General features: G+C 67.7%; 62 protein-coding genes (1 of these 62 cut by a window edge). 49 read left to right on the top strand and 13 right to left on the bottom strand.

All coding sequences use genetic code 11. The annotated features are described in order from the left end of the window. The 5 genes from rpoB to GC106_RS36915 all read left to right on the top strand — a co-directional run. Positions 1–1,277 carry the final stretch of a DNA-directed RNA polymerase subunit beta gene (gene rpoB, locus GC106_RS36930; RefSeq protein WP_173140209.1) on the top strand. The gene continues 2,209 nt to the left of window position 1, outside the view, so only the last 1,277 of its 3,486 coding nucleotides appear in the window; its start codon lies beyond the left edge, outside the window; it ends in the stop codon at positions 1,275–1,277. A gap of 88 nt (positions 1,278–1,365) precedes the next feature. Continuing rightward, a complete protein-coding gene (locus tag GC106_RS36925) occupies positions 1,366–5,265 on the top strand; it encodes a DNA-directed RNA polymerase subunit beta' (RefSeq protein WP_173140207.1) in 3,900 nt (1,299 codons plus the stop codon). 298 nt (positions 5,266–5,563) lie between these two features. Beyond that, positions 5,564–6,397, top strand: a complete 834-nt coding sequence (locus tag GC106_RS36920; protein WP_173140205.1) for an NYN domain-containing protein — start codon at positions 5,564–5,566, stop codon at positions 6,395–6,397. 217 nt (positions 6,398–6,614) lie between these two features. Then, a complete protein-coding gene (locus tag GC106_RS48365) occupies positions 6,615–6,953 on the top strand; it encodes a DUF6247 family protein (protein ID WP_246367686.1) in 339 nt (112 codons plus the stop codon). 132 nt (positions 6,954–7,085) lie between these two features. Next, complete coding sequence (locus GC106_RS36915; protein ID WP_173140203.1) at positions 7,086–7,604, top strand: DinB family protein; 519 nt, start codon at positions 7,086–7,088, stop codon at positions 7,602–7,604. Here the strand turns inward: GC106_RS36915 and GC106_RS36910 are convergent. The 3 genes from GC106_RS36910 to GC106_RS36900 are packed head-to-tail and all read right to left on the bottom strand — an operon-like array spanning position 7,583 to position 9,824. Then, a complete protein-coding gene (locus tag GC106_RS36910; protein ID WP_173140201.1) occupies positions 7,583–8,194 on the bottom strand; it encodes an SRPBCC family protein in 612 nt (203 codons plus the stop codon). The two genes, GC106_RS36915 and GC106_RS36910, sit on opposite strands and share 22 nt — an antisense overlap. Before the next feature lie 41 nt (positions 8,195–8,235). Then, on the bottom strand, positions 8,236–8,943 hold the full coding sequence (locus GC106_RS36905; RefSeq protein WP_173140199.1) for an ABC transporter permease: 708 nt from the start codon (positions 8,941–8,943) through the stop codon (positions 8,236–8,238). 2 nt (positions 8,944–8,945) lie between these two features. Then, entirely contained in the window at positions 8,946–9,824 is an 879-nt protein-coding gene (locus tag GC106_RS36900) for an ABC transporter ATP-binding protein (RefSeq protein WP_173140197.1), read from the bottom strand. Between the two features lie 92 nt (positions 9,825–9,916). Between GC106_RS36900 and GC106_RS49535 the strand changes: the two genes are divergently transcribed. Next, positions 9,917–11,053: a sensor histidine kinase gene (locus GC106_RS49535; RefSeq protein WP_173140195.1), complete on the top strand. Its 1,137-nt coding sequence runs from the start codon at positions 9,917–9,919 to the stop codon at positions 11,051–11,053. Continuing rightward, on the top strand, positions 11,050–11,640 hold the full coding sequence (locus GC106_RS36890; RefSeq protein WP_173140193.1) for a response regulator transcription factor: 591 nt from the start codon (positions 11,050–11,052) through the stop codon (positions 11,638–11,640). The genes GC106_RS49535 and GC106_RS36890 overlap by 4 nt, the downstream gene beginning before the upstream one ends. 222 nt (positions 11,641–11,862) lie before the next feature. Here the strand turns inward: GC106_RS36890 and GC106_RS36885 are convergent, their stop codons facing one another. Genes GC106_RS36885 through GC106_RS36860 form a run of 6 tightly spaced genes read right to left on the bottom strand, consistent with a single transcriptional unit; the run spans position 11,863 to position 22,566 of the window. Continuing rightward, positions 11,863–12,969 carry an ADP-ribosylglycohydrolase family protein gene (locus tag GC106_RS36885; RefSeq protein ID WP_173140191.1) on the bottom strand — a complete coding sequence of 369 codons (1,107 nt, stop codon included), beginning with the start codon at positions 12,967–12,969 and terminating at the stop codon, positions 11,863–11,865. Further along, entirely contained in the window at positions 12,969–14,801 is a 1,833-nt protein-coding gene (locus GC106_RS36880) for a hypothetical protein (RefSeq protein ID WP_173140189.1), read from the bottom strand. Before GC106_RS36880 ends, GC106_RS36885 begins: the two co-directional genes overlap by 1 nt. A gap of 55 nt (positions 14,802–14,856) precedes the next feature. After that, positions 14,857–15,315, bottom strand: coding sequence for a hypothetical protein (locus tag GC106_RS36875; protein WP_173140187.1), 459 nt, complete (start codon positions 15,313–15,315; stop codon positions 14,857–14,859). Then, positions 15,312–21,716: a DUF8616 domain-containing protein gene (locus GC106_RS36870; protein WP_173140185.1), complete on the bottom strand. Its 6,405-nt coding sequence runs from the start codon at positions 21,714–21,716 to the stop codon at positions 15,312–15,314. The genes GC106_RS36875 and GC106_RS36870 overlap by 4 nt, the downstream gene beginning before the upstream one ends. Before the next feature lie 3 nt (positions 21,717–21,719). Then, a complete protein-coding gene (locus GC106_RS36865; protein WP_173140183.1) occupies positions 21,720–22,037 on the bottom strand; it encodes a WXG100 family type VII secretion target in 318 nt (105 codons plus the stop codon). A gap of 13 nt (positions 22,038–22,050) precedes the next feature. Next, positions 22,051–22,566: a YbaB/EbfC family nucleoid-associated protein gene (locus tag GC106_RS36860; RefSeq protein ID WP_173140181.1), complete on the bottom strand. Its 516-nt coding sequence runs from the start codon at positions 22,564–22,566 to the stop codon at positions 22,051–22,053. 438 nt (positions 22,567–23,004) lie between these two features. Here GC106_RS36860 and rpsL point away from each other — a divergent pair, with 438 nt between their 5' ends. The 39 genes from rpsL to truA all read left to right on the top strand — a co-directional run bounded on the left by rpsL (position 23,005) and on the right by truA (position 47,421). Next, positions 23,005–23,379, top strand: coding sequence for a 30S ribosomal protein S12 (gene rpsL / locus GC106_RS36855; protein ID WP_069846376.1), 375 nt, complete (start codon positions 23,005–23,007; stop codon positions 23,377–23,379). Beyond that, a complete protein-coding gene (gene rpsG, locus GC106_RS36850; RefSeq protein ID WP_173140179.1) occupies positions 23,379–23,849 on the top strand; it encodes a 30S ribosomal protein S7 in 471 nt (156 codons plus the stop codon). The genes rpsL and rpsG overlap by 1 nt, the downstream gene beginning before the upstream one ends. 42 nt (positions 23,850–23,891) lie before the next feature. Beyond that, positions 23,892–25,991 carry an elongation factor G gene (fusA, locus tag GC106_RS36845; protein ID WP_173140177.1) on the top strand — a complete coding sequence of 700 codons (2,100 nt, stop codon included), beginning with the start codon at positions 23,892–23,894 and terminating at the stop codon, positions 25,989–25,991. Positions 25,992–26,137: 146 nt separating this feature from the next. Next, complete coding sequence (gene tuf, locus GC106_RS36840; protein ID WP_173140175.1) at positions 26,138–27,331, top strand: elongation factor Tu; 1,194 nt, start codon at positions 26,138–26,140, stop codon at positions 27,329–27,331. 402 nt (positions 27,332–27,733) lie between these two features. Next, positions 27,734–28,039 (top strand): 30S ribosomal protein S10, encoded by a 306-nt coding sequence (gene rpsJ, locus GC106_RS36835; protein ID WP_003938093.1) that lies wholly within the window; start codon positions 27,734–27,736, stop codon positions 28,037–28,039. A 39-nt stretch (positions 28,040–28,078) separates the two neighbouring features. Then, on the top strand, positions 28,079–28,729 hold the full coding sequence (rplC, locus tag GC106_RS36830) for a 50S ribosomal protein L3 (protein ID WP_173140173.1): 651 nt from the start codon (positions 28,079–28,081) through the stop codon (positions 28,727–28,729). Position 28,730: 1 nt separating this feature from the next. Continuing rightward, positions 28,731–29,414, top strand: coding sequence for a 50S ribosomal protein L4 (rplD, locus tag GC106_RS36825; RefSeq protein ID WP_173140171.1), 684 nt, complete (start codon positions 28,731–28,733; stop codon positions 29,412–29,414). Beyond that, positions 29,411–29,710, top strand: a complete 300-nt coding sequence (gene rplW, locus GC106_RS36820; RefSeq protein WP_054295767.1) for a 50S ribosomal protein L23 — start codon at positions 29,411–29,413, stop codon at positions 29,708–29,710. Before rplD ends, rplW begins: the two co-directional genes overlap by 4 nt. A gap of 21 nt (positions 29,711–29,731) precedes the next feature. Then, complete coding sequence (gene rplB / locus GC106_RS36815; RefSeq protein ID WP_173140169.1) at positions 29,732–30,565, top strand: 50S ribosomal protein L2; 834 nt, start codon at positions 29,732–29,734, stop codon at positions 30,563–30,565. An 18-nt stretch (positions 30,566–30,583) separates the two neighbouring features. Next, positions 30,584–30,865, top strand: coding sequence for a 30S ribosomal protein S19 (gene rpsS / locus GC106_RS36810; protein ID WP_033384221.1), 282 nt, complete (start codon positions 30,584–30,586; stop codon positions 30,863–30,865). A 41-nt stretch (positions 30,866–30,906) separates the two neighbouring features. Further along, positions 30,907–31,344, top strand: coding sequence for a 50S ribosomal protein L22 (gene rplV / locus GC106_RS36805; protein ID WP_173140167.1), 438 nt, complete (start codon positions 30,907–30,909; stop codon positions 31,342–31,344). After that, a complete protein-coding gene (gene rpsC / locus GC106_RS36800) occupies positions 31,344–32,198 on the top strand; it encodes a 30S ribosomal protein S3 (RefSeq protein ID WP_173140165.1) in 855 nt (284 codons plus the stop codon). Before rplV ends, rpsC begins: the two co-directional genes overlap by 1 nt. Before the next feature lie 3 nt (positions 32,199–32,201). Next, positions 32,202–32,621 (top strand): 50S ribosomal protein L16, encoded by a 420-nt coding sequence (rplP, locus tag GC106_RS36795; RefSeq protein WP_033384217.1) that lies wholly within the window; start codon positions 32,202–32,204, stop codon positions 32,619–32,621. Next, positions 32,621–32,869, top strand: a complete 249-nt coding sequence (gene rpmC / locus GC106_RS36790) for a 50S ribosomal protein L29 (RefSeq protein ID WP_173140163.1) — start codon at positions 32,621–32,623, stop codon at positions 32,867–32,869. The genes rplP and rpmC overlap by 1 nt, the downstream gene beginning before the upstream one ends. Then, entirely contained in the window at positions 32,866–33,150 is a 285-nt protein-coding gene (gene rpsQ / locus GC106_RS36785) for a 30S ribosomal protein S17 (RefSeq protein WP_173140161.1), read from the top strand. The genes rpmC and rpsQ overlap by 4 nt, the downstream gene beginning before the upstream one ends. Before the next feature lie 67 nt (positions 33,151–33,217). Further along, positions 33,218–33,586, top strand: coding sequence for a 50S ribosomal protein L14 (gene rplN / locus GC106_RS36780; RefSeq protein WP_173140160.1), 369 nt, complete (start codon positions 33,218–33,220; stop codon positions 33,584–33,586). A gap of 2 nt (positions 33,587–33,588) precedes the next feature. Continuing rightward, positions 33,589–33,906, top strand: coding sequence for a 50S ribosomal protein L24 (gene rplX, locus GC106_RS36775; RefSeq protein ID WP_033384250.1), 318 nt, complete (start codon positions 33,589–33,591; stop codon positions 33,904–33,906). Positions 33,907–33,908: 2 nt separating this feature from the next. Further along, positions 33,909–34,472: a 50S ribosomal protein L5 gene (gene rplE / locus GC106_RS36770; protein WP_173140158.1), complete on the top strand. Its 564-nt coding sequence runs from the start codon at positions 33,909–33,911 to the stop codon at positions 34,470–34,472. A 3-nt stretch (positions 34,473–34,475) separates the two neighbouring features. Next, entirely contained in the window at positions 34,476–34,661 is a 186-nt protein-coding gene (locus GC106_RS36765; protein ID WP_033384211.1) for a type Z 30S ribosomal protein S14, read from the top strand. A gap of 80 nt (positions 34,662–34,741) precedes the next feature. Further along, on the top strand, positions 34,742–35,140 hold the full coding sequence (gene rpsH, locus GC106_RS36760) for a 30S ribosomal protein S8 (protein ID WP_173140156.1): 399 nt from the start codon (positions 34,742–34,744) through the stop codon (positions 35,138–35,140). Between the two features lie 18 nt (positions 35,141–35,158). Beyond that, entirely contained in the window at positions 35,159–35,698 is a 540-nt protein-coding gene (gene rplF / locus GC106_RS36755) for a 50S ribosomal protein L6 (protein WP_173140154.1), read from the top strand. Position 35,699: 1 nt separating this feature from the next. Then, positions 35,700–36,104 carry a 50S ribosomal protein L18 gene (gene rplR / locus GC106_RS36750; RefSeq protein WP_173140152.1) on the top strand — a complete coding sequence of 135 codons (405 nt, stop codon included), beginning with the start codon at positions 35,700–35,702 and terminating at the stop codon, positions 36,102–36,104. A gap of 40 nt (positions 36,105–36,144) precedes the next feature. Next, positions 36,145–36,789 (top strand): 30S ribosomal protein S5, encoded by a 645-nt coding sequence (rpsE, locus tag GC106_RS36745; RefSeq protein WP_173140150.1) that lies wholly within the window; start codon positions 36,145–36,147, stop codon positions 36,787–36,789. 1 nt (position 36,790) lies between these two features. Beyond that, a complete protein-coding gene (gene rpmD, locus GC106_RS36740; RefSeq protein WP_173140148.1) occupies positions 36,791–36,976 on the top strand; it encodes a 50S ribosomal protein L30 in 186 nt (61 codons plus the stop codon). Continuing rightward, a complete protein-coding gene (rplO, locus tag GC106_RS36735; RefSeq protein WP_217281432.1) occupies positions 36,973–37,419 on the top strand; it encodes a 50S ribosomal protein L15 in 447 nt (148 codons plus the stop codon). The genes rpmD and rplO overlap by 4 nt, the downstream gene beginning before the upstream one ends. A gap of 384 nt (positions 37,420–37,803) precedes the next feature. Next, a complete protein-coding gene (locus tag GC106_RS36730) occupies positions 37,804–38,373 on the top strand; it encodes a hypothetical protein (protein ID WP_173140144.1) in 570 nt (189 codons plus the stop codon). Between the two features lie 19 nt (positions 38,374–38,392). Continuing rightward, positions 38,393–38,941: an isopentenyl-diphosphate Delta-isomerase gene (idi, locus tag GC106_RS36725; protein ID WP_173140142.1), complete on the top strand. Its 549-nt coding sequence runs from the start codon at positions 38,393–38,395 to the stop codon at positions 38,939–38,941. Between the two features lie 167 nt (positions 38,942–39,108). Next, the gene (secY, locus tag GC106_RS36720) at positions 39,109–40,410 is read left to right on the top strand and encodes a preprotein translocase subunit SecY (protein WP_173140140.1); all 1,302 of its coding nucleotides are present in this window, start codon (positions 39,109–39,111) and stop codon (positions 40,408–40,410) included. After that, on the top strand, positions 40,407–40,955 hold the full coding sequence (locus GC106_RS36715; RefSeq protein WP_173140138.1) for an adenylate kinase: 549 nt from the start codon (positions 40,407–40,409) through the stop codon (positions 40,953–40,955). Before secY ends, GC106_RS36715 begins: the two co-directional genes overlap by 4 nt. Before the next feature lie 41 nt (positions 40,956–40,996). Further along, the gene (map, locus tag GC106_RS36710; RefSeq protein ID WP_173140318.1) at positions 40,997–41,767 is read left to right on the top strand and encodes a type I methionyl aminopeptidase; all 771 of its coding nucleotides are present in this window, start codon (positions 40,997–40,999) and stop codon (positions 41,765–41,767) included. A gap of 232 nt (positions 41,768–41,999) precedes the next feature. Next, complete coding sequence (locus tag GC106_RS36705) at positions 42,000–42,422, top strand: DUF1707 SHOCT-like domain-containing protein (protein WP_173140136.1); 423 nt, start codon at positions 42,000–42,002, stop codon at positions 42,420–42,422. Positions 42,423–42,585: 163 nt separating this feature from the next. Beyond that, positions 42,586–42,807, top strand: a complete 222-nt coding sequence (gene infA / locus GC106_RS36700) for a translation initiation factor IF-1 (protein WP_033384191.1) — start codon at positions 42,586–42,588, stop codon at positions 42,805–42,807. 35 nt (positions 42,808–42,842) lie between these two features. Next, positions 42,843–42,956 (top strand): 50S ribosomal protein L36, encoded by a 114-nt coding sequence (gene rpmJ / locus GC106_RS36695; RefSeq protein ID WP_010148647.1) that lies wholly within the window; start codon positions 42,843–42,845, stop codon positions 42,954–42,956. 145 nt (positions 42,957–43,101) lie between these two features. Further along, positions 43,102–43,482 (top strand): 30S ribosomal protein S13, encoded by a 381-nt coding sequence (rpsM, locus tag GC106_RS36690; RefSeq protein WP_173140134.1) that lies wholly within the window; start codon positions 43,102–43,104, stop codon positions 43,480–43,482. A gap of 200 nt (positions 43,483–43,682) precedes the next feature. After that, complete coding sequence (gene rpsK / locus GC106_RS36685) at positions 43,683–44,087, top strand: 30S ribosomal protein S11 (protein ID WP_033384187.1); 405 nt, start codon at positions 43,683–43,685, stop codon at positions 44,085–44,087. Between the two features lie 23 nt (positions 44,088–44,110). Continuing rightward, positions 44,111–44,716 (top strand): 30S ribosomal protein S4, encoded by a 606-nt coding sequence (gene rpsD / locus GC106_RS36680; RefSeq protein ID WP_173140132.1) that lies wholly within the window; start codon positions 44,111–44,113, stop codon positions 44,714–44,716. 87 nt (positions 44,717–44,803) lie between these two features. Next, positions 44,804–45,865: a DNA-directed RNA polymerase subunit alpha gene (locus GC106_RS36675; RefSeq protein ID WP_173140130.1), complete on the top strand. Its 1,062-nt coding sequence runs from the start codon at positions 44,804–44,806 to the stop codon at positions 45,863–45,865. Between the two features lie 45 nt (positions 45,866–45,910). Continuing rightward, on the top strand, positions 45,911–46,594 hold the full coding sequence (locus GC106_RS36670; RefSeq protein ID WP_173140128.1) for a bL17 family ribosomal protein: 684 nt from the start codon (positions 45,911–45,913) through the stop codon (positions 46,592–46,594). Between the two features lie 50 nt (positions 46,595–46,644). After that, entirely contained in the window at positions 46,645–47,421 is a 777-nt protein-coding gene (truA, locus tag GC106_RS36665) for a tRNA pseudouridine(38-40) synthase TruA (RefSeq protein ID WP_217281430.1), read from the top strand. 289 nt (positions 47,422–47,710) lie between these two features. On the opposite strand, the gene GC106_RS36660 is transcribed toward truA, so the two are convergent. The 4 genes from GC106_RS36660 to eccE form a co-directional block, all read right to left on the bottom strand. Then, a complete protein-coding gene (locus GC106_RS36660) occupies positions 47,711–48,886 on the bottom strand; it encodes a S8 family peptidase (RefSeq protein WP_173140126.1) in 1,176 nt (391 codons plus the stop codon). Between the two features lie 212 nt (positions 48,887–49,098). Next, entirely contained in the window at positions 49,099–50,646 is a 1,548-nt protein-coding gene (locus GC106_RS36655) for a S8 family serine peptidase (protein ID WP_173140124.1), read from the bottom strand. Positions 50,647–50,789: 143 nt separating this feature from the next. Next, positions 50,790–51,461: a hypothetical protein gene (locus tag GC106_RS36650; protein ID WP_173140314.1), complete on the bottom strand. Its 672-nt coding sequence runs from the start codon at positions 51,459–51,461 to the stop codon at positions 50,790–50,792. 59 nt (positions 51,462–51,520) lie between these two features. Next, positions 51,521–52,705 carry a type VII secretion protein EccE gene (gene eccE, locus GC106_RS36645; RefSeq protein WP_312873186.1) on the bottom strand — a complete coding sequence of 395 codons (1,185 nt, stop codon included), beginning with the start codon at positions 52,703–52,705 and terminating at the stop codon, positions 51,521–51,523. Between the two features lie 414 nt (positions 52,706–53,119). On the opposite strand from eccE, the gene eccB reads away from it, so the two are divergent. The 3 genes from eccB to GC106_RS36630 all read left to right on the top strand — a co-directional run bounded on the left by eccB (position 53,120) and on the right by GC106_RS36630 (position 56,346). Beyond that, on the top strand, positions 53,120–54,718 hold the full coding sequence (gene eccB / locus GC106_RS36640; protein ID WP_173140122.1) for a type VII secretion protein EccB: 1,599 nt from the start codon (positions 53,120–53,122) through the stop codon (positions 54,716–54,718). A 162-nt stretch (positions 54,719–54,880) separates the two neighbouring features. After that, a complete protein-coding gene (locus tag GC106_RS36635; RefSeq protein WP_173140120.1) occupies positions 54,881–55,195 on the top strand; it encodes a hypothetical protein in 315 nt (104 codons plus the stop codon). Next, a complete protein-coding gene (locus GC106_RS36630; RefSeq protein WP_173140118.1) occupies positions 55,192–56,346 on the top strand; it encodes a WXG100 family type VII secretion target in 1,155 nt (384 codons plus the stop codon). The genes GC106_RS36635 and GC106_RS36630 overlap by 4 nt, the downstream gene beginning before the upstream one ends. Positions 56,347–56,509 lie beyond the last annotated feature (163 nt).

The raw sequence follows: 56,509 nt of genomic DNA, 5'->3' as shown, positions 1-56,509 counted from the left end.
TCGAGGAGCACGAGATCGACGCCCGCGACACCAAGCTCGGTGCCGAGGAGATCACCCGGGACATCCCGAACGTCTCCGAGGAGGTGCTCGCCGACCTCGACGAGCGCGGCATCGTGCGGATCGGTGCCGAGGTGCGCGACGGCGACATCCTGGTCGGCAAGGTGACCCCGAAGGGCGAGACCGAGCTGACCCCGGAGGAGCGGCTGCTGCGGGCGATCTTCGGTGAGAAGGCCCGCGAGGTGCGCGACACCTCGCTGAAGGTGCCGCACGGCGAGACCGGCAAGGTCATCGGCATCCGCGTGTTCTCCCGCGAGGACGAGGACGAGCTGCCCCCGGGCGTCAACGAGCTGGTCCGCGTCTACGTGGCGCAGAAGCGCAAGATCCAGGACGGCGACAAGCTCGCCGGCCGGCACGGCAACAAGGGCGTCATCGGCAAGATCCTCCCCGTCGAGGACATGCCGTTCCTCCCGGACGGCACGCCGGTCGACGTCGTGCTGAACACGCACGGTGTGCCGCGTCGTATGAACATCGGCCAGATCCTCGAAACCCACCTCGGGTGGCTGGCCAAGACGGGCTGGAAGATCGAAGGCAACCCGGAGTGGGCGGCCAAGCTGCCGGAGGAGCTCTACGAGGTGGAGCCGAACACGAACACCGCGACCCCGGTGTTCGACGGCGCCAGCGAGGAGGAGCTGACCGGTCTGCTCGGCTCGACCCTGCCCAACCGGGACGGCGAGCGGATGGTCAACGGCGACGGCAAGGCGATCCTGCTGGACGGCCGCTCCGGCGAGCCGTTCCCGTACCCGGTGTCGGTCGGCTACATGTACATCCTGAAGCTGCTGCACCTGGTGGACGACAAGATCCACGCCCGGTCGACCGGTCCGTACTCGATGATCACCCAGCAGCCGCTGGGTGGTAAGGCGCAGTTCGGTGGCCAGCGCTTCGGTGAGATGGAGTGCTGGGCGATGCAGGCCTATGGTGCGGCCTACACGCTGCAGGAGCTGCTGACGATCAAGTCCGACGACGTCGTGGGCCGCGTGAAGGTCTACGAGGCGATCGTCAAGGGCGAGAACATCCCGGAGCCGGGTATCCCGGAGTCCTTCAAGGTGCTGCTCAAGGAGCTGCAGTCGCTGTGCCTGAACGTGGAGGTCCTCTCCTCGGACGGCGCCGCGATCGAGATGCGTGACGGGGACGACGAGGACCTGGAGCGCGCCGCCGCGAACCTCGGGATCAACCTGTCCCGCAACGAGTCGCCGTCCGTCGACGACGTCGTGAACTGACCTCGCCCAGGTGGGGCGGCCCGCTGCCGCCCCACCAGGCCTGATCCCCCGAATCTGCTGTCTTCAACCAAAGGGGAGAAGAACCGACGTGCTGGACGTCAACTTCTTCGACGAGCTCCGTATCGGCCTGGCCACCGCGGACGACATCCGTCAGTGGTCCTACGGCGAGGTCAAGAAGCCGGAGACCATCAACTACCGCACCCTCAAGCCGGAGAAGGACGGGCTCTTCTGCGAGAAGATCTTCGGTCCGACCCGGGACTGGGAGTGCTACTGCGGCAAGTACAAGCGGGTCCGCTTCAAGGGCATCATCTGTGAGCGCTGTGGCGTCGAGGTGACCCGGGCGAAGGTCCGTCGTGAGCGCATGGGTCACATCGAGCTGGCCGCGCCGGTCACGCACATCTGGTACTTCAAGGGTGTGCCGTCCCGGCTGGGCTACCTGCTCGACCTGGCGCCCAAGGACCTCGAGAAGATCATCTACTTCGCGGCCTACGTGATCACCAGTGTGAACACCGAGCTGCGGCACAACGACCTGCCGACCCTCGAGTCGGAGATGAGCGTCGAGCGCAAGCAGGTCGAGGCCCGTCGCGACGCCGACATCGAGGCGCGGGCCCAGAAGCTCGAGGGCGACCTCGCGCAGCTGGAGGCCGAGGGTGCCAAGAGCGACGTGCGCCGCAAGGTCAAGGAGGGCGGCGAGCGTGAGATGCGCCAGCTGCGCGACCGGGCCCAGCGTGAGCTGGACCGGCTCGACGAGATCTGGAGCACCTTCACCAAGCTCGACGTCAAGCAGCTGATCGCCGACGAGCTGCTGTACCGCGAGCTGGTCGACCGCTACGGCGACTACTTCACCGGCTCGATGGGTGCCGAGGCGATCAAGACGCTGGCAGGCAACTTCGACGTCGACGCCGAGGCCGAGAACCTGCGGGAGACCATCCGCAGCGGCAAGGGCCAGAAGAAGCTGCGGGCGCTCAAGCGGCTGAAGGTCGTCGCGGCGTTCCAGTCGACCCGCAACTCGCCGATGGGCATGGTTCTGGACTGCGTCCCGGTCATCCCGCCGGACCTGCGGCCGATGGTGCAGCTGGACGGTGGCCGGTTCGCCACGTCCGACCTGAACGACCTGTACCGCCGGGTGATCAACCGGAACAACCGGTTGAAGCGGCTGATCGACCTCGGCGCGCCCGAGATCATCGTCAACAACGAGAAGCGGATGCTGCAGGAGGCCGTCGACGCGCTGTTCGACAACGGCCGCCGTGGCCGTCCGGTCACCGGTCCCGGTAACCGGCCGCTGAAGTCGCTCTCGGACCTGTTGAAGGGCAAGCAGGGCCGGTTCCGCCAGAACCTGCTGGGCAAGCGTGTCGACTACTCGGGCCGTTCGGTCATCGTGGTCGGCCCGCAGCTCAAGCTGCACCAGTGCGGCCTGCCCAAGGCGATGGCGCTGGAGCTGTTCAAGCCGTTCGTGATGAAGCGGCTGGTGGACCTCAACCACGCGCAGAACATCAAGTCCGCCAAGCGGATGGTCGAGCGGGCCCGCCCGGCCGTGTGGGACGTGCTGGAAGAGGTCATCACCGAGCACCCGGTGCTGCTCAACCGTGCGCCGACGCTGCACCGCCTCGGTATCCAGGCCTTCGAGCCGCAGCTGGTGGAAGGCAAGGCCATCCAGCTGCACCCGCTGGTCTGTGAGGCGTTCAACGCCGACTTCGACGGTGACCAGATGGCGGTGCACCTGCCGCTGTCGGCCGAGGCCCAGGCCGAGGCCCGGATCCTGATGCTGTCGTCGAACAACATCCTGTCGCCCGCGTCCGGCCGTCCGCTGGCCATGCCGCGTCTGGACATGGTCACCGGTCTGTTCCACCTGACCCGGCTCGACCCGAACGCCCAGGGCGCCGGTCTGGCGTTCTCGTCGCCCGCCGAGGCGATCATGGCCTTCGACCGCAAGGTCATCGGCCTGCAGGCGCCGGTGAAGATCCGGATCAAGAACCGTCAGCCGGGCAACGGCTCCGCGCCGGAGGGCTACGAGCCGGGCGGCACGTGGCTGGCCGAGACCACGCTGGGCCGGGTGCTGTTCAACGACCTGCTCCCCGAGGACTACCCGTTCATCAACGAGCCGATGCCCAAGAAGCGTCAGGCCGCGATCGTGAACGACCTCGCCGAGCGGTACCCGATGGTCACCGTGGCCCGGACGCTGGACAAGCTGAAGGACGCGGGCTTCTACTGGGCCACCCGGTCCGGTGTCACCATCGCCATCTCCGATGTCGTGGTGCCGCCGAACAAGCGGGAGATCCTGGACCAGTACGAGCAGAAGGCCGAAGCGGTCGAGAAGCGCTACCAGCGCGGTCAGCTCTCGCACGCCGAGCGCAACAACGAGCTCGTCAAGGTGTGGACTCAGGCCACTGAGGACGTCGCCAAGGCGATGGAGGACAACTTCCCCGAGGACAACCCGATCCCGGTGATCGTGAAGTCCGGTGCGGCGGGCAACATGACCCAGGTCCGGTCGCTGGCCGGTATGCGTGGTCTGGTGTCCAACCCGAAGGGTGAGTACATCCCCCGGCCGATCAAGGCGAACTTCCGCGAGGGCCTGTCCGTCGCCGAGTACTTCATCGCCACGCACGGTGCCCGTAAGGGTCTGGCCGACACCGCGCTGCGTACCGCCGACTCGGGTTACCTGACCCGTCGTCTGGTGGACGTGTCGCAGGACGTCATCGTGCGCGAGATCGACTGTGGCACCAGCCGCGGCATCCAGATGAAGATCGGCGAGAAGACCGCGGACGGCAAGGTCCTGCGTGACGCGCACGTGGAGACCAGCGTGTACGCCCGGACGGTGGCCGAGGACATCACCGACGCCGAGGGCAACATCATCGTCAACCGCGGTGACGACCTCGGTGACCCGGCGCTGAACCGGCTGATCGACAGCGGCGTGGCGCGGGCCAAGGTCCGCAGCGTGCTGACATGCGAGTCGGCCGTCGGTGTCTGCGCGATGTGCTACGGCCGCTCGATGGCGACCGGTCAGCTGGTCGACGTGGGTGAGGCCGTCGGTATCGTCGCCGCCCAGTCGATCGGTGAGCCCGGTACGCAGCTGACGATGCGTACGTTCCACCAGGGTGGTGTGGCCGGTGACGACATCACCACCGGTCTGCCGCGTGTCCAGGAGCTGTTCGAGGCCCGTCAGCCGAAGGGCAAGGCGCCGATCGCCGACGTCGACGGCCGCGTGCGGATCGAGGACGGCGACCGGTTCTGGAAGATCACGCTGATCCCGGACGACGGCAGCGAGGAGATCGTCTTCGACAAGCTGTCGAAGCGTCAGCGCCTCGCCGTCACGCCGGACGGCCCGCTGGCGGACGGCGACCACGTGTCGGTCGGCCAGCAGTTGCTGGAAGGTACTCCGGACCCGCACGAGGTGCTGCGCGTGATGGGCCCGCGGGCCGCGCAGATGCACCTGGTGGAGGAAGTCCAGAAGGTGTACCGGGCGCAGGGTGTGTCCATCCACGACAAGCACATCGAGGTGATCGTCCGGCAGATGCTGCGCCGGGTCACGATCATCGACAGCGGTGCGACCGACTTCCTGCCCGGCTCGCTGCCCGAGCGTGCCGAGTTCGAGTCGACCAACCGCCGTGTGGTGTCCGAGGGCGGCGAGCCCGCTTCCGGCCGCCCGGTGCTGATGGGTATCACCAAGGCGTCGCTGGCGACCGAGTCCTGGCTCTCCGCGGCCTCCTTCCAGGAGACCACGAAGATCCTGACCGACGCCGCGATCAAGGGCGCGAGCGACAAGCTCGTCGGCCTGAAGGAGAACGTCATCATCGGTAAGTTGATCCCGGCTGGTACGGGCATCAACAAGTACCGCAACATCCAGGTCCAGCCGACCGAGGAGGCCCGGGTCGCGGCTTACGCGATCCCGTCCTACGACGACGGCTACTACACCCCGGATGTGTTCGGCACCGGTACGGGCGCCGCGGTTCCGTTGGACGACTACGACTTCGGCCGCGACTACCGCTGACGCCTCGTAGCAAGCAGGAGGAAGGCCCTCAGTGCACTCGCACTGAGGGCCTTCCTGCTGTACTGAATGTGTTCGCTAGGCTCTTGTCAGTGAAGAACTAGTCGGACCTCGCCGCTGTCATGAGCACGGCTTTGCGGTGCAAGCCTGGCGTTGTCACTGAGGGTATGACTACGTTTGACTAGCCGGTTGGACGATGGCTATCCTTTAGGGTGCGCGAGAGCGCCTTTGCATGGCCACTCCGTTGAGTGGCCGAGGGCCGTCCCTAGGGATGGCCCTCTTTGTTTTGTGGGAGGTTTACGTGGATCGCAGCGTGATCATGGTGGATGCCGGCTATCTCTACGCTGCCGGTGGCCAACTGTGCTGCGGTACGCGCTCGAGAGCGGACCTCGTGCTGAATGCCAGTTTGTTCGTCCAACGGCTAGCTGACAGGGTGAGGACTGGGTTGGCTCTGCAGGTGCTACGCACCTATTGGTATGACGCGGCTCGCGACGGTATTCGAACCGAGGAGCAGCAGACGATTGCAGGGCAGCACGACGTCAAGCTGAGGCTTGGTCGCCTCAACGGGCAGAATCAGCAAAAAGGTGTAGATGCCCTCATATATCGAGACATGATCACACTCGCGCAGCATCGAGCAGTTGCCGACATCGTGCTGGTCAGTGGGGATGAAGATCTCCATGAGGGTGTGCGGACGGTGCAGGACTACGGCGTTCGCGTCGTACTTGTAGGTATCGAGGCGGTGACTGGTTTCAACCAGTCCCGGGAGCTGGTTTATGAGGCCGATCGGCTGTGGACACTTTCCGCTGATGACCTGCATGGGGTCTTCGACCGACGTGGGCTCCCTCAGTCAACTAGCGCTGTGACACAGGGGGAACCAGCAGTTCGATCGACTAGTCACCGTGCGACACACGCGGCGGTGGCTTTCGCTACCCAGTGGCGTGACCAGGCTGAAGAGACCGAACTTATGGAACTCCTCTCCGACAGACCTCGCATCCCTCGCCCATTGGACATCGAGTTGCTTACCGCCGTGGAGCGGGAGATCGGTCAGAATCTGCGCAACGATGAACAGTTGAAACGCAATGTTCGCGCTGCTTGGTGGGGCGTCATTGGCGGTGGGCATCATTCCGCTCAGTAGCACCACGTGTCGGTCGGCCAGCAGTTGCTGGAAGGTACTCCGGACCCGCACGAGGTGCTGCGCGTGATGGGCCCGCGGGCCGCGCAGATGCACATACGCGATCCCGTCCTACGACGACGGCTACTACACCCCGGATGTGTTCGGCACCGGTACGGGCGCCGCGGTTCCGTTGGACGACTACGACTTCGGCCGCGACTACCGCTGACGCTTAGCTAGCATGGGAAAGGCCCCGGTTCCGCCGGGGCCTTTCCCATGTCCGGATGAGGACTTCGTGACTCAGACGATCCGTGCCGCCTTGCTGCCTGACGAAGTGGCGGCGTTCGACCGCGACTGTCGCCGTGCGCTCAAGGCCGCGGCCGAATCACAGAGCCTTGGGGAACTCCACAGAACACTGGAGCATTGGCGTCGCATTGCGCGGATGACTCGGGTTGATCCCGAGGCACACCGGAGGATGCTGCGACGAGCCGAGCACATACTGCGAACTGGTGAGCCAGTGAAGAGAAGCGTTCCCGCGGATCAGGTGAAGGGGCTCATCAGGGAGCGGCTGGGCCGGTAGCCGGCCTGCACTTCCGCGGTCAGTTGTGCATTTGGCAACGGCATGGCGAACCGGGCGGTGATAGCGGTCATGTGCGCGTCCAGACCGTCGGTCTGAGGACCGAGCGGCGGTGGAACGTTAACGTCGGGGAGCATGAACTGGCGTGAACAGTTGCTGGACCAGCTCGGGTTCTACTGGGACCGGAATCTGTGGCCACGTGTCCAGGGCCTCACCGACGAGGAGTACTTCTGGGAGCCGGTGCCGGACATGTGGAGTATCCGGCGGCAACCTGACGGCTCGTACCTCGCCGACTGGCAGTACCCGGCGCCTGAACCGCCACCGATGACCACGATCGCCTGGCGGATCGCCCACATCGCGATCGGCTGCTTCGGGCTGCGGGCCAGTGCGCATTTCGGCGACGGATCACTGACCCTTGAGGCCGTCTCGTGGCCGGCGAACGCGGAGACCGCGCTGACCATGTTGCGTGACAACTACGAAGCGTGGCGCGAGGGCGTGCGGACCGTGGACCTGGAAGCCCCGGTCGGTGAGGCCGAAGGGCCGTGGGCTGAGTATCCGTTCGCCACGCTGGTCCTGCACATCACTCGCGAGGTCTGCCACCACGGCGGCGAGATCGGCGTGCTCAGGGATCTCTACCGGGCCTCGGGCGTGTAGGCGGCGGTCGTCCGGTCGGCCGCCGCCTTCGCCCACGCTGGGTCCTCGCCCGCGGTGATGCCCGCCTGGCCCCAGTCCTCGCTGCTGCGCCGCACGAACTCCACGCCCTCGGCGGACGCCGCCAGTTCCTCTTCCGGCGGCAGCGACTTCTGGGCCAGATGCGCCGCGAGACCCGCGAGAGCCAGATCCCAGCCGACCCCTGTGGCGCCTGGGCCGTACTCGTGCCAGTGGTCGTTCACGGTCATGTGGTGCTCCAGGTCGAGGCGGGTGCCGCCGTCCGCTTCGGTGGTCAGTTTGAGTTCGACCCGGCTGAGGTCGCCGTCGTACTCCCAGGTCAGGGCGAAGCTCTTGGGTGGGTCGCAGCGCTCGATCGTGCCGCTGGCGTTGCCTTCGATCGCGTACCGGCCGCCCAGCCGCAGGTCACCGGAGACGGGCGCGAACCAGCGCGCCAGCCGTTCGGTGCTCGTGCAGGCGTTCCACACGTCGTCGATCCGCGTGTCGTAGACCTGGGTGAGGACGATCGTGCGCTTCGAGTCCTGCTTCCTGACTGCCCGCCGGACGGCGTTGATCTGCTCGATGAGGTCCGTCATGACGGGAATCTAACAGCGTCAGTTTATATAAGTCAAAGCTGCTACTGGCGGGGCTCCCACTTGAAGAACCGGTGTGCGACGAAGCCCATGACCAGCAACCACCCGATCGTGGCAACCAGCGAGACGATCGGCACCGAACCGGCCCAGCCCTCGGCGATCAGCTCGCCCGGGCCGGCCAGCGGCAGCGCGGACCCGATCGTGGCGACCATGTCGTCGGGGGACCGCAGCATGAACATCCCGGCCATCGCCACCAGCAGCACCGGGATCGCGGTGACCTGCGTGACCTCGACACTCCGCGAGAACGCGGCCGTCACGATGCCCGCGAGCAACGCCGACGGCAGACCGAGGACCAGTCCAACAAGGACGACGGCGACCTGCGACGGCACCGGAGCGCCCACCGCCATCGAGACGCCGAAGTAGATCACCGACTGGGCCAGCCCGACGACCAGGATCGGCCCCGCGATCCCCGCGAACACCCCGTTGTCGGACAACTCCGAAGTACGCAGCCGTTTCAGGACAAGGGATTGCCTGCGTGCGGTGAACACCGTTGTCGCGACGAGGAACACCGACAACGTCAGCAGCATGACGTACGTGAAGCCCAGTTGTACCGGCCATTCCGAGGCGGGCAGGTCCCGTAGTTGCAGCCAGGCCGTCACGCACAGCACCGCGGGCACCAGCAGCACCGACGCCAAGGTCAGTTTCTTGCGGAACAGCAGCCGCAGTTCCGTCAACGCCAAGTGGACGACCATGGTCACGCCTTTCCGATCGCGAGGAAGATCTCCTGGAGGGACGCCTGGCTGGCGTTGAGGTCACGCAACCGGATCGCGTTGCGGTCGGCCCACCGCAGCAGTTCGTACAGGTCGGTCTGCATGTCCCTGGTGTGCACGGTCAGCTGGCCGTCGACCAGCGACACGTCGCCGAGCAACTTCGGCAGGTCGACGTCCGGCACCTTGGCGGTGATCCGTGCGGGCTGCTCGGACAGCACCTCCGAAAGCGTGCCCGCGACCTGCACCTTGCCCGCGTGCATGATCGCGACCTGGTCCGCGAGCGCTTGAGCCTCTTCGAGGTAGTGCGTGGTCAGCAGGACCGACGTGCCCGCGTCACGCAGGTGTTCCACCGTCTGCCACAGATGCTGCCGTGACTCCGGGTCCAGGCCGGTGGTCGGCTCGTCCAGGATCACCAGCGGCGGCCGCCCCCAGATCGCCAACGCGAAATCCAGCCGCCGCCGTTCACCCCCGGACAGCTTCTCGACCGGGACGTCCGCCCGGTGTGTCAGCTCCACTGTGGACAACAAGCTCGGTACGGAGTCCTTGCGGCTGGTCAACCCGGCCCACAGGGCCAGCGTCTCCGCCACGGTCAGCTCGCCGATCAGCCCGGTCTGCTGGGACATCACGCCCGTACGCGCGCTCAACGCCGCCCGGTCGGCGGCCGGATCGAGCCCGAACACCCGGACTCGCCCGCCTGCGGGCTTGCGAAATCCTTCGACGACCTCCAAGGTCGTGGTCTTCCCGGCGCCGTTCGTGCCGAGCAGCGCGAAGATCTCCCCCTGGCGAACCGTGAAGTCGACCCCGGCGACTGCGACGAACTGCCCGTAGCGATAGGTCAAGCCGGACACTTCAATCACGTTCATGCCATCAGATTCCCCGAACGGGGGCATGCCTCAGTAGTCGTGGCCGTCATGACCTGGGGTGACAGGTGTCATGTGCTGTTACGTTGGATCGCGTGTCCGAGCCCGCCCTTGAACCGCTGCGCCGATCGACGCGCAACACGTTGCTGTTCACCGAGGTGATCGCGCTGTTGCCGTTCGGCTTCCTGCTGCAGGAACGGCCGGGATGGCTTCCGGTGATCCTGATGGCGGCCGGTGTGGGCGTGCTCACCGTGATCCGTGTGCGCGGCATCCTGCAGGCTCTGCGCGGTCCGTGGCAGCCCTTCTCGTACAGCCGGGTCTACGGTCTTACGGCGCTGGGCCTCGCGCTGGCGTGCGTCGCGGCCACGGCGAAGGCCCAGTCGGGTGGCTTCGCCACGATCTTCGTCGGCATGGCGGCGGCCGAGTTCTTCGTCGCCAGGCCGTTCGGCGTGGCCTGGCGCCACGTGGGGTACGTCCTCGTGGGCCAGACCGCGGCTCTCGCGGCCGTGATCGTCCTGACCGGACAGCAGGATTTCCTTCGCCCGGTCCTGCTTGCCGCGCTGCTGATGACAGTCGCGCTCGCGTTCGGCATCGGCGTGACCTACCGTCAGTGGGAAGGCGCGTTGAAGCTCGAAGAGGCCCGCAAGGACGCGGCCGACCTCGCCGCGACGAGGGAACGCCTGCGGCTGGCCGAGGACCTGCACGACATCCTCGGGCACGCGCTGGAGGTCGTGTCGCTGAAGAGCGAGCTCGCGGTCCGGCTGACCGACCCGGAGCGGGCGAAGGCCGAGATGGTCGAGGTGCAACGCTTGGCCCGCAACGCTTTGCGGGACGTCCGCACCCTCGCGCACGCCAACCGGCCGACCGACTTCGCGACCGAGCTCGCCGGTGCCCGCAGCCTGCTGGACTCGGCCGGGATCTCCTGTGACTTCACCGCCGACCCCGCCGCGTTGACCGCGGCTGAAAGGGACCTGTTCGGCCGGGTGCTGCGGGAGGCCATGACGAACGCGCTGCGTCACGCCGACGCTCGCTCGTGCTGCGTTTCCCTTGAGACCATGCCGGATCAGGCTGTCTTGCGGGTCATGAACGACGGTGTGGCGCCGTTGCGGTCAGGCGGCGACGGCAGCGGCCTGGCGAGCTTGGCCCGCCGGGTCAAGGCTGCCGGTGGTTCGTTCCACGCCGGGAACGTCGAACCCGCGTCCTTCGAGGTGATTGCGAGCCTGCCGAGATGATCCGAGTGGTGCTGGCCGACGACGAACAGCTGACCAGGCAGGCGGTGGCCTCGTTGCTGAGCCTGGAACCCGACCTGGAGGTGGTCGCCGACGTCGACGACGGCTCGAAGGCCCTGCTGGCGATCGCCGAGCACCGGCCGGACGTGGTCGTGCTGGACGTCGAAATGCCCGCACTGGACGGACTGAAGGTGCTGGAGATGATCGACACCAAGGCGATCATGCTGACCCGGCACGCCCGGCCAGGAGTGCTCCGGCAGGCGTTGTCGCTCGGTGCCAAGGGGTTCCTGGCCAAGACCGCGCCGGCCGCGCTGCTGGCCGACGTGATCCGCCGCGTGCACGCGGGAATGCGTTACGTCGACCCGGAGTTCGCGGCCGAGGCACTGGCGGAGAACCCGTGCCCGCTGACCGACCGCGAACTCGAAGTCCTCCGGATGGTCGACGACTCCCGCACCGCACCGGACATCGCCCGCGCCCTGAACCTCTCGGCGGGCACGGTCCGCAACTACGTCTCGTCGGCCATGACCAAACTCGGCGCCAAAACCCGCGCCCAAGCCGCCAGAATGGCCCGCGACAACGGCTGGATCTAGCCCCGTGTCCACCTTTCCGGCACCCCGAAACACCCATTCCGGCACCTTGTGGTCGCCGCGGCGAAGCGGCACGGCCGCGCCGCGTGCCGGATGGGGAATTTCTGGGTGCCGGAGTGTGCGACACGAGGTGCCGGAAAGGTGGACACGAGGTGCCGGAGTGTGCGACACGAGGTGCCGGAAAGGTGGACACGGGGTGCCGGAAAGGTGGACACGGCGGGGTGGTCAGCCGAGGTGGCCGGACCAGCGGCGCTGGGAGAACGGGAACCAGCTGAAGAACTCTTCGCTGTAGAGCGGTTCGTCGCTGAACTCACGGCGGATCTGGTACGCCAGCGTGCCCATCCGCTCGGACAGTTCGACTTCGGCGACCAGTTCCTCCGGCAGGTAGTTCCCACCGCCCGCGATGCCGTACAACGAACCGGCGAGTGCTCCCGTCGCCGCGCTGTCGCCCGCGATCGTGATGGCACGGCCGACGACGTACTCGAAGCGGTGCTCGGAGATCGCCGCCCGCGCGGCGATGGCCAGCGCGCCGATGGCGGTGGTGCTGTCGCCGAAGCTCTCCATCGTGGCCGGGTCGAACTTCTTGGCCGGGTCGAACTGGGCGTCGACCACCCTGGTCAGTGCCTCGTGGACCGGCTCGTGGCCCTTCCACCTGGTCAGCTCGTCCCTGGCCGCGTCGATGGCACGGATGAGGTTTCTGGTCCGCAGGCAGTACTGGATCATCACGGCGTACGCACCCGCGGCGAGATACGCGTTCGGGTGGCCGTGGGTCATCGCCGCGATCCGAGCGCCGATCTCGAAGACCTCGTGCAGGTCGGTGCTCCACAGGGCCGCGCCGCCCGCCCGCAGCAGCGCCGAGCTGCCCTGTGAGTCGTTGAGCGGCTTGTCGATCGTGCCGAACGTGCCCGTCCGCATGTAGTGCCGGATGGCCTCGACGGTCGTGCGATCGGCCCAGCGGCGTTCGAACAGCTCGTTGGCGCGTGGGAACCAGCCGTCCTGCTCCATCACCAGCCAGCGGCGCATGCCCAACGCGACTTCGTTGACCGGGTCGGTCCGTTCGTACCAGGTAGCCCGTACGTGCGCACGGACGATCCCGTCCAACGCCAGCAACATCAGCTGCGTGTCCGACGTGATCGCGCCTGGCTTGCCGAAGACGTCGATGAACTGCATCGGGCCGTGCGGGCCGTATCGCTTCACGATGTCAGCGGGAGTGTTGAACCGGACCGACGCGCCCAGCGCGCCGCCGATCGCCGCACCTCGCATCCAGCCTGGCAGGCCGATGTCCACCGCGCCGAGCTGTTTGAGGTCAAGGCCGATCTTCCACTCGGGCATCACGAACCGTCCGCGGCCGAGAGTTCGACGATCTGTCCCCAGTGCAGGTAGCCCTCGGTCGCCTGGGGCAGGATGTACGCTTGCACGCCGCCAGGCCGGTTCGGCCCGGCCTTGGTGAAGCACGAGACGATCGTCCACTCGCCGGTCAGCCGCAGCCTGCGCGGCGCGGTTTCCCCGTGCAGCACCGGAACGATCTGCTCGACCGTGGTGCCGGGCGCGTAGACCAGGTTGGACACCGGCGGGCCGAACTGCTCCACGTCGAAGTCGCTGACCTTGACGTACGTGAACCGCTCGAAGTTCTCCAACGGCGGCGACGGCGGGATCGGCACGTCGAGGACCTCGTACGGCTCCAGCAGTTCACCCGGTTCCCGTTGCAGGTTCGGGTAGTTCTGCCACAGCTGGCCCATCAGGTACGTCGCGGCCTGCCCGACGGTGTCGAAGAGGTGCTCGAACTCGCGCCGGTCCTCCTCGGCCGAGTACCAGAACGCCGCCCAGTGGTCGCCTTCGCGGACCATGCACCACGCCTGGTCCTTGAGCCTGCCGGTGCTGTAGTAGCGCCTGCTCACCCGGAACCGGGATGCCATGTCCGCCAACGCGTACGCGGCACGGTCGTAGTCGTCCCAGCTCGACGCCTCGGTTTCCGGCCTGCCCATCGCCAACGCGGACGCACGGTCCAACGCGAACCTCGGAACCGACCGCGGATGCCTGTAGTCCACCGCACGGATGTGCTCGACGAAGTCAGGCGCGGGCGCGATCCCGTGCTGCCGCAGGTAGTACGCGACGGCTGCGGACCACACCCACTTGCCGTCGGTCAGGAAGGCCATCGGCACAAGGCTTTCCCGCTCGGGGTGCAGCAGGTCCGGTGAATAACCACGCGACGACAGCACAACCCGTCCACTTTCCAAAAAGGACAGTATGGCGTCGCGCTCGGAGCTGGCGATCGCCGGCCGGTAGGCGTACGGGCGATCGTTGTTGGTGTAGCCGTCGAACAACCGGGCGAACAACGTGTACGGTTTCTCCGCCGGGGTGTCGGAGTTTCCCCGTACGAGATCCACCCTGGCGCTGTCGCTTACCGCCTCGTACGCGAGCAAAGCGTTCTGCGCCAACTTGACCGGGATCGCCTCGGCGTGCCGGGGGAAGACGCGCAACTCGCAGTAGGACGCCAGTTGGTCGGAGTTGTCCCCGGGGAAGTCGTAGTCCAGGTCGATCTTCGCGGGAGCGCCGCGCTTGAGCTCGTACTTCGCCTGGAACCAGGTGCCTTTGCCGGGCCGATGCGACACCATCCGCAACCGGTGGAACCAGTGCCCGACGATGGCAGGCGGCGACCAGTGGTGGATGGCGCCGTCCTCCAGCGTGATCCTGCACCGCAGTTCCATCCGGTCACCCAATGCGTCACACCGGATGTCGACCTGCTGCCACCCGTTGGGCGCACCCGCGACGACCGAGACGCTCATGTCCGTCGCGATCGTGTTGGTGTTGGGCTCGGGCGCGTCGTTCTCGTGCTTCACCGGCATCGGGAAGCGCCGCGTGTCGGATTCCCGCCTGCCAGGCCACACCGTGGTGCGCACCTGCACGATCTCGGTCTCCGGATCCGGCGCGAGATAACCGAGCAACGGTTCCGGGTGGTCGATCCCGCGAACGGCGAACGTGAACAGGGCCTCCGGCAGGCTTTCGGAGATCCGCTGGACGAACGTGCCGTCCTCGGTCTGCTCGAAGTCGCTCGACGGCACGGTCCCGATCGGCGCGACCAGGTCCACGGTGCCCTCCGACCGCCTGGCGCACCGGTGCACGACACCCTGCTGCACCGCCAGCAGCACGCTGTCCTCCTGCATTACCACGCCTCCCCGTGCGTCGGTAGTTGCCGCGTGATCGTAGAACCGGTGGCCATCAGTCGCTCGCTTCGTCCGGGTGGAAGCCGCGCTTGCTCACGGTGTTCTCCATCTGCTGTCCCGCGTCCCGCCGGGCGAAGTCCTCTGCCCACAACGCGAAGGTGCGCCGGCGCAGCGCCGTGATGAGGGCCAGTTCCTGGTCGCCGACCCCGCGGCCTTCGGCGGCCGCCTGGTCGTAGAGCCCGTCGATGGTCTGGTAGACGGCGAAGATCGGCCCGTCGCCGACGAGGTGGTTCGCCCGCGCGATCTCGGTCTCGTCGATGAACCGGTTCTCGTCCAGAACGTGGACGTCCCCGCCCATGTCGAGCATGACCTCGGCGATCAGCGAGTCGTCCTGGTCGAAGTCGCCGGTCGACAGGTTCAACAGGTAGCCGTGGACGTTTCCGTCCTCGCCGCGGTCGATCCGGTAGGTCTGCGCGTGCACCCGGAGGTACTGCGGAGTCTCAATGCCGGTCATTCGAGGACACCCTCCTGGTGCAGCGCTTCCCAGAACAGCACACGCTGACGCATGTTGATCGCCTTGACGAGCGCTTCCTCTTGGGTCGTCACGATGTCCTTTTTGTACTGCCGGTTCACTTCGTACAGCGCGTGCTCGTACACGGCGACTTCGTCCATCGCGGTCAGGTGCAGCCGGAGCTCGGTGACGTGGTCGTTCGGTGGAAGCGTGATGTACATCTGCAGGTCACGGTACCCCGACGGTTGCGGGGTCCTGAACCGGTCGTTGAACTCGACGATCCGGAGGTCCTCGCGCCGGCTGATCATCTCGACGGCCCGGTAGACATCACTGAGCCGCTTGAACTCGATCTTGCCCGCGGTGAGGTCCTTCGCCAGCCGAGGGTCACCTTTGTACCTGCCATCAGGCTTCGCGTAGTTGTCGACGTCCGCCCGGTTCTTGTCGAACGGCCGGTAGCCCGCCTTCCCGTCGAGTTGCCTGGCCAGATCGGTGACGAGCTCGATGAGCTTGGGGCGAGCCTGCCGTGCGTCCTCGAACCTGGCGTCGAGGTAGGACTCGACGGTCTCCCCTGGCTTCATGGGGATCTGGACGTTGTGCACACCCGGCTTGACGCGGCTGAGCTGCCGCTCGACGGCCGCGGATATCGCCAGCTGCTCCGAAGTCAGCGGGGTGTACTGCGCGGGTTGCCTGGCCGCCGTGTCGATCACCGCCTGAGCACCGGCGTCGACGTCGTTGACCGCACCGACCACGGTGTCGATCGCCTTGGGCTGCAACAGCAGCGACGCGATGGTCTTCGGCTGGTTGAGCAGTGCCTGCTCGAGGTAGTCGGCCCTGGTCATCGCCTCGACCAGTTCCGGGTGGTCAACCAGCCGCTCCCGCACGACATCGGCGATGCGGTGCTGCGCGACGATCTCGCCCGCCTTGTTCTTCTCGTCGACCATCGAGTTCGTCTCCGCGGCGCGGTCCAGTGCCGCGGAGACGTCAGGGCGTTCGAGGTAGGCACGGACGTCGTCCGCTGTCAGCCTTGCCGGAGGCGGCGTCGGGTCCTCGCCGCGTTGGAAGGCGTCGTGGGGGCGTTCGGCCGGGGTGTCGTGCAGGCCCCAGTCCGGAGTGTGGCCAGGCGGGTACGGGCTGTCCGACGTCGGCCTGCCAGTGCCGTCCGGGCCGAAGCGGGCCCACTCGCCGTTGGGCGGCCACTTCGACTTGCCGGGCTCGAGGGCCGTCTCGGCGGCGTAGATGTTGCCCTTGTCGTCGACCCACGTGTCCGTGCGCGGCGCGATCGTCTCCACGCCGAAGTGCCGGGCCACGTGCGCCGGGATGCCGTTGGGGTTCTTGCCGGAGTTGCAGCCGGTGAAGATGATCGGTGTCTTGCGGTCCCACACGCTGTGCGGCAGGGCGTTCAGGATGTTGACGACGTCGTTGCCGTTCAGCTGCTTGCCGTTGGACAGCAGCGCGTCGGCCTGGCCGTGCGTGTCCACCACGAAATAGCCGGGCATCGGTTTGATCGCCCGCGCGCCCAGACGCTGGTCTTTCTCCGATGGTCCGAAGATCGCGATGCCCGCCTGCGTGCCGCGCAGGTTCTCCACGACGTGTGGCAGGCGTTCCTGGTCCTCGAAGTAGTCGAGCTTGACCCGCTTGAAGTCCGGCGGCGGTGCGTCGGCCACCGGATGGTCGGCGAACGGCGAGTTCGCGATCCTGGCGAGGAAGTCGTCCGCGGCGGGCGCGGGCGCGTCCTGCGGCCTGCTGCTGGTGTGGTCGTACTCCGGCTTGCGCAGCGGTTGGGTGACCGGCTCGGTGTACGTCTCCTGCCGCATCGGTGGCGGCGGCTGCTCGACGAGCGGCCGTGGCAACGCCGTCGTCGTCTGCGATCGGTCGGGGACCGAAGGCTGCGGCCGCTGCTGCACCGGGGCCGGCTGCTGCCGGTGCTGTTGCTGATACTGCTGTTGCGGATACGGCTGTGGCCGGACCGGTTGCTGCTGTTGGACGTGCTGTGGCGCGGGCGGCCGGACAGGCTGCTGCTGGGGCGGATACTGCTGCCGATGCTGTTGTGGCGGCGGCATCGGCGGCCGCTGCTGGTTGGGCGGCAACGGCCCGCCCTGCTGCGGTCCATTGTAGACAGACTGGTTGTGTCGCGGCATCTGCTGGCCCTGCACCGGCAGGACCTGCGGGCGTGGTTGTTGCTGGTACCCGGCCACCGGACGCCACGGCCGCAGTGGCGGTTCCTCGCGCAGCTGGACGTGGAAAGTGCCGGTTTCCTTGTTGTAGCCGGTACCGACGACCGTGAACCTGGTGCCGGACGGGAACAACACCTCGCGTTCGCTCGGGCGGTGCGACACGGCGGAGATGTCGCGGCCGGTGAGCGAGTGGATCTCCATCACGACCTTGCCGGGGAAGTCGCTCGGGCCGCCCCGTGAGGTGCTCAGGAACGCACGTTCGGTGATGGTCGCGTGCATCGGGAACTGGCTGGCCCGCAACGGCGCGTCGGACGTGTTGATCACGCGGTGCACCACGCCCCGGTACGGCGGCAGGTGGTTCAACGCGGAGTTGATCACCTTCACGTAGCCCTCGTGCCGCCGCAACGTCGGAATGTCGTTGGCGCGCAGGGCCCTGTTGACCGTGTCGAACGTGTGCTGGGCGGTGTGCCCGCGCAAGGCGATCAACTGGTCGCGGGGGATGACGGCCAAGTGCGGGTTGCGCGCGACGATCGCGTCGATGTGCTCGGCGTCCCGCTCCCACATGTCCGGCGGGTACGACTGCCGCATGTGGTGCACGTCGTGCGGGGCAGCCCGGAAATCCGGCCTGTTCTCGAAGAACAGCGGCGTGCCCTCGGGCGCGACGATGGTCGGTTTCCTGACCTCCGCCGTCGTCGTGGCGTCCGACTCGGCGGGTTTCCGCTGCGACTGCGGAGAATCCGGCGGATCCAGCCGATCGGCCCACGAAGGGTTGGACGTCGTGGGCCCGTTGCTGCTGCCCGGCGCCTCGCCGCGGCGGTACGCCCGGTCCGGCCCTTCACCGCCGACGGCGCGCCAGTCGGGGACGTGCCCAGGGGGAGAGGACTGTTTGTGCGCGGTGTTGGTGCCGTCCGGCTTGAACGTGGCCCACTCGCCGTTCGGTGGCCAGCCGGGCCGCATGTCCCTGGCGCCCTGGTGCGAGCTGCTCGCGAACAGGTTCCCGCGGTCGTCGGTCCACGCGTCTTTGGTCGGCGCGGTCACCTCACCGCCGAGCTCACGGGACAGCTGCGCGGCGAACCCGTCCGGTTTGGACCCGGTCTGGCACCCGACGAGCAGGACGGGCTGCTTGCCGTCCCACCCGGACGCCCGGATGACGTCGGCGGTGTCCTTCGCGTTGAGGTCCCGGCCACCGGCCATCACCTTGTCCGACATGCCATGCACGTCGACGACGAAGTGAGTCGGATGCGGCGGCACGATCTGCGCGGCCTGCCGGTGCGTCGGGAACTCGCCGCCATGCCGTGCGATGACGATGCCCGACTGAGTCGGGGTGACGAAGTTCTTGAGGTCCTTCAAGTGATCCGGCAGCGGGACCGGCGTCCGCCGCGGCGCGGGCCGCTCGTCACTGGCCCGTGCGGGCGGCGCGTCCAAGTCACCGGAGAACCTGTGCGGTCCTGATATGGGGATGTCGTGCGTAGGGTGCGGTGAAGGTCCTGAGTGGACTGGTGGCGCGGGATGCGTTGCGGGCTCGGGACTGCGGTGCGGCAGTGGCGGGATGGGACGGTCCTGCGCCGGGGTGAACAGGTTCGGCCCCGGACCGCTTTGGGGCACCGGTGTGGGGTGTGGCTGGGGCGCGGGGTGTGGTTGCGGCGCTGGTGTGGGGTGTGGCTGTGGAGCTGGGGTTGGGGCGGGGGCAGTCCCCGATGTCGTCGTGCCGTGCGGTGCGGGCCCGCGCTCGCCGCTGTCGGGCGTGGGGTGAGGGCCACGGTCGGCATTGCCGGGCACGGTGCCGCTGGACGGTTGCGGGGCTCGCTCGGGGCCGCCCAGCTGACCGGGAGATGCGCCCGGACCAGGCGTTGGACCGCCCGAGGTCGGCCCTGGGCCGGTCGGGCCCGCCATCGGTGCCGCGGCCATCGGCATAGGCCCGCTTACCGGTCCACCGGTGGCGCTGCCAGTAGGCGCCGGTGTGAGCCCGCCCGGGCCCCCGGGTGCGGGAGTGCCGGTGACCTGTCCGCCGGTTGGTGTGGGACCGCCTGCGGGTGTCGGGTTTCCGCCAGGAGTCGCCCCGCCCGGCGTGGGCCCGCCCGGCGTGGGCCCGCCCGGCGTGGGCCCGCCGGGGGTGGGAGTGCCGGGGGTGGGAGTGCCGGTGGCAGGGCTGTTGCCTGCGGGAACGGGTCCGCCTGGGGGCGGAGTGCCGGTGACCTGTCCGCCGGTCGCTGTGGGGTTTCCGCCAGGAGTCGGCCCGCCCGGCGTGGGGCCGCCGGGGGTCGGAGTGCTGGTGACAGGGCTGCCGCTTGGCGGCGGAGTGCCGGTGACCAGGCCTCCGGTCGGTGTGGGGTTACCGCCAGGGGGCGGCCCGCCGGGCGTGGGACCGCCACCCGACACCGGGCCGCCAGTACCAGGGGTCGGGGCGCCTGTCGGCGACGGACCGCCAGGAGCCGGGCCACCGCCGGGTGACGCACTTCCACCGGGCGCGCCGCTGCCAGGAACCGGGCCGCTGCCGGGGCTGCTGCCGCCGCTGAGAGCGCCGCCCGGGTTCGGGCCGGCACTGGAACCGCCGCTGGGGGCCGGGCCGCTCGCCAGCCCGCCGGACGCTGGGCCACCACCAGGACCGCTGCTGGCCGCCGGGCCGCCACCCGGGCCACTGGTCCCGCCACTGGCAGCCGGGCCGCCGCCTGAGCTGGCGCCGCCACTTGGGCCGCTGCCGCCGGGGGCGCCGCTCGCGCTCGGGCCGCCACCGGGGGCGCTGCTGGGGGCCGGGCCGCTTGCTGGGGCGCCGCTCGCGCTCGGGCCGCCACCGGGGGCGCTGCTGGGGGCCGGGCCGCTTGCTGGGGCGCCGCTCGCGCTCGGGCCGCCACCGGGGGCGCTGCTGGGGGCCGGGCCGCCGCCTGAGCTGGCGCCGCCACTTGGGCCGCTGGCGCCGGTGGTAGCCGGGCTACTACTCGCTCCACTGCTGCCTACACCGCTGCTCGGGCCGCCGCCGCTGCTCGGGGACCCACCGGGAAGGCCGCCACTGGACCCACCGGCGAAGCCGCCACCGCTGGTAGCCGGACCGCCACCGGCGAAACCGCCACTGGCCGGGCCGCTCGGACTCGCCGAAGGGCTTGAGCCGCCCGTACTGCTCGGCGCCGGGCTCGGCCCGGCGGGACTGAAGCCGCTCAGCGAACTGGTCGTGGACGCCGAAGCACGCGGAGCAGGGCTGTCCGAAGTAGACGGCTCCGAGGACTCGGCTGGGCCTGACTGGACAGGCCGAGGCGTCGGAGAAGGCGCGACCCCCGAGGACTCCGTGCCCGTCTGCTCCGACACCTCGGGTACGTCGAAGTCCGCGGGCATCCCGGCGATGTGCTGTTTCGCGCCGCTCAGGCCGCCGCTGACCGCGCCGGAGGTGGCTCCCTGGGCCACGTTCTCCATGCTGAAGTTGCCGGACATCGCGCCTTCGACCGCGGTCGCCGCCGCGCCGGTCACGCCTTCCTGCACCGCTTCACGCGCGACGCTCTTGGCCAGGCCGTCGCCGAGGCCCTCGCCCATGACCTTGCCCGCGCCCGCCGACACCGCACCGCCGAGCACGCCGCTGATCGCGCCGGACTTCGCCGCGTCCAGGGTCATGCCCGCGTCGAAGTCCTCCCGGGTTCCCTTGGCCATCTGGAACAGCTGGATGCCCGCGTCGATCGCGACGTTCGCGGCGACCTCCGTGGCCACCGAGAACATCATCCGGCGCAGCAGGCTCTTGCCCACTTGCTCACCCAGGCGCTGCACCAGGTTGCGGAAGATCGTCACGATCACCTGGCGGGTGGCCAGCTGCGCAGGCAGGATGCCGGCCAGCGAGCCGCCGAAGGTGGCGAACGCCGCCGCCGTCATCGCGATGATCTGGATCAGCAACGCCGCCAGCGCCGCCCAGATCGAGAGTTTGGCGTACTCGATCTGCATCGCGCAGTTGCGGCACGCCTTCGCCAGCCCTTCCGAGCCTTCCTTCAGCTTCGTGAACGCCGCTTCGTCGCCTTCGACGAACTTCTTCCAGAATTCGTCGAACTGCCGCGCGGCTTCACCTTCCATGTGACCGCGCGCTTCTTTCACCGCGCCGTCCGCGGCCTTCATCGCCGCGTCGATGTCCTGCGCCGCCGCCTCCCAGACCTCGGCGAGCCGGATCATCGCGTCCTCGTTGCCCTTGGGCCATTCACCGCCGAGCACCCAGGGCGCGATGTCCTTGACGAACTCGGGGGGCTCCATGATCGCCATGGGTCAGACCTGGGTGTTGTCGAACGTCTGGGCGCTGGACTTGTCGGTCTGCTGCTGGGCGTCCGCCTGGGTTTTCAGGTTCTTGGCGATCTGGATCAGCGCCGCCGCCACGTCGCCGACCGCCTTGCTGACCGCGTCCGCCGCGGGCACGTAGTCCTTGGCGAAGTTCTGGCCTGACTCGTCGTCACCCCACGGCTGGCCTTCGGCCTGGAGTTTCGACTTCAGGGCGGCGGCGTCCTCGGTGAAGTTCGCGCCGACGCCGTCCAGCCGGGCCGCGCCACCGCGCACTCCGTCCGGGTTGATCAGCATCTCGCCGCTCATCGCCATGACCCCCTCAGTCCCGGCGGAACATCTGCTGGTTGCCGTAGTAGTCGTCGTCCGCCACCGGCTCTGACGGCGACGATGGCGAATGCGTTTCACCTTCGTCGTCGTCCGGTAACTCGATCCGGAACAGGTCGCGGAACGACGGCGCGCCGGGCACCAGGTCCGGCAGGTCGATCATGTCCTCGTCCGGGGTGAACTGGCTCGCCTCACGGTGCACCTCGGTGCGCACGCCGGCCGCGGCCTTGCGGACCACCCGTGTGATCTCCGCCGCCAACTGCTCCGGGGTGCCGCGGTCGAACGCGCGTGACGTCAGCGTCAGCTCGGTCAGCTGCCCGGTCATGTCCACTCTGGCCCGCACGACGCCGTCGTCGGACTGCGCCTCGCCGGTCAGCGCGCTCATCCGGGCCTGCGCCTCTTTGAGCTCCTCGGTACGCCTGCGCACCTCGTCCATCATCTGGTCGACCTGGCGGCGCAACTCGGCGTTGCGCTCGGCCTGACGCTCGGCTTCGAAATCCGGTTCGGACAACGCGCTACGCCCCCCGGCTCGCGATCGGTGACAGCTGACTTGCGGAATGTACCGGGGCCTGCGGACGCCGGTCCGCGGATCGGCCCAATCAATGGTATGGACCTGGAACAACCGGCCGTCCAGGCGGTGTTCACCTGGTATGGCGGTGACGGCGACCCCCGTTTTGCCCGGGACGAACCGGCCAGGTATCTTTGCTAATCGTGCCTGACTGATGTCGGGCCGCTCCGTGTGCCTGTCGTCGGTGCGAACCGCGACACAACCGGCACGGAGTCCTCCCAAACCCCGTTGGGATGCCGCGGTTGTTCCATGTGGCGCTGTCCCGCTCGGGCCGCTGAGGAAGGGCGACACGCCCGACCTCGGGTTACGGCGGGGCCAGGGGGAACACAGCAAAACCACGGACAACCGCCATGAAGAAGCAGTCGTAGAGAAAGCCGGTCCATGCCCACGATCCAGCAGCTGGTCCGTAAGGGCCGCCAGGACAAGGTCACCAAGACCAAGACCGCGGCGCTCAAGGGGAGCCCGCAGCGGCGCGGTGTGTGCACGCGTGTGTACACCACCACGCCCAAGAAGCCGAACTCGGCGCTGCGCAAGGTCGCCCGTGTCAAGTTGACCAGCGGCATCGAGGTCACCGCCTACATCCCTGGTGAGGGTCACAACCTCCAGGAGCACTCGATGGTGCTCGTGCGTGGTGGCCGTGTGAAGGACCTCCCGGGTGTTCGTTACAAGATCATCCGCGGCTCGCTGGACACGCAGGGCGTGAAGAACCGCAAGCAGGCTCGCAGCCGCTACGGCGCGAAGAAGGAGAAGAGCTGATGCCCCGCAAGGGACCGGCCCCCAAGCGGCCGCTGATCTCCGACCCGGTCTACAGCTCCCCGCTGGTCACCCAGCTGATCAACAAGGTGCTGAAGGACGGCAAGCGTTCGGTGGCCGAGAGGATCGTCTACGGCGCGCTCGAGGGTGCCCGTGAGAAGACGAGCACCGACCCGGTCGTCACGCTCAAGCGTGCGCTTGACAACGTCAAGCCGGCCATCGAGGTCAAGCCCCGCCGTGTCGGTGGCGCGACCTACCAGGTGCCGATCGAGGTCAAGCCCGGCCGCAGCACCACGCTGGCCCTCCGCTGGCTGGTCAGCTACTCCCGTAGCCGTCGTGAGAAGACCATGGTCGAGCGCCTCATGAACGAGCTGCTCGACGCGAGCAACGGCCTTGGGGCGAGCGTCAAGCGCCGCGAGGACACGCACAAGATGGCGGAGTCCAACAAGGCCTTCGCCCACTACCGCTGGTGACATAGCCAGTCCTACAGCTCTGCAAGACAGGGGAAGATTCTCGTGGCACTCGACGTGCTCACCGACCTGGCCAAGGTCCGCAACATCGGGATCATGGCCCACATCGACGCGGGTAAAACCACGACGACCGAGCGGATCCTGTTCTACACCGGGATCAACTACAAGATCGGCGAAGTGCACGACGGCGCCGCGACGATGGACTGGATGGAGCAGGAGCAGGAGCGCGGCATCACGATCACGTCCGCCGCGACGACCACTTACTGGGCCGATCACCAGATCAACATCATCGACACGCCTGGCCACGTGGACTTCACCGTCGAGGTGGAGCGTTCGCTCCGCGTGCTCGACGGTGCCGTCGCCGTGTTCGACGGCAAGGAGGGTGTCGAGCCCCAGTCCGAGCAGGTCTGGCGGCAGGCCACCAAGTACGACGTCCCGCGGATCTGCTTCGTCAACAAGATGGACAAGCTCGGCGCGGACTTCTACTTCACCGTGCGCACCATCTCGGAGCGGCTCGGCGCCAAGCCGTTGCCGATCCAGCTGCCGATCGGCGCCGAGAACGACTTCATCGGCGTCGTCGACCTGGTGAACATGCGGGCGCTGACCTGGCGCGGCGAGGTCAAGAAGGGCGAGGACTACGCGGTCGAGGAGATCCCGGCCGACCTGCTCGACAAGGCCAACGAGTACCGCGAGGCGCTGATCGAGGCCGTCGCCGAGACCGACGACGACCTGATGGAGAAGTACCTCGGCGGCGAGGAGCTGACGGTCGAGGAGATCAAGGCCGCCATCCGCAAGATCACGATCGAGCGGTCGGCGTACCCGGTGCTCTGCGGCTCGGCGTTCAAGAACAAGGGTGTCCAGCCGATGCTGGACGCGGTGATCGACTACCTGCCGTCCCCGCTGGACGTGCCGGCGGTCCAGGGAACCCTGGTCGACGGTGAGACGGAGGCCTCGCGCCAGCCGAACACCGACGAGCCGTTCTCGGCGCTGGCGTTCAAGATCGCCGTGCACCCGTTCTTCGGCAAGCTCACCTACATCCGGGTCTACTCGGGTCGCGTCGCCACCGGCGCGCAGGTGATCAACTCCACCAAGGAGCGCAAGGAGCGCATCGGGAAGCTCTTCCAGATGCACTCCAACAAGGAGAACCCGGTCGGTGAGGCCATCGCGGGCCACATCTACGCCGCGATCGGCCTGAAGGACACCACCACCGGCGACACCCTGTGCGACCCGCAGCAGCCGATCATCCTCGAGTCGATGACCTTCCCCGACCCCGTCATCGAGGTCGCGGTCGAGCCGAAGACCAAGGCCGACCAGGAGAAGCTGTCGACCGCGATCCAGAAGCTGGCCGAGGAGGACCCCACCTTCAAGGTCAAGCAGGACGAGGAGACCGGGCAGACGATCATCGCCGGCATGGGCGAGCTGCACCTCGACGTGCTGGTCGACCGGATGCGCCGCGAGTTCAAGGTCGAGGCGAACATCGGTAAGCCGCAGGTGGCCTACCGCGAGACCATCCGCAAGACGGTCGAGAAGCTGGACTACACCCACAAGAAGCAGACGGGTGGTTCGGGTCAGTTCGCCAAGGTCATCGTCAAGCTGGAGCCGCTGGCGACCACGGACGGCGCGCTGTACGAGTTCGAGAACAAGGTCACCGGTGGCCGCGTTCCGCGTGAGTACATCCCGTCGGTGGACCAGGGTGCCCAGGACGCCATGCAGTACGGCGTGCTGGCGGGCTACCCGCTGGTCGGCCTGAAGCTGACCCTGCTCGACGGTGCCTACCACGAGGTCGACTCGTCGGAAATGGCGTTCAAGATCGCCGGTTCGATGGTGCTCAAGGAGGCCGCGAAGCAGGCCAGCCCGGTGCTGCTCGAGCCGTTGATGGCGGTCGAGGTGACCACCCCTGAGGACTACATGGGTGACGTCATCGGTGACTTGAACTCCCGCCGTGGCCAGATCCAGGCCATGGAGGAGCGCAGTGGCACGCGTGTCGTGAAGGCGCTCGTTCCGCTGTCGGAGATGTTCGGCTACGTCGGCGACCTGCGGTCGCGGACCCAGGGCCGTGCGAACTACTCCATGCAGTTCGACTCCTACGCCGAGGTTCCCACGAACGTGGCGAAGGAGATCATCGCAAAGGCGACGGGGGAATAGCCCCGGAAACCGGAGCACCACACAGCGTGTGGGCTCTCCGGGGTTCCCCCCGGGGTCCGCACAACCGACCCTGATAACCGCCGGGACGAAGAGGAAACCTATTCTTCGTCCCCGGCGGACAAGTACAAGTCCAGGAGGACAATCCAGTGGCGAAGGCGAAGTTCGAGCGGACCAAGCCGCACGTCAACATCGGCACCGTCGGTCACATCGACCACGGCAAGACGACGCTCACCGCGGCTATTTCCAAGGTCTTGCACGACAAGTACCCGGAGTTGAACCCCTTCACGCCGTTCGACGAGATCGACAAGGCGCCGGAGGAGAAGCAGCGCGGTATCACCATCTCGATCGCTCACATCGAGTACCAGACCGAGAAGCGGCACTACGCGCACGTCGACTGCCCGGGTCACGCTGACTACATCAAGAACATGATCACCGGTGCCGCCCAGATGGACGGCGCGATCCTGGTGGTCGCCGCGACCGACGGCCCGATGCCGCAGACGAAGGAGCACGTGCTGCTCGCCCGTCAGGTCGGCGTGCCGTACATCATCGTCGCGCTGAACAAGGCCGACATGGTGGACGACGAGGAGATCCTGGAGCTCGTCGAGCTCGAGGTTCGCGAGCTGCTGACCGAGTACGAGTTCCCGGGCGACGACGTGCCCGTGGTCCGCGTCTCGGCGCTGAAGGCCCTCGAGGGCGACCCGGAGTGGGGCGCCAAGCTGCTCGAGCTGCTGGACGCGGTGGACGAGAACATCCCCGAGCCGCAGCGTGAGACCGACCGGCCGTTCCTGATGCCGATCGAGGACGTCTTCACGATCACCGGCCGTGGCACCGTGGTGACCGGCCGTATCGAGCGTGGCGTCGTCAACGTCAACGAAGAGGTCGAGATCCTCGGCATCAAGGAGAAGGCCATCAAGACCACCGTCACCGGTGTCGAGATGTTCCGCAAGCTCCTTGACCAGGGCCAGGCCGGTGACAACGTCGGTCTGCTGGTCCGTGGTGTCAAGCGTGAGGACGTCGAGCGCGGCATGGTCGTGGCCAAGCCGGGCACCTCGACCCCGCACACCGAGTTCGAGGCGCAGGTCTACATCCTGTCCAAGGACGAGGGTGGCCGTCACACGCCGTTCTTCCAGAACTACCGCCCGCAGTTCTACTTCCGTACGACCGACGTGACCGGCGTCGTGACCCTCCCCGAGGGCACCGAGATGGTCATGCCGGGCGACGACACGAAGATGACCGTCCAGCTGATCCAGCCGATCGTGATGGACGAGGGCATGCGGTTCACCATCCGTGAGGGTGGCCGGACCGTCGGCGCGGGTACCCTGACCAAGATCATCAAGTGATCTAGGTCCCCAGAGGGGCCGGACACAGTTACCGACCCCGATTTGGACGCCATATTTCGGTATGGCATCCTGTATAGGTTGCTCGTCGTGGGGCGGCCGGGTTCCGCAAGGTACCGGCCGCCTCCGCGCGAGGGCAGTGGAGCGTTAACGCTGCCATGTGAGACACAAAAAGGGTTATGCCGGAAATTCTGATGAGCTTCCGGCCGCCCGTCCCACGACGTCAGGTTCTCCCCGCGAGATCCATACGACAGTGGGACCGGTCTGTGAGCCGGGCGCGACACGCCCGACCTCGTGGACCGGGAACCATGACTTGTGAACAGGGGAGCGGAGCCTCCGATACCAGCGAAATGGCTGGTCAAGAGCTCTGACAAGGGACATCACGGAAGGAACGGCAAAGCCACCATGGCGGGACAGAAGATCCGCATCCGGCTCAAGGCCTACGACCACGAGGCGATCGACGCCTCCGCGCGCAAGATCGTCGAGACCGTGACGCGTACCGGCGCTCGGGTCGTTGGGCCGGTGCCGCTGCCGACCGAGAAGAACGTCTACTGCGTCATCCGCTCGCCGCACAAGTACAAGGACTCGCGCGAGCACTTCGAGATGCGTACGCACAAGCGTCTGATCGACATCCTCGACCCGACGCCGAAGACGGTCGACGCGCTGATGCGCATCGACCTGCCGGCCAGCGTCGACGTCAACATCCAGTAAGCGCCTGCGCGCGAGAAACGCAGCGGAGAGAACGAGACCATGTCTGACAGGCAAGTGAAGGGCATTCTGGGCACCAAGCTCGGCATGACCCAGGTCTTCGACGAGGCGAACCGGGTCGTCCCGGTGACCGTCGTCCAGGCCGGGCCGAACGTCGTGACCCAGGTACGCACCCAGGACAACGACGGCTACACCGCGGTGCAGCTGGCCTTCGGGGCCATCGACCCGCGCAAGGTGAACAAGCCGCAGACCGGGCACTTCACCAAGGCCGGCGTCACCCCTCGGCGAGTGCTCGCCGAGCTGCGCACCACTGATGCGGACTCTTACGAGGTCGGCCAGGAGATCACCGCCGAGGTGTTCGAGGCAGGCACCGTCATCGACGTCACCGGCACCAGCAAGGGCAAGGGCACCGCGGGTGTCATGAAGCGGCACGGCTTCAAGGGCCTGGGCGCCTCGCACGGTACCCAGCGCAAGCACCGCTCCCCGGGTTCGATCGGCGGATGCGCCACCCCGGGCCGCGTGTTCAAGGGCCTGCGGATGGCCGGCCGCATGGGTCACGTCAAGGTGACCACCCAGAACCTGACCGTGCACCGGGTCGATGCCGAGTCGGGCCTCATCCTGATCAAGGGTGCGGTTCCCGGCCCCAAGGGCGGCCTGGTGTTCCTCAAGAGCGCCGCGAAGGGTGGTGCGTGAAATGACCAGCGTTGACGTTCGCACCCCGGACGGCAAGACCGACGGCTCCGTCGAGCTGCCCGCGGGCATCTTCGACGTGCAGGCGAACATCCCGCTGATGCACCAGGTGGTCGTCGCCCAGGAAGCCGCCGCGCGGCAGGGCACGCACGACACCAAGACTCGCGGCGAGGTTCGCGGTGGCGGCAAGAAGCCGTACCGCCAGAAGGGCACCGGCCGGGCCCGGCAGGGTTCGACCCGCGCTCCGCAGTTCGTCGGCGGTGGCGTCGTGCACGGCCCGACACCTCGGGACTACAGCCAGCGGACCCCGAAGAAGATGAAGGCCGCCGCTCTGCGTGGCGCTCTCTCCGACCGGGTCCGCGCGGGGCAGCTGCATGTCGTGTCCTCTTTGGTCACCGGTGAGCAGCCGTCCACGAAGGACGCCCGCAAGGTGCTCGGCGAGATCACCAGCGCGAAGAACGTGCTCGTGGTGCTCAACCGGGACGACGAGCTGAACCTGCTGTCGGTGCGCAACCTGCCGAACGTGCACGTGTTGTGGCCGGACCAGTTGAACACCCGCGACGTGCTGTTCGCCGACGACGTGGTGTTCACCAAGGACGCGTACGACGCCTTCGTGGCCGGCCCGATCGCGGGTCGTTCGGCCAAGGCGACCGCTCGCTCCGGTGAAGTTGAGGAGGAGTCGAAGTGATTCCCGACCCCCGCGACATCCTGCGCGCGCCGGTCATCTCCGAGAAGTCCTACAGCCTTCTCGAGGAGAACAAGTACACGTTCCTGGTCCACCCGGACGCGAACAAGACGGCGATCAAGATCGCGGTCGAGAAGGTGTTCGGCGTCAAGGTGATCAGCGTGAACACGTTGAACCGGCAGGGCAAGCGCAAGCGCACCCGGACCGGCTTCGGCAAGCGCAAGGACACCAAGCGCGCCATCGTGACGCTGTCCGCTGACTCGAAGCCGATCGAGATCTTCGGCGGCCCGGCCGCCTAAGGGAACGAGGAACTCGCAGAGATGGGCATCCGCAAGTACAAGCCGACGACGCCGGGCCGTCGCGGCTCCAGTGTCTCGGACTTCGCCGAGATCACCCGTGATCACCCGGAGAAGTCGCTGGTCCGGCCGCTGAACAAGAAGGGCGGCCGCAACGCGCACGGCAAGATCACCACCCGGCACAAGGGTGGCGGTCACAAGCGTGCGTACCGGCTGATCGACTTCCGTCGCAACGACAAGGACGGCATCCCGGCCAAGGTCGCGCACATCGAGTACGACCCCAACCGGACCGCGCGCATCGCGCTGCTGCACTACGCCGACGGCGAGAAGCGCTACATCATCGCGCCGGACAAGCTGCGTCAGGGCGACGCGATCGAGAACGGCCCGCGCGCCGACATCAAGCCGGGCAACAACCTGCCGCTGCGCAACATCCCGGTCGGCACCGTGGTGCACGCGATCGAGCTGCGGCCCGGCGGCGGCGCCAAGATCGCCCGGTCCGCGGGTGCCAGCGTCCAGCTGGTCGCGCGTGAGGGTTCGCTGGCACAGCTGCGGATGCCCTCCGGCGAGATCCGCAACGTCGACGTCCGCTGCCGCGCCACCGTCGGTGCGGTCGGCAACGCCGAGCAGTCCAACATCAACTGGGGCAAGGCAGGCCGGATGCGGTGGAAGGGCAAGCGCCCGACCGTCCGTGGTGTGGCCATGAACCCGGTCGACCACCCGCACGGTGGTGGTGAGGGCAAGACCTCCGGTGGTCGCCACCCGGTGAACCCGGCCGGTAAGCCCGAAGGCCGTACTCGTCGCCGGAAGGCGAGCGACCGGATGATCGTCCGTCGCCGCAAGACCGGTAAGAAGCGCTGAGCAGGAAGGGAGTGAACCATGCCGCGTAGCCTGAAGAAGGGCCCGTTCGTTGACGACCACCTGCTCAAGAAGGTGGACGCGCTGAACGAGTCCGGCAAGAAGACGGTGATCAAGACCTGGTCCCGCCGGTCCACGATCATTCCGGACATGCTGGGTCACACGATCGCGGTGCACGACGGCCGCAAGCACGTCCCGGTGTTCGTCTCGGAGGCCATGGTCGGGCACAAGCTGGGCGAATTCGCCCCGACCCGCACCTTCAAGGGCCACATCAAGGACGACCGGAAGTCCCGCCGCCGCTGAGCGGCGCGCCTAGAACACGAACCAGCAAGGGGTAAGCAGCGATGAACGCCCGTGACGAAGCCGCGGTGGAGGAACTTCCCACCGCCGTGGCTCGGGCTCGCTACGTGCGCACCACGCCGATGAAGGCGCGCCGCGTGATCGAGCTCATCAAGGGACGTAACGCCAGCGAGGCCCTGGCCGTGCTCCAGTTCGCGCCGCAGGCCGCCAGCGGTCCGGTCGCGAAGGTGCTCGCCAGTGCCATGGCAAACGCCGAGAACAACCTGAGCCTCGACCCGGAGACCCTCTGGGTGAGCAAGGCGTATGTGGACGAGGGCCCGACCCTCAAGCGGTTCCGCCCACGGGCGCAGGGCCGCGCGTACCGCATCCGCAAGCGCACCAGCCACATCACGGTCGAGGTCGTTTCGCGTCCGAAGCCGGAGGCTGCTCGCAAGCCCGGCCGGAAGGCCGCGAAGACCAGTGAGAAGGGAAGTGCCAGCTAGTGGGTCAGAAGATCAACCCGCACGGCTTCCGCCTGGGTATCACCACTGACTGGAAGTCCCGCTGGTACGCGGACAAGCAGTACGCGGAGTACGTGGCGGAAGACGTCAAGATCCGGAAGCTGCTGTCCAAGGGCATGGAGCGCGCCGGCATCTCCAAGGTGGAGATCGAGCGGACCCGGGACCGGGTGCGGGTGGACATCCACACCGCCCGTCCGGGCATCGTCATCGGCCGCCGTGGTGCCGAGGCGGACCGTATCCGGGGTGAGCTGGAGAAGCTCACCAAGAAGCAGGTCCAGCTGAACATCCTCGAGGTCAAGAACCCCGAGTCGGACGCCCAGCTGGTCGCGCAGGCAGTCGCCGAGCAGCTGTCCAACCGGGTCGCCTTCCGCCGCGCGATGCGCAAGGCCATCCAGTCGGCCATGCGTTCGCCGCAGGTCAAGGGCATCCGGGTGCAGTGCGGTGGCCGTCTCGGCGGCGCCGAGATGTCCCGCTCGGAGCACTACCGCGAGGGTCGCGTCCCGCTGCACACGCTGCGCGCGGACATCGACTACGGGTTCTTCGAGGCCCGTACCACCTTCGGCCGGATCGGTGTGAAGGTCTGGATCTACAAGGGCGAGGTTGTCGGCGGCCGCCGGCAGCACGACGCCACTCAGAACGCCACGCAGGAGCGCGCCCCGCGCCGCGAGCGTCCGAACCGGCCTCGTCGTTCCGGTGCCACCGGCACCACCGCGACGAGCACCGAGGCTGCCAGGGCCGCCGCCCAAGAGGCACGTTCGAGCGCCGCGGCTGAGGCCGCGTCAACGCCGTCCGAAGCCCCCGCGGCTCCGGAGGCCAAGGCAAACGGGGAGGGCTGAGCAGTGCTCATCCCACGCAAGGTCAAGCACCGCAAGCAGCACTCGCCGAAGCGCAGTGGCGCCGCCAAGGGCGGCACCAAGGTCAACTTCGGTGAGTACGGCATCCAGGCGCTCGAGCCTTCGTACGTGACGAACCGGCAGATCGAGTCCGCGCGTATCGCCATCAACCGGCACATCCGCCGTGGTGGCAAGGTGTGGATCCCGATCTTCCCGGACCGTCCGCTGACCAAGAAGCCCGCCGAGACCCGGATGGGTTCCGGTAAGGGCTCGCCCGAGTACTGGGTGGTCAACGTCAAGCCGGGTCGTGTGCTGTTCGAGATGAGCTTCCCGAACGAGGCCGTGGCGCGTGAGGCACTGCGCCGTGCGATCCACAAGCTGCCGATGAAGTGCCGCATCGTGACGCGTGAAGGTGGTGACTTCTGATGGCCGCTGGAGTGACCGCGTCCGAGATGCGCGAGCTGACCGAGGAGGAGTTGGTGCTCCGCCTGCGGGAGGCCAAGGAGGAGCTGTTCAACCTCCGGTTCCAGATGGCCACCGGCCAGCTGGACAACAACCGCCGGCTGCGTACGGTCCGGCGGGACATCGCCAAGATCTACACAGTGATGCGGGAGCGCGAACTGGGCTTGTCGGCTTCCCCTGACGAGACCACTGCGAACGAAGGTGCCGCATGACCGAACCGACCACGGAGACGACTGAGGAGGCCCGCGGCCGCCGGAAGGTGCGCGAAGGCTACGTCGTGTCCGACAAGATGAACAAGACGATCGTGGTCCAGCTCGAGGACCGCAAGAAGCACCCGCGTTACTCCAAGGTGCTGCGCACCACCAGCAAGGTGAAGGCGCACGACGAGGAGAACACCGCCGGCGTCGGCGACCGGGTGCTGCTGATGGAGACCCGGCCGCTGTCGGCCACCAAGCGGTGGCGTCTGGTCGAGGTCCTCGAGAAGGCCAAGTAAGCAACAGCTATTGACCGCGCGTGTCAGGTCGGAAATCTGCCACGCCACAACGGGTCAGGGAGACACAGTGATCCAGCAGGAGTCGCGGCTGCGCGTCGCCGACAACACCGGTGCGAAGGAGATCCTCTGCATCCGGGTGCTCGGCGGTTCGGGTCGGCGCTACGCGGGCATCGGCGACATCATCGTCGCCACCGTGAAGGACGCCATCCCGGGTGCCGGCGTGAAAAAGGGTGACGTGGTGAAGGCCGTCGTGGTCCGCACCGCCAAGGAGCGTCGTCGTCCGGACGGTTCGTACATCCGGTTCGACGAGAACGCCGCGGTGCTCATCAAGAACGACACCGAGCCGCGTGGTACCCGCATCTTCGGCCCGGTCGGCCGTGAGCTGCGGGACAAGAAGTTCATGAAGATCATTTCGTTGGCGCCGGAGGTGCTCTAGTCATGAAGGTGAAGAAGGGCGACACGGTCGTCGTCATCGCCGGCAAGGACAAGGGTGCCAAGGGCAAGGTCATCCAGGCCTACCCGAAGGACAACAAGGTCCTGGTCGAGGGCGTCAACCGGATCAAGAAGCACACCAAGATCACTCAGACCCAGCGTGGCGCGCAGTCCGGCGGGATCGTGACCCAGGAGGCCCCGATCCACGTCTCCAACGTCATGGTCGTCGCGGACGGCAAGGCCGTCCGCGTCGGGTACGAGACCAACGACGAGGGCCGCAAGGTTCGCGTGGCCCGCGGCAAGGGCAACGGGAAGGAGATCTGATCATGACTACGGCTGAGAAGACCATCCCGCGGCTCAAGGCCCGCTACCGCTCCGAGATCGCTCCGGCACTGCACAAGGACTTCTCCTACGAGAACGTCATGCAGATCCCGGGTGTCGTGAAGATCGTCGTGAACATGGGTGTCGGTGACGCCGCCCGTGACGGCAAGCTGATCGAGGGCGCGGTCCGCGACCTGGCCACCATCACCGGCCAGCGTCCCGAGGTTCGCAAGGCCCGCAAGTCCATCGCGCAGTTCAAGCTGCGTGAGGGCATGCCGATCGGTGCGCGCTGCACCCTGCGCGGCGACCGGATGTGGGAGTTCCTCGACCGGCTGCTGACCATCGCGCTGCCGCGTATCCGTGACTTCCGTGGCTTGTCGCCCAAGCAGTTCGACGGCAACGGCAACTACACGTTCGGTCTCAACGAGCAGTCGATGTTCCACGAGATCGACCCAGACTCGATCGACCGTCAGCGCGGTATGGACATCACGATCGTGACCACCGCCGTCAACGACGACGAAGGCCGGGCGCTGCTCAAGCACCTGGGCTTCCCGTTCCGGGAGAACTGATCCATGGCCAAGAAGGCGTTGATCCACAAGGCCGCGCAGAAGCCGAAGTTCAAGGTTCGCGGCTACACCCGCTGCCAGCGCTGCGGTCGCCCGCACTCCGTGTTCCGCAAGTTCGGCCTGTGCCGGATCTGCCTGCGGGAGATGGCACACCGCGGTGAGCTGCCCGGCGTGAGCAAGTCCAGCTGGTAAAGGCGAACCCGCCTCTACCTCCCATTTCGCTGTAGGCCCCGCGCGTGGGGAACCGCAGTGAGAAAGGTTGACAGGTCACCATGACGATGACCGACCCGATCGCAGACTTCCTGACCCGTCTGCGCAACGCCAACTCGGCGTACCACGACGAGGTCGTGCTGCCGCACTCGAAGCTCAAGCAGAACATCGCCGAGATCCTCAAGCGTGAGGGCTACATCGCCGGCTACCGCGCGGAGCAGGGTGAGAAGAGCAAGCTCCTGGTGGTCGAGCTGAAGTACGGCCCGAACCGTGAGCGCAGCATCGCGGGCCTCCGCCGGATCTCCAAGCCGGGTCTGCGGGTGTACGCGAAGTCCACCAACCTTCCCAAGGTCCTCGGCGGCCTCGGCGTGGCGATCATCTCCACGTCGACCGGCCTGGTGACCGACCGGCAGGCCAACAAGCAGGGTGTGGGCGGGGAAGTCCTCGCCTACGTCTGGTAGGAGAAGGGGAGGAAAGGCATGTCCCGCATCGGAAAGCTGCCGATCACCGTCCCCTCCGGGGTCGACGTCCAGATCGACGGTCAGACGGTCAACGTCAAGGGGCCCAAGGGCACTCTGACGCACACCATTGCCGAGCCGATCACCCTTGAGCGTGCCGAGGACGGCACTCTGCAGGTGAAGCGGCCCAACGACGAGCGCCAGAACCGGGCCCTGCACGGCCTGACCCGGACGCTCGTCAACAACCTCGTCGTCGGCGTCACCGCCGGTTACGAGAAGAAGCTTGAGATCCACGGCGTTGGTTACCGTGTCGCACTCAAGGGCACGGAGCTCGAGTTCTCGCTCGGCTACAGCCACCCGATCAAGGTGCCTGCTCCTGAGGGCATCACCTTCGCGGTCGAGACGCCCACGCGGTTCTCGGTCAGCGGGATCGACAAGCAGCTCGTCGGTGAGGTCTCGGCCAACATCCGCAAACTGCGCAAGCCCGACCCGTACAAGGGCAAGGGTGTCCGCTACGCGGGCGAGAAGATCCGCCGCAAGGTCGGAAAGACGGGTAAGTGACATGAGCGAAGCAACCACTGCTGCCAAGCGGAAGCCGGTCGGCAAGGACATCTCGACCCGCCGTCGCGTTGCCCGCACGCGCCGTCACTTCCGGCTCCGCAAGAAGATCAGCGGCACGCCGGCCCGTCCGCGCCTCGTCGTCAACCGGTCCTCGCGGCACATCGCCGTGCAGCTGATCGACGACCTGGCCGGTCAGACCATCGCCGCGGCGACCTCCTTCGAGGCCGACGTGCGTGCGCTGGACGGCGACAAGAAGGCCAAGGCCGCCAAGGTCGGCCAGCTGATCGCGGCCCGCGCCAAGGACAAGGGCGTCGACAAGGTCGTGTTCGACCGGGGTGGTTACGACTACCACGGCCGGATCGCGGCGCTCGCCGACGCGGCCCGTGAGGCGGGGCTGGAGTTCTGATGAGCACCCGCGAAGCAATCGAGAACGGAAGGAACACCTGATGCCGGGACGTACACGGCAGGGTGGCGGCTTCGGCGGTCAGCAGGGTGGTCAGGGCGGCAACGACCGCGGTGACCGTCGGGACCGCCGGGATCGCCGCGACGGTGGCCGTGGCGGCGCGGCCCAGGAGAAGACCCCGCACCTCGAGCGCGTGGTCGCCATCAACCGCGTGGCCAAGGTCGTGAAGGGTGGTCGTCGCTTCAGCTTCACCGCCCTGGTGGTTGTCGGCGACGGCGACGGTCAGGTCGGCGTCGGCTACGGCAAGGCCAAGGAGGTGCCCGCCGCGATCGCGAAGGGCGTGGAGGAAGCCAAGAAGAACTTCTTCCGCGTGCCCCGGATCGCCGGCACCATCCCGCACCCGATCCAGGGTGAGGACGCCGCGGGCGTCGTGCTCCTGCGTCCGGCGAGCGCCGGTACCGGTGTCATCGCCGGTGGCCCGGTGCGTGCGGTGCTGGAGTGCGCCGGTGTGCACGACGTGCTGTCGAAGTCGCTGGGCAGCGACAACGCCATCAACATCGTGCACGCGACCGTCGCCGCGCTGAAGGGCCTGCAGCGTCCGGAGGAGGTGGCCGCCCGCCGCGGTCTGCCGCTCGAGGACGTCGCCCCCGCCGCCATGCTGCGTGCGCGTGCACAGGCTGGAGCGTGACATGGCGAAGCTGCAGATCACCCAGGTCAAGAGCAAGATCGGCACCAAGCACAACCACCGCGAGTCGCTGCGCACCCTCGGGCTGCGCAAGATCCGCCAGAGTGTGGTGCGTGACGACACCCCCGAGGTCCGTGGCCTGATCCACGCGGTCCGGCACCTCGTGGTCGTCGAGGAGGTCAACGACTGATGGCCATCAAGCTGCATCACCTGCGCCCGGCCCCGGGTGCCAAGACCGACAAGATCCGCGTCGGCCGTGGTGAGGGCTCCAAGGGCAAGACCGCCGGCCGCGGCACGAAGGGCACCAAGGCCCGCAAGAACGTGCCCGCCCGGTTCGAAGGTGGGCAGATGCCCATCCACATGCGGCTGCCGAAGCTCAAGGGCTTCAAGAACCGCTTCCGCGTGGAGTACCAGATCGTCAACGTCGGCGACCTGGCCACGCTGTTCCCCGAGGGCGGCAAGGTCGGCATCCTCGACCTGGTCAACAAGGGCGCGGTCCGCAAGGGCCAGCTCGTCAAGGTCCTCGGCGACGGCGACATCGCCGGTGTGAAGCTGGACGTCACCGTCCACGCCTTCTCCGGCAGCGCCATCGAGAAGATCACCAGCGCCGGTGGAACCATCACCAAGCTGTGAGACATAGCTGAAAAGGCCCGCCAGGAAACCCCTGGCGGGCCTTTTCGGTGTCCCGGGCGTGGTGCCCCGCCCCAGCCGACCGCCACCGCACAGTCGAAGCCACGACCGTGTCCACCATTCCAGCACCCCGAAATTCCCCCACCGGCACCCTGAAATGCACGTTCCGGCACCGTGAGATGCGTGTTCCGGCACCCTGAAACACCCGTTCCGGCACCGTGAGATGGCCGCCGCGCCCTTCGCTGCGATTTCGGGGTGCCGGAGTGGTCAACTCGGGGTGCCGGAACGGTGGACACGGGGTGCCGGAACGGTGGACACGGGGTGCCGGAACGGTGGACACGCCCGGCCGTGATCCGGTTGTGTTGTGGGCCTGTCACGCTCTGTGCCATGTGGCAACCGCGACGCCTGACCGGCTCCCTGCTCGCCCTGGTGGCGGCGATCCTGCTGCTCGTCTCGCCGTTCTTTCCGCTGTTCGTGGGCGATTTCCGGGCCAGGGCCACCGAGTTCAGCATGATCATCACCGGCTGGGGGTTCGACACCGACGCGCCCCAGCGGATCGGTGCCGTCGCGGTCAACGCCTACGGGCTCATCTTCTCCGCGGTTCTGCTGTTCCTGGCGACCATCGTGACCTTCGGAGGCGCCCGGCGGACCGCCTCGCCGAGCAGCCGCCGCATCGCCGCCACGGTCATGGCTGTCGCGGCGGCGTTCACGCTCGGCGTCGCCGTCTCCGTATTGCCCCAGCTCACGAACTGGATCGACACGTTCCGGCCGGTCGGGGCGGCCGCGTCGGCCACCGTCGACACGGCCGTCGGCCTCGGGTTCTGGATGATGGCCGTCGGGACGATCCTGGCGCTCGCCGCCACTGTCCTGGCCGTGCTTCCGGTCCGCGACAGCGAGCCCGTGACCCCGGCGTACGGAATCCCGGTGCAGAGCGAACCACCACCGCAGACGCCCTGAACAGATACTGTCTGTGCTCATGGAGCAGGTCGTCCTTCTAGACGAAGCCGGAAACGCCATCGGCACGGCTGACAAGGCAACGGTCCACCACGAGCAGACCCCGCTGCACCTCGCGTTCTCGTCGTACGTCTTCGACGAGCGGAACCGCTTCCTGCTGACGCGCCGGGCGCTCGGCAAGCGCACGTGGCCAGGAGTCTGGACCAACTCGTGCTGTGGCCACCCGGCGCCCGGCGAGGCGATCCGTGACGCCGTTGTCCGCCGCCTGAAGGACGAACTCGGTCTCGAAGTGGAGACGATCGAGCTCGTGCTGCCGAAGTTCCGCTACCGGGTCGCCATGCCGGACGGCGTTGTGGAGAACGAGATGTGTCCCGTGTACCGGGTCACGGTCACCGGCGATCCACACCCTGACCCCAGCGAGGTCGACGACTTCGAGTGGGTTTCCTGGCCGCCCCAGCGAGAACTTTCGCCGTGGGCCGAACTGCAGTTGCCCCAGCTCAAGGCGCTTGGTGACGATCCACTACGGTGGCCGGTCGGGGACCCTGCCGATCTGCCGCCCGCGGTGCGCTGATCAATGCGCCGGACGGGGGGTGCGGAGCCCCTATGTGAGGCTGTTAGAGTCGAGGACACGCTTCGGGACAAATGTGCCCCGAAGCGTTCGTGGCTTGTGTTCCCGCCGGTGCAACCACCGGCCCATTCGTTCGCCGGCGCGACGCCGGTGACGCGAGGAGGTCTTGCGTGCTAGGCGCCTTCCGCTCGGCTCTCGCGACGCCGGATCTGCGCAAGAAGATCCTGTTCACACTCGGGATCATTGTGCTGTACCGGGTGGGTGCGCTGCTGCCTTCGCCGGGTGTGTCCTACCCGAACGTGCAGAAGTGCATCGCCAACGTCCAGCAGGACGGCATCTACTCGCTGCTGAACCTGTTCAGCGGCGGCGCGTTGCTGCAGCTGTCCGTTTTCGCGCTGGGCATCATGCCGTACATCACGGCGAGCATCATCATCCAGCTGCTCACCGTGGTCATCCCGCGGTTCGAACAGCTGAAGAAGGAAGGCCAGGCGGGCCAGGGCAAACTGACCCAGTACACCCGCTACCTGACGATCGCGCTGGCGATCCTCCAGGCCACCGGCATCGTGGCGCTGGCCGACCGCGGTCAGCTGTTCGGTGAGTGCCAGGACGACATCATCCCTGGCGACAAGATCTTCACGCTGATCCTCATCGTCATCACGATGACCGCCGGTACGGCCGTCATCATGTGGCTGGGCGAGCTGATCACCGAGCGCGGTATCGGCAACGGCATGTCGCTGCTGATGTTCGTCAACATCGCGGCGCGCATCCCCTACGAGGGCAAGATCATCTGGGACAAGGGCCCGATCACCTTCACCGTGATCTGCTTGTTCGGCCTGGCCATCATCGCCAGCGTCGTGTTCATGGAGCAGGGCCAGCGCCGGATCCCGGTCCAGTACGCCAAGCGCATGATCGGCCGCAGGATGTACGGCGGCACCTCGACCTACCTGCCGCTGAAGGTCAACCAGGCCGGTGTCATCCCGGTGATCTTCGCGTCCTCGCTGCTCTACCTGCCCGACCTGATCTCGCGGCTGATCGGTGGCAGCCAGGACTCCGGCTGGCAGCGGTTCATCCAGCAGTACCTGGTCCAGCAGGACAGCTGGGTGCACATCCTGGTCTACTTCGCGTTGATCATCTTCTTCACGTACTTCTACATCACCATCACGTTCAACGTGAACGAACGTGCCGAGGAGATGCGGAAGTTCGGCGGGTTCATCCCCGGCATCCGCCCGGGCCGCCCCACGTCGGAATACCTGAACTTCGTCCTGCAGCGCATCACGCTGCCCGGCTCGATCTACCTCGGCATCATCGCGATCCTGCCCAACTTCTTCTTGTCGGTGACAGGTACGGGGAACAACCAGAACTTCCCGTTCGGCGGTACCGCGGTACTGATCATGGTCGGCGTCGGCCTCGACACCGTGAAGCAGATCGAGAGCCAGCTGATGCAACGTAACTACGAAGGGTTCCTCAGGTGACACGACTCGTTCTGGTCGGCCCGCCGGGCGCGGGCAAGGGCACGCAGGCCGGGACGCTCAGCGACAAGCTCGGCGTGCCCCACATCTCCACCGGCGACCTGTTCCGTGCGCACATCGCGAACGGAACAGAGCTCGGCCGCAGTGTCCAGGCGTACCTCGATGAGGGCCAGCTGGTGCCCGACGAGGTCACCAACCAGATGGTCCGCGAGCGCCTGGCGGAGCTGGACACCAGGGACGGCTTCATCCTCGACGGCTTCCCGCGCAACATCCCGCAGGCCGAGGTGCTGGCGGAGATCCTCGCGGTGTCGGGGCACAAGCTGGACGCGGTCGTGGAGTTCCAGATCGACGAGGACGTGGTCGTCGCCCGGCTGCTCGGCCGGGGCCGCAAGGACGACAACGAGGAAGTCATCCGGCACCGCCAGCACGTCTACCGCTCGGAGACCGAGCCGCTGTTGAACTACTACCGCGACATCGTGGTGACGGTCGACGCGGTCGGTGAGGTCGACGAGGTCACCGACCGCGTGCTCAACGCGCTGGGCAAGTGAGCAGGGGTGGTCTGCTCGGCATGTTGCGCGGGCGCCAGTCGATGATCGAGATCAAGTCCCGTGGCGAGCTCGAGGCGATGCGGGCCGCGGGCATCGTCGTCGCCCGCACGCTGGACCTGCTCACCAAGGCCGTGCGGCCCGGCGTGAGCACGGCCGAGCTCGACGAACTGGCCGAGCAGACGATCAGGGACGCCGGTGCCGTGCCTTCCTTCAAGGGCTACCACGACTACCCGGCGTCGATCTGCTCGTCGGTGAACGAGCAGGTCGTCCACGGCATCCCGGCGGCCGGGCAGGTGCTGGCCGAGGGTGACCTGATCTCGATCGACTGCGGTGCGATCCTCGACGGCTGGCACGGCGACGCGGCGGTGACCGTGGCCGCCGGCACCATGCGGCCCGAGGACGTCCAGCTGTCCAACGCCACTCGTACCGCGCTCTACGCGGGCGTCGAAGCGCTCGTGGTCGGTGCTCGTCTGTCGGACGTCTCCCACGCCATCGAGCAGTCCATCCTGCGCTCAGCGAAGGCGGACGGCGTCAAGTACGGCATCATCCGCGACTACGGCGGCCACGGCATCGGTACGGAGATGCACATGGAGCCGTACCTGTCGAACTACGGCAAGCCCGGCAAAGGCCCTCGCCTCGTCGCGGGCATGGCCATCGCCGTCGAGCCCATGCTGTCCCTCGGTGACCACCGCACGGACGAACTCGACGACGGCTGGACCGTCGTGACCGTCGACGACTCCCGCGCCGCCCACTGGGAGCACAGCGTCGCGATCACCGACGACGGCCCCTGGATTCTCACCGCCCCCGAATAGTCGGTGTGTCCACCTTTCTGACATCGTGTCCACCTTTCCGGCACCATGAAATTCCTCCTCGCGATCAGCAGCGGGAATTTCGGTGTGCCGGAAAGTGCGACACGGGGTGCCGCAATGGTGGACACGGGGTGCTGGAAAGGTGGACACGGCGGGGGCGGGGTAGGGGCAACCCCACCCGAAGCGTAGGGGTTACGCCATCCACCTGCGGGTCTTGCCCGAGGACGATGATTCGGTGACCGATGACTTCGCTCCCGACCTGATCCGGGTGACCGACCTGGACCGCAAGGCCACCGAAGCCAGGTTGCGGGTGGCGCACGCCAACGGCAGCCTGACCCTGGACGAGCTGGACGAACGTCTGGCGAACCTTTGGTTGACCAGGACCCGCCGGGACCTTGCCGACCTGGTCCGGGACCTGCCCGCGCCGCCTGCTCCACCGCCGCCACCGGCACCGCCCAAGCCGGACAAAGCGCGCACGGCCATGAAGGTACTGACCGCCATCTGGCTGTCCGTCAGCGCCGTCAACCTGGTGATCTGGGTCATGGTCTCGCTGCTCAGCCTGGATGTCGCCTATCCGTGGTTCATCTGGCCGTTGCTGCCGCCAGGGGCCGTTCTCGGCGTACTCTGGTGGTCTGGAGTGGGACGTACCCGCAGCTAGGACCCCCGATTTGGGGTCCGCTGGCCGGGTGCGTACACTGGTTTGGTGGCGCGTTCGTAGCGCCGGTCTCGTCGTGCGGTTTTTTCAACTGATGAACCCTCGCGTGTCCGGTTCTGGTCGTGCCCGAGTACGAAGTAAGTCACCGTCACGAAACGCGGAGGACATGGGCAAGAAGGACGGGGCCATCGAAGTCGAGGGTCGCGTGGTCGAACCCCTCCCCAACGCGATGTTCCGCGTTGAGCTGGAGAACGGTCACAAGGTTCTCGCGCACATCAGTGGCAAGATGCGGCAGCACTACATCCGTATCCTGCCTGAGGACCGGGTCGTCGTGGAGCTTTCGCCGTATGACCTGACCCGTGGGCGCATCGTCTACCGCTACAAGTAGTGACCTTTACCAGGCTTGAACAGGAGAGCTGAGGCGTGAAGGTCCAGCCGAGCGTCAAGAAGATCTGCGACAAGTGCAAGGTGATCCGCCGGCACGGTCGCGTCATGGTGATCTGCGAGAACTTGCGTCACAAGCAGCGCCAGGGCTGACAACAGCACAAGAGGACCTCCTATGACCTGCCGGATCACACGGATCCGGCGCACCCCCGGACTCCAGGCCGGGGCCCGGGCTCACCGAGTCATCCCGGGGCGGTCAGGGAGCAGACCTGGAGACGACTAAGGAGAAAACGCCGAAATGGCACGACTCATGGGCGTCGACCTCCCCCGCGAGAAGCGGTTGGAGATCGCGCTGACCTACATCTTTGGCATCGGGCGTACCCGCTCCAAGGAGCTGCTGAACGCGACCGAGCTGTCTCCCGACCTGCGCGTCCGGGATCTGTCCGATGAGGACATCCTGAAGCTCAGGGACTACATCGAGGAGAACTTCAAGGTCGAGGGTGACCTCCGCCGCGAGGTCCAGGCCGACATTCGCCGGAAGATGGAGATCGGCTGCTACGAGGGCCTGCGCTGGCGTCGTGGTCTGCCCGTCCGCGGTCAGCGGACCAAGACCAACGCGCGTACCCGCAAGGGCCCGAAGAAGACGGTCGCCGGCAAGAAGAAGGCCGGAAAGAAGTGAGCCAGTACTGCGGTCGGACGCTCAAGCTCGTCACGCAGTCGCGGCGTGGCCGGTCCGCCATGCGGGCCACCCTCGTCGCTCCGCAGAACGCCCGCCCAGAGGCGCTGCGGGACCTGTACCTCGACGCCGGTACTCGCATCCGGCGCGGGTCTGTCGCTCCTTCACCCACTCGCGCTTCCAAGTAGGAGAAACCCGAAGCAATGCCACCCAAGTCTCGTACTGGCGCCGTCAAGAAGGTGCGGCGCAAGGAAAAGAAGAACATCTCGCACGGGCACGCCCACATCAAGAGCACGTTCAACAACACGATCGTGTCGATCACCGACCCGCAGGGCAACGTGATCAGCTGGGCCTCCAGCGGCCACGTCGGCTTCAAGGGCTCGCGCAAGTCGACGCCGTTCGCCGCCCAGATGGCCGCGGAGAACGCCGCCCGCAAGGCCGCCGAACACGGCATGAAGAAGGTCGACGTGTTCGTCAAGGGCCCGGGCTCCGGCCGGGAGACCGCGATCCGTTCGCTGCAGGCAGCCGGCCTCGAGGTCGGCACGATCCAGGACGTGACCCCGCAGCCCCACAACGGCTGCCGCCCGCCCAAGCGGCGCCGGGTCTGAGGCACGGGGAGGAGTAAGAACACATGGCTCGTTACACGGGACCCGCGACGCGTAAGTCGCGGCGGCTCAAGGTTGACCTCGTCGGCGGCGACAAGGCGTTCGAGCGCCGCCCCTACCCGCCCGGCCAGCACGGCCGCGGCCGGGTCAAGGAGAGCGAGTACCTGCTCCAGCTGCAGGAGAAGCAGAAGGCCCGCTTCACCTACGGCGTGCTCGAGCGTCAGTTCCGCAAGTACTACGACGAGGCCGTCCGCCAGCAGGGCAAGACCGGTGAGGTCCTGCTCCAGCTGCTGGAGTCGCGTTTGGACAACGTGGTGTACCGCGCGGGCCTCGCGCGCACCCGTCGTCAGGCGCGCCAGCTGGTCAGCCACGGTCACTTCCTGGTCAACGGCGTGAAGGTGAACGTGCCGAGCTACCAGGTCACCAAGTTCGACATCATCGACGTGAAGCCGAAGTCGCTGCCGACGCTGCCGTTCGAGGTCGCCAAGGCGACCATGGGCGACCGCCCGGTGCCGGCGTGGCTGCAGGTCGTCCCGTCGAACCTGCGGATTCTCGTGCACCAGCGGCCGGAGCGGGCGCAGATCGACGTGCCCGTCCAGGAGCAGCTGATCGTCGAGTTCTACTCGAAGTAAGACGCGTTGACGCCCCGGCGTTCGGATAGCGCCGGGGCCGCCATTCCAGGCATCAAATAGCGGGTGCCTCAGGGAAGGAACCAGAAAGTGCTTATCTCTCAGCGTCCCAGCCTCGCCGAAGAGCCGGTGAGCGAGACCAGGTCCCGGTTCGTCATCGAGCCGCTGGAGCCTGGCTTCGGTTACACGCTCGGCAACTCGCTGCGCCGGACCCTGCTGTCCTCGATCCCGGGGGCCGCGGTCACCAGCATCCGCATCGACGGTGTGCTGCACGAGTTCACCACCGTTCCCGGGGTGAAGGAAGACGTCACCGACATCATCCTGAACCTCAAGGAGCTCGTCGTCTCGTCCGAGGAGGACGAGCCGGTCACCATGTACCTGCGCAAGCAGGGCCCTGGTGAGGTCACCGCCGGAGACATCGTGCCGCCGGCCGGTGTCACCGTGCACAACCCCGATCTGCACATCGCCACGCTGAACGGCAAGGGCAAGCTGGAGATCGAGCTGGTCGTCGAGCGGGGCCGTGGTTACGTGCCCGCGGTGCAGAACAAGCAGGCCGGTGCCGAGATCGGCCGGATCCCGGTCGACTCGATCTACTCGCCGGTGCTCAAGGTGACCTACAAGGTCGAGGCGACTCGTGTCGAGCAGCGCACGGACTTCGACAAGCTGATCCTGGACGTGGAGTCCAAGCCGTCGATCACGCCGCGCGACGCGGTGGCGTCGGCAGGCAAGACCCTGGTCGAGCTGTTCGGCCTGGCGCGTGAGCTGAACGTCGACGCCGAGGGCATCGAGATCGGCCCGTCGCCCGCGGAGGCGGACACCATCGCCGCCTACGCGATGCCGATCGAGGACCTCGACCTGACGGTCCGGTCGTACAACTGCCTCAAGCGCGAGGGCATCCACACCGTGGGTGAGCTGGTTTCGCGCAGCGAGGCCGACCTGCTGGACATCCGCAACTTCGGTGCGAAGTCGATCGACGAGGTCAAGATGAAGCTCGTCAGCCTCGGCCTCGCGCTCAAGGACAGCCCGCCCGGGTTCGACCCGACCGCCGCGGCCTCGGACTACCCGGCCGACGGCACGTGGGCCACCGCGGACACCAGCGTCGACACCAGCCACGACGACGGCCAGGACTACGCCGAGACGGAGCAGCTCTGAGTCCCTTGTGGACGCTCAAGAGCGGACATATCTAGGAGCTAGGAAATGCCCACCCCCACGAAGGGTCGCCGCCTCGGCGGGTCTCCGGCGCACGAACGGATGTTGCTGGCCAACCTGGCCACCTCGCTGTTCACGCACGGCCGGATCACGACCACGGAGGCCAAGGCCAAGCGGCTGCGTCCGCTGGCCGAGCGCCTGATCACCAAGGCCAAGCACGCGCACCTGGCCAACGAGGAGTACGCCAAGGCGACTCCCGAGGCCGAGCGCAAGGACAAGTACAGCGAGAGCGGCTTCAAGACCAGCCCGGCCGCGCTGCACCACCGTCGCGAGATCACCAAGGTGATCCGCGACAAGGACGTCGTGCACCGGTTGCTGGCCGAGATCGGCCCGTTCTTCGTCGACCGGGACGGTGGCTACACCCGCATCGTCAAGACGTTGCCGCGCAAGGGCGACAACGCCAAGATGGCGATCATCGAGCTGGTCAACGAGAAGACCGCGACCAGCGAGGCGGAGAAGGCCCGGGGCACCCGGTTCGCCAGGGACGCCAAGAAGACCGAGACCACCGAGACCACCGAGGCGGCGGCCGAGGCCGACGCCGACGTGACCAAGGTCGAGGACCAGGACGCCGAGGCGCCGGAGTCGGCGACCAAGGACGCCGCCGAGGAGCCCGCCGAGGGCGCCGAGGACAAGGCCGACGAGGACAAGGCTGAGAAGAAGGACGAGTCCTGACGGATCAGCTCGACCAGGAGCCCGTCGCCCCCACCGGGGACGGCGGGCTCCTGCGCGTACGCCTGGACATCTCCTACGACGGCACGGACTTCTCCGGCTGGGCCCGTCAACCCGCCCGCCGTACGGTGTGCGGGGTCCTCGAGGACACTTTGGCCCAGGTCCTGCGCCTCCCGGAGGTCCGCCTGACCGTCGCGGGCCGTACCGACGCGGGCGTGCACGCGACCGGCCAAGTGGCCCATGTGGACCTGCCCGCCGTGCCGGAGGCGTACCGCCTGAACCGAGCCTTGCCCGGTGACATCAGGGTTCTGGGCGTTTCCGAGGTCTCTCCCGACTTCGACGCCCGGTTCTCCGCGCTCCGCAGGCACTACACGTACCGCGTGTCCGACGCGGTGGTGGAGCCGTTGCAGCGCAACCACATCGTGGCGTGGCCACGCCCTCTCGACGTGTCGCTGATCAACGCGGCCGCCCGGACTTTGCTGGGAACACACGACTTCGTGGCGTTCTGCAAGCGCCGCGAAGGCGCGACGACCATTCGCGAGCTGCAACGCCTTTCCTGGCACCGCTCAGGTTCGGTGCTGGCCGCCGAGGTCTCGGCGGACGCCTTCTGCCACTCCATGGTCCGCAGCCTGGTAGGCGCGCTTCTGGCCGTCGGCGAAGGCAAGCGTCCCGTCGACTGGCCCGCCAAGCTGCTCACCGCCGCCGCCCGCTCCAGCGAGGTGACCGTGGCCCCAGCCCACGGCCTGATCCTGACCAAAGTGGACTACCCAGCCGACGCCGACCTCGCCAGGCGGGCCGCCGAGACCCGCAACGTCCGCACCCTCGCCTGACCTCCCACGCGTGTCCACCATTCCGGCACCCCGAGATGCACGTTCCGGCACGGTGAAATTCCTGTTCCGGCACCTTTGAGCGAGGCTTGGGTTTGGTGGTCGGCCGGATTGGACTACCGGCGCAGTGAGTCAAACTGCTCGACTCGTTACCAGTTCGGCTGTTTTCGTCGGCACCGCTCGCGGGTTCGACCTGCCATGCCGGAGCCGCAGTCACGCGTCCTTGGTGCCCGGCTGGATAGCCGGAGACGCTCCTGTGCAGGGTCAGGAGCGTCTCCGGCTTGCCGGGGGGTTACTGCTGGACGAACAGCAGGCGGTTCGGGGAACCCGAACCCGGGCTGGTCACCACGTTCGGGGTGGAACGCTGGATCAGCGCGCTCTGCACCGCCGCCGGGGTGGCGGAGGTGTTGGCCGACAGGTACAGCGCGGCGGCGCCGGCGACGTGCGGGGTCGCCATGGAGGTGCCGCTGATGTTGTTGGTCGCGGTGTTGCTGGTCGCCCATGCCGAGACGATGCTCTGGCCCGGCGCGAAGATGTCCGTGCAGGTGCCGTAGTTCGAGAACGAGGCGCGGGCGTCGGAGCTCGTCGACGCGTTCACCGTGATGGCCTCGGTCACGCGGGCCGGTGAGGAGTTGCACGCGTTGGTGTTGGAGTTCCCGGACGCGATCGCGTAGGTGACGCCCGCGGCGATCGAGCGGCGCACGGCGGCGTCGATCGAGGTGTTGGCGCCGCCACCGAGGCTCATGTTGGCCACGGCGGGCTTGCGGTGGTTGGCGGTCACCCAGTCGACACCGGCGACGACCTGAGCGGTGGTGCCGGAGCCGGAGCAGCTGAGCACGCGCACCGCGTAGAGCTGCACGCCCTTGGCCACACCGTAGGCGGTGCCGCCGACGGTTCCGGCGACGTGGGTTCCGTGGCCGTGGCAGTCGTTGGCGGTGCCGCCGGAGGTGATGGCGTCGAAGCCGGTCCGGGCGCGTCCACCGAAGTCGTTGTGCGTCAACCGGATGCCGGTGTCGATGATGTACGCGTTCACGTTCGACGCCGTGGTCGGGTAGGTGTACGCGTTGTTCAGGGGCCGGTTGCGCTGGTCGATCCGGTCAAGACCCCACGACGGCGGGTTGTTCTGCGTGGCGGTGATGCGCACCATCTGGTCGGCCTGGACGTACTCCACCGCCGGGTCCGCGGCGAGGCGACGGGCCTGCTGGGCGGTCATGTCCGCGGCGAACCCGTTCAGCGCGGCCTGGTAGGTGAACTTGACCGCACCGCCGTACTTCTTGGTCAACGACGCCGCGTTCTCCGGCGTGTTCTTCAGCGCGACGATGTAGGAGTTCGGCACCACGTCTGCCGCGTTGGCGTCGAGAATCGTGCCTTCCGCGGCGTGCGCCGGCGTGGCCAGTCCGATTGTCGCGGCGAACAGCACCGCGATTCCGGCTGTGCCCGTGAAGCGGGCAGCCTTCAGTACTCGCATCCTCTGGTCTCCTTCTTGCAGGGCGTGCGTCGGCTTTTGGCTCGTTCGCACGGGATGAAGGGAACGGACTACACATTTGCCCGCGACCACGGCATGACGCAAGAGAGTGGCGTAACTTCGCTGGGTCACGTATCCCCAGAAAGGATTTCTGGGAATGAATTGGCCCGTCCGGCGGGCAAGTAATTACGCCGGACGGGCCAATCGGCCAGGCGTCAGATCGTCAGTGTCCACTTGTTGATCGTGCCGACGTCCGCCCGTGCGGTGTCCTGCACGCGCAACGTCCAGGTCCCGTTGGCGTCTTCCGGCGACAGGTTCACCGCGTACGTCTCGACCACGTTGTCCGCGCTGTCACCGGAACTGGCGGCCTTCAGGGTGCGGACGGTTCCGTTCGGCGACACCAGGTCGATCTTCAGGTCGCCGCGCCACGTGTGCGTGATGTCCACGGCCACCTTGCTGGCGGCCGACCCCTTCTTGCCCGCGCACTCGGAGACCGCGATGGTGCTGGTCACCGTGCTCAGGTCCGGGATCGGCACGTCGGTGTCGTTGGTCTTGCTCGCGCAGGTGACCGGCGGCGGCTCGGTGCCACCGGCGCCGGTGTACAGCAGCTTGTTCGGCGAGCCGGAGCCCGGGCTGGTTACCTTGTCGCTGCTGGCGGCGCTGACGAGGGCGCTGCTGACCTGGGCGGGAGTGGCGGTGGGGTTGGCCGACAGGTAGAGCGCGGCGGCGCCGGCGACGTGCGGGGTCGCCATGGAGGTGCCGCTGATGTTGTTGGTGGCCGTGTCACTCGTGCTCCACGACGACACGATGCTCTGCCCCGGGGCGAAGATGTCGGTGCAGGTGCCGTAGTTGGAGAACGAGGCGCGTGCGTCGTTGTTCGCGGTGGCGTTGACGGTGATGGCCTCAGGCACACGAGCGGGCGAGTAGTTGCATGCGTTGGCGTTGGAGTTGCCCGACGCGATCGCGTACGTGACACCGGCAGCGACGGAGCGCTTCACGGCGTCGTCGAGCGCGGTGTCGACGCCGCCGCCCAGGCTCATGTTGGCGACCGCGGGCTTGACGGCGTTCGCGGTGACCCAGTCGATGCCGGCGACGACCTGAGCGGTGGTGCCCGAACCCTGGCAGTTCAGCACGCGCACCGCGTACAGCTTGACGCCCTTGGCGACGCCGTACTGGGTGCCGCCGACGGTTCCGGCGACGTGGGTTCCGTGGCCGTGGCAGTCGTTCGCGGTGCCGCCGGAGGTGATGGCGTCGAAGCCGGTGACCGCGCGACCGCCGAATGTCTGGTGGCTCAAGCGAATGCCGGTGTCCAGGATGTACGCGTTCACATTGGACGCCGTGGTGGCGTACGTGTACGCGTTGTCCAGCGGCAGATCACGCTGGTCGATCCGGTCCAGGCCCCACGAGGGAGGGTTCTGCTGGGTGTCGGTGATTCGGAGCGTCCGGTTCGCCTGGACGTACTGGACGGCCGGGTCGGCGGCCAGCCTGCGGGCCTGCGCCTCGGACATTGTCGTGGCGAAGCCGGTCAACGCGGCCTTGTACTTGTGCGTGACGCTGCCGCCGTACTTCTGGCCAAGCGCCTCGGCGGTCTGCTGTGCGTTCTTCAGAACGACCACATAGGAGTCTTTGACCACGTCGGGAGCGTCCAGCCCCAGAATCTGGCCTTGTGCCGCCGACGCCGGTGCCGCCAGCCCGACCGTCGCCGCGGCCAGTGTGACGACCCCGGCGATGCCCGTTCTCCGGGCAGCCCGAATTACACCCATCGTCAGATCTCCTTCGAGCAGGGCGTGCACGGCCCCGGGTGCCCTCGCGGCCGCGCACGGTGGGAAGGACGATCATCAGAGTGAACGGTGACCAGGTGATGACACAAGGTCACTCCGGGGGTTTACATTTTCCCAGAAAGGTGTCAATCTCCGCGCCGAATGGGGCCGAGAATCTGTTGTTCCCGCTGAGTGGTGATCAACCGCAACGGCCGCCACAAGTTCGCGCCCAACGCCACGACCTGGTCATCCTGCAGTGAGGTCAGCTGGTTGACCATGGGCGGCGGCAGCCGCCAAATGCGCTGGGCGAGCTGCGCCTGGCCCGCCGGAAGTCGTTGCATAAGCACAAGATCAGCCGCGTTCGCGGTCGCCCCGGCCTGGGGGTGCAAATACGGCAAAACGTAGATCGTGGTCTGCCACGGCGTTCTCGGCGGGAACAGTTCCTGCGGGGTGGGACCGCCGTCGTGCACCACGAGCAGCGGACTGTCCTCGGTGGGCCGGGGCAGTTCCACGGGGCTGAGCCTGCGGATCTGCACCAGCGGCACCGGACGGCCGTCCGGGCCGGTGCCCGCGGCCTTGGCGAGTACCTGCCACTTGGTCGGCCGTCCGGTGGCGATCACCACCCACGCGCCGACCGACATCGCCCGCAGCGCCGTCTGCAGCGCCAGGTACAGCCCGCCGACCAGGACGATCCTGGTCGGCGCCGGGCGCAACGCCGAGACCATCAGCGGCTCGCCCGCCTGCATGCCCTGGCCGAGCACCATGCCACCGCGGTCGCCGGACGGGCTGACGTGGTCGAGCATTTCCGGCGACACCATGAACTCCGGCGCGACGCCCTTGTTCAGGCCCTTCGCGTCCACCAGCCGGCTGGAGCCGCTCACACCGCACCTCCCAGCGGCAACGTGGCTGCGAGACCGGCGACTTGCAGGCCGCGCAACGGGGTCAGGGTGATGCCGAGCTTGTCCGAGATCGCGTCGAGCCGCTCGTCGGCGTGGTCGAGCTCGGCGGGCGTCCGCGCGCTGACGCGGACAAGGCCACGCACGCCGATCTGGTTCTCCTCGACACCAGGCGACAGCGACAGCGCGATCGTCGACGACAACGCCCGCACACCGGTCAGGGCGTTCAGGGTCGTGGCGACCTTGCCGTTGGGCCAGCCGGTGATCGCGTAACTCGCGTGCCCCACGCCGGCCGCGGTCACACCCGACCACTTCTCCTGCAGGCTCACCCGCGTGTTGTTGCCGGCGACCGCGGTCAGCTCGGCCGAGGTGATACCGGCCTTCAGCAACTCGTCCGGGTCCAACGGCCGCGTCGGCACGCCACGCGACTCAAGAGCGTTGCGGACACGGGAAAGCGCGCCGATCAACGCGCGATGCGCACCGACGACACCGCCGCCGCGCTCACGAACCGCCGCGGGACAACGGCTCGGGTCAAGGCGGATGGCGACCCACGTGGTCCGCCGCGCGGCCGCGGGCAACGGCCCGAGCACCTCCAGGTACGAGGCGAGCGCTGGCGAGTTGGGCGGCAGCGACGTGCTTCCCGGGTAGCAGTGCCAGATCACCTGGATCGCGTCGAGCACCACGCCGCGGTCCTCCAGGCACGGCGCCAAGGCGCTGAGCGGCAGGCTCGGCGTCGTCCCGACCTGGGTGACCAGGCTCGGCGCCGGGTCGACCAGCAGCACGGCGGTCCACGTGCCGTCGTGCCAGGCCAGGCCGAGCGGATTGCGCTCATGATCCTGTGCGTGCGCCACAACGAGATCCGGCACGGCCAGCCGCAGTAACGCGACGCGCGCGTCCTCAGGGCCGGTGACGGTCGCGGCGCTGTCGGCGGCGACCTGCTCCATCGAGATCGGCGCTGAGGGCTTCGTCACGCGCCCGTGCGACCGGAACGTGTACCGCGTGGTCAAGCTCACCCACTGCGGGAACCACCGGCCGCGCCACCGGATGAACGCGAACAGCAGCGCGACCAGGACCACACCGGCGGCCACGTACAGCAGGTCCGTGTCGACCGCCAGCAGGATCAGGCCGATCGCCAGGCCGAGTTCGACCACGACGAGGTTGGTCACGGGCAGCGCGCCGAGGCTCGCGCCGGTCGTCCGCCTGCGGGCGGAGATCGGCACCTTGGGCGGGGCGGGCTGCTGCGCCGGGCCGGTGCCACCCGGTGGCGTGCCGCCAGGCGGGCGCTGGCCCGGTGGTGGACCGGACGGCGGCCCAGGCGGGCCGGGTGGGCGTCCACCAGGAGGCCTGCCGCCGGGTGGCGGCCCTCCCGGTGGCCCCCCGGGCGGACCGCCGCCGCCAGGCGGACGTCCCCCGGGCGGTGGCATGCCAGGGCGTGGAGGCGTGGTCACCGACATCCCTATCCGTCTCTTCCCCTCGATCTTCAGCTGGGTGGCGCCAGTTGCCCGGAACCACCCGCCCGTCGCCTTCGGTACGGCTATCCTGCGGAACCGTACCGCGACAGGGAGAGCTGCAGGCCGAGAATGCCCTCAACACCGACGACAAAGTCTCAGGTTCAGGCGTATCGCTTCGTGCTGCGAAGGATGCAGTCCGCGCTGGTCCGGAAGGACGCAGTGATGCTGCACGACCCGATGCGCACGCACACGCGTGCGACCGCCGTCGGGTTCATCCTCGCCGCGGTCGGTGTGCTCGGGTTCGTGATCGTGGGATTACTGTCACCCAAACCGGCCGTCCCGGAGAGCGGGATCATCATCGCCGAGCCGTCCGGCACGGTGTACGTGGTCTCCGGCACCCCGAAGACGCTGACCCCGACGTTCAACCTGGCGTCCGCCCGGTTGCTGATGCTGGCCCAGCAGAACCAGGGCCAGAACAACGGCGGCGGTTCGGAGAACGTCGACACGCCCGCGCAGCCGCCGGGACCGCCGACCGTGATCGCGGACAAGGACCTCAAGGACATCCCGAAGCGCCAGCTGACCGGGATTCCGAACGGCCCGCAGCTGCTGCCCGCCGACGACCAGCGGATCTCGGACAACTGGGCGGTGTGCGACCGGATCGTGATCGACCGTTCGCTGCCCGATCCCCAGCAGCAGACCGGCATCGAGACCACGGTGCTCGGCGGCGTCAGCGACCTGGGCAGGGAACTGCAGCAGGGTGAGTCGCTGCTGGTGAAGGCGGCGAACAACAAGACGTACCTGGTCTACCGCACGCCGAGTGACGTCAACGAGCGCAACTCCAACGCGGTGCGCGCCGAGGTCGACCTCGACAAGCCGTCGGTGGTGTCGGCGCTCAAGCTGGACAAGAACGCGGTGCGCGCGATCAGCACCGGCATGCTGAACTCCATCCCCGAGGTGACGGCGCTCAAGGCGCCGACGTTCTCCGGCGGCAGCACGTCGGTCGACCTCGGTCTGCAGACCGGCGCGGTGTTCGCTGTGCCCAACGCGGGCAACCGCGACTACTACGTGGTGCACAGCGACGGCATCGAACGGATCAAGTCGACGACCGCCGACCTGATCCGGTACGAGAAGTCGGCCAGCGGCGCCAGCATCCCGGACATCTCGCCGGACCGGATCGGCCCGCAGACCGTCCAGGACCGCATCGACGACAAGCTGTCCCCGGAAACCCCGCCCGGCGTGCTGCAGGCGCAGGCCGCGGGCAGTTCGGTCGCATGCCTCGGCTGGAGCCTGCAGGGCGCGGGCGACGCGCGCGACGGCCGCACGGCGCTGCACATCGGCGGCGAACTGCCGCTGCCGAAGGACTCGACCGGCGCCGCGATGCGGCCGCTGAAGATCGCGACGCCCGCCGCGGACGGCCAGAAGATCGACAGCTTCTTCATGCCGCCGGGCCGGGCCGCCGTGGTCAGGGGCTCGTCGTCCAAAGCGGACTTCGACCGTGGCCCGATCTACCTGATCTCCGACCGTGGCGTGAAATACGGGATTCCGGACACCCGGACCGCGGGAGCGCTCGGCCTGGAGAAACAGACCCCGGCGCCGGACTCCATCGTCCGGCTGCTGCCGGACGGGGCCTCACTGAACGCGCGGGATGTCAACCGTAGCTTCGACTCCGTGCCATTGGACCCGTCAGCGGGCACAGTGGAGACACCGACCTCGCAGCAACCGAATTAGGCCTGACCCGCCGCGACGAGAACTCAAGATCAGCAAGCACCCCTGCCTGTCAAGGGCAGGGGTGCTTGCTGCAACGACCCGGACAAATCCGGCGATCGCGGAACCGGCGCGTCCCGGCGGACGTCGGACCCGGCAAAACAGTTGTCGCTGGGGAGGTCACTCGTGGCCGGTGTGAAGATCGATCCGGACGCAGTCGCCCGCTATGCCAAGACCATGGCCAAAGGTGCGGATCGGCTGGACGGCTCGGCCAAGGCCCTGAAGGGCGGGACGCTCGGCGCCGAGGCCTTCGGTGAGCTGGGACGGCAGGTGCGGACGGCCGAGGCGTACTCCCGTGCGGCGAACACCCTGAGCGATCAGCTGGCCAGGGCGATCGAGACGTTGCACGCCGCCTCGGACACCCTGGCGAATGTGGCGGAGCAGTACAAGTCCGGCGATCAGGACACCGTCAGGACGATCACCCGGGCGGAGCACCGATGAACCGGATCGACGCCACGGACCTGTTGCTGGGCATCGTCCCCGGCGAACCCGACCCGGTGCCTCTGCCCAAGCGCAAACCGGTTCCCGAGCCCGCGCCACCGTCGGACGGCGGCCCGGACGGCAAGGACATCGAGAAGGACGTCAGCGGGTACCTGGACTACCTGTCGCAGCTGTGCCGGGATCTCGGCGTGCCGGACATCGTCGAGGAGTACTTCGCCCCGGTCGTCGGCCGCTGGAGCGCGATGCACGAGGAGGCGACGCGCTGGCGTGCGGCGGCCAAAGTGGCCGACGAGGTCACGGAAAGCCTGAACAAACCGCTGGGCGCGCTCGACGCGGCGTGGGAGGGCCGGACCGCGGACTCCTTTGTGGACTACATGCAGACGGTCGGCCTGGCGGGCAACGACTTGTCCGACGCGATGCACGCGATGGCCAAGGTGCTCGACAGGACCGCCGACGGCATCCGCGAGATCGTGACGGAGCTGGGCAACGTCCTCGCCGACACGGCCGCGGCCGGTGCACAGTCGATGAACGACGAACGGACCCGCCAGCACATCGACGCCATGCGCAGGCCCGCACGGGAGTTCTTCGAGTCGGTACGGCAGGTGCTGGAAGCGTTCGTCAGCCTGTGTGACGGCATCGACGGCTCGAAGGCCTTCGACCAGGTCAAGATGGCGCACACGTACCCGGCGCAGAACTGGACCGCGAACATCGACGTGCCCGCCCCGCCCACCGCGGAACCCAAGCCCGCGCAACCCGCCGCGGCCCCTGCCGGTTCCGGTGGCTCCGCTGGTGGCGCTGGTGGTTCCGCGTTCCCTGCCGGAGGTGCGGGCGGCGGCCCGGCAAGCGGTTCCCCCGCTGCGCCGGCGCCGCAGCCTCCGCCGGGGCCCGCTGTGTACGCCGCCATCGGCGAGGTGAACCCGGCCCAGCCGGCCCAGCAGGCCGCCGCGGCCGCGGCGCCGGGCAAAGCCGGTCCCGCGGGCGGCATGGGCATGGGCGGCATGATGGTCCCGCCGATGATGGCAGGCGGTGCGCCGGGCGGCGGAAACCAGGACCACACCAACAAAACCCGCGTCGCCGGTGATCCTGGTGAGATCTTCGGCGAGCCGGGGGACGCTTCCCCGCCGGTGATCGGCGAGGAGGACGATCGCTAGTGTCCTGAGTCATTAATTCGCGCGCAGTGTGTAGGGTGTGGCATGCCTAACCCGAAGCTGCCTGAGTTGGTGTTGTCGGGCGTTGAGACACGGACGTTGCAGGGGTGGACGCGGCGCCGCAAGACGGCGCAGGCGTTGGCGTTGCGGTCTCGGATCGTGTTGC

The organism is Kibdelosporangium persicum (assembly GCF_013280595.1).
Lineage (GTDB): Bacteria > Actinomycetota > Actinomycetes > Mycobacteriales > Pseudonocardiaceae > Kibdelosporangium > Kibdelosporangium persicum.
The sequence above is the reverse complement of the archived record's forward strand: the minus strand, read 5'-3'. Positions and strand labels throughout refer to the sequence as shown.

Coding starts and splice junctions, on each gene's coding strand:
- GC106_RS48365 (WP_246367686.1), top strand. CDS start 6,615: ATGGGAAAGGCCCCGGTTCCGCCGGGGCCTTTCCCATGTCCGGATGAG.
- GC106_RS36915 (WP_173140203.1), top strand. CDS start 7,086: ATGAACTGGCGTGAACAGTTGCTGGACCAGCTCGGGTTCTACTGGGAC.
- GC106_RS36910 (WP_173140201.1), bottom strand. CDS start 8,194: ATGACGGACCTCATCGAGCAGATCAACGCCGTCCGGCGGGCAGTCAGG.
- GC106_RS36905 (WP_173140199.1), bottom strand. CDS start 8,943: ATGGTCGTCCACTTGGCGTTGACGGAACTGCGGCTGCTGTTCCGCAAG.
- GC106_RS36900 (WP_173140197.1), bottom strand. CDS start 9,824: ATGAACGTGATTGAAGTGTCCGGCTTGACCTATCGCTACGGGCAGTTC.
- GC106_RS36890 (WP_173140193.1), top strand. CDS start 11,050: ATGATCCGAGTGGTGCTGGCCGACGACGAACAGCTGACCAGGCAGGCG.
- GC106_RS36885 (WP_173140191.1), bottom strand. CDS start 12,969: ATGCCCGAGTGGAAGATCGGCCTTGACCTCAAACAGCTCGGCGCGGTG.
- GC106_RS36880 (WP_173140189.1), bottom strand. CDS start 14,801: ATGCAGGAGGACAGCGTGCTGCTGGCGGTGCAGCAGGGTGTCGTGCAC.
- GC106_RS36875 (WP_173140187.1), bottom strand. CDS start 15,315: ATGACCGGCATTGAGACTCCGCAGTACCTCCGGGTGCACGCGCAGACC.
- GC106_RS36870 (WP_173140185.1), bottom strand. CDS start 21,716: ATGGCGATCATGGAGCCCCCCGAGTTCGTCAAGGACATCGCGCCCTGG.
- GC106_RS36865 (WP_173140183.1), bottom strand. CDS start 22,037: ATGAGCGGCGAGATGCTGATCAACCCGGACGGAGTGCGCGGTGGCGCG.
- rpsL (WP_069846376.1), top strand. CDS start 23,005: ATGCCCACGATCCAGCAGCTGGTCCGTAAGGGCCGCCAGGACAAGGTC.
- rpsG (WP_173140179.1), top strand. CDS start 23,379: ATGCCCCGCAAGGGACCGGCCCCCAAGCGGCCGCTGATCTCCGACCCG.
- rpsJ (WP_003938093.1), top strand. CDS start 27,734: ATGGCGGGACAGAAGATCCGCATCCGGCTCAAGGCCTACGACCACGAG.
- rplC (WP_173140173.1), top strand. CDS start 28,079: ATGTCTGACAGGCAAGTGAAGGGCATTCTGGGCACCAAGCTCGGCATG.
- rplD (WP_173140171.1), top strand. CDS start 28,731: ATGACCAGCGTTGACGTTCGCACCCCGGACGGCAAGACCGACGGCTCC.
- rplB (WP_173140169.1), top strand. CDS start 29,732: ATGGGCATCCGCAAGTACAAGCCGACGACGCCGGGCCGTCGCGGCTCC.
- rpsS (WP_033384221.1), top strand. CDS start 30,584: ATGCCGCGTAGCCTGAAGAAGGGCCCGTTCGTTGACGACCACCTGCTC.
- rplV (WP_173140167.1), top strand. CDS start 30,907: ATGAACGCCCGTGACGAAGCCGCGGTGGAGGAACTTCCCACCGCCGTG.
- rpmC (WP_173140163.1), top strand. CDS start 32,621: ATGGCCGCTGGAGTGACCGCGTCCGAGATGCGCGAGCTGACCGAGGAG.
- rpsQ (WP_173140161.1), top strand. CDS start 32,866: ATGACCGAACCGACCACGGAGACGACTGAGGAGGCCCGCGGCCGCCGG.
- rplX (WP_033384250.1), top strand. CDS start 33,589: ATGAAGGTGAAGAAGGGCGACACGGTCGTCGTCATCGCCGGCAAGGAC.
- rplE (WP_173140158.1), top strand. CDS start 33,909: ATGACTACGGCTGAGAAGACCATCCCGCGGCTCAAGGCCCGCTACCGC.
- GC106_RS36765 (WP_033384211.1), top strand. CDS start 34,476: ATGGCCAAGAAGGCGTTGATCCACAAGGCCGCGCAGAAGCCGAAGTTC.
- rpsH (WP_173140156.1), top strand. CDS start 34,742: ATGACGATGACCGACCCGATCGCAGACTTCCTGACCCGTCTGCGCAAC.
- rplF (WP_173140154.1), top strand. CDS start 35,159: ATGTCCCGCATCGGAAAGCTGCCGATCACCGTCCCCTCCGGGGTCGAC.
- rplR (WP_173140152.1), top strand. CDS start 35,700: ATGAGCGAAGCAACCACTGCTGCCAAGCGGAAGCCGGTCGGCAAGGAC.
- rpsE (WP_173140150.1), top strand. CDS start 36,145: ATGCCGGGACGTACACGGCAGGGTGGCGGCTTCGGCGGTCAGCAGGGT.
- rpmD (WP_173140148.1), top strand. CDS start 36,791: ATGGCGAAGCTGCAGATCACCCAGGTCAAGAGCAAGATCGGCACCAAG.
- GC106_RS36730 (WP_173140144.1), top strand. CDS start 37,804: ATGTGGCAACCGCGACGCCTGACCGGCTCCCTGCTCGCCCTGGTGGCG.
- idi (WP_173140142.1), top strand. CDS start 38,393: ATGGAGCAGGTCGTCCTTCTAGACGAAGCCGGAAACGCCATCGGCACG.
- map (WP_173140318.1), top strand. CDS start 40,997: ATGATCGAGATCAAGTCCCGTGGCGAGCTCGAGGCGATGCGGGCCGCG.
- infA (WP_033384191.1), top strand. CDS start 42,586: ATGGGCAAGAAGGACGGGGCCATCGAAGTCGAGGGTCGCGTGGTCGAA.
- rpsM (WP_173140134.1), top strand. CDS start 43,102: ATGGCACGACTCATGGGCGTCGACCTCCCCCGCGAGAAGCGGTTGGAG.
- rpsK (WP_033384187.1), top strand. CDS start 43,683: ATGCCACCCAAGTCTCGTACTGGCGCCGTCAAGAAGGTGCGGCGCAAG.
- rpsD (WP_173140132.1), top strand. CDS start 44,111: ATGGCTCGTTACACGGGACCCGCGACGCGTAAGTCGCGGCGGCTCAAG.
- GC106_RS36670 (WP_173140128.1), top strand. CDS start 45,911: ATGCCCACCCCCACGAAGGGTCGCCGCCTCGGCGGGTCTCCGGCGCAC.
- GC106_RS36660 (WP_173140126.1), bottom strand. CDS start 48,886: ATGCGAGTACTGAAGGCTGCCCGCTTCACGGGCACAGCCGGAATCGCG.
- GC106_RS36655 (WP_173140124.1), bottom strand. CDS start 50,646: ATGGGTGTAATTCGGGCTGCCCGGAGAACGGGCATCGCCGGGGTCGTC.
- GC106_RS36650 (WP_173140314.1), bottom strand. CDS start 51,461: ATGGTGTCGCCGGAAATGCTCGACCACGTCAGCCCGTCCGGCGACCGC.
- eccB (WP_173140122.1), top strand. CDS start 53,120: ATGCCCTCAACACCGACGACAAAGTCTCAGGTTCAGGCGTATCGCTTC.
- GC106_RS36630 (WP_173140118.1), top strand. CDS start 55,192: ATGAACCGGATCGACGCCACGGACCTGTTGCTGGGCATCGTCCCCGGC.